The organism is Cupriavidus malaysiensis (assembly GCF_001854325.1).
GTDB classification, from domain to species: domain Bacteria; phylum Pseudomonadota; class Gammaproteobacteria; order Burkholderiales; family Burkholderiaceae; genus Cupriavidus; species Cupriavidus malaysiensis.
Genome location: NZ_CP017754.1, coordinates 1,646,917 through 1,703,020, shown reverse-complemented (window position 1 = coordinate 1,703,020; position 56,104 = coordinate 1,646,917). Strand labels below are relative to the sequence as shown.

Annotated in this window: 55 protein-coding genes, 1 tRNA gene and 1 pseudogene (2 of these 57 running past the window's edge); 8 read left to right on the top strand and 49 right to left on the bottom strand. The window is 66.6% G+C overall.

From position 1 onward, the window contains the following. The 16 genes from urtC to BKK80_RS37345 all read right to left on the bottom strand — a co-directional run. A protein-coding gene (gene urtC / locus BKK80_RS07430) for an urea ABC transporter permease subunit UrtC (RefSeq protein WP_071068793.1) crosses the window boundary here: on the bottom strand, positions 1-158 show its 5' portion. It extends 1,042 nt beyond the left edge of the window; only the first 158 of its 1,200 coding nucleotides appear in the window; the start codon lies at positions 156-158; its stop codon lies off the left edge, out of view. Next, entirely contained in the window at positions 155-1,792 is a 1,638-nt protein-coding gene (gene urtB / locus BKK80_RS07425) for an urea ABC transporter permease subunit UrtB (protein WP_071068792.1), read from the bottom strand. Before urtB ends, urtC begins: the two co-directional genes overlap by 4 nt. A gap of 135 nt (positions 1,793-1,927) precedes the next feature. Further along, positions 1,928-3,184 carry an urea ABC transporter substrate-binding protein gene (gene urtA, locus BKK80_RS07420; protein ID WP_071011946.1) on the bottom strand — a complete coding sequence of 419 codons (1,257 nt, stop codon included), beginning with the start codon at positions 3,182-3,184 and terminating at the stop codon, positions 1,928-1,930. A 422-nt stretch (positions 3,185-3,606) separates the two neighbouring features. Then, positions 3,607-3,960, bottom strand: coding sequence for a cytochrome o ubiquinol oxidase subunit IV (locus BKK80_RS07415; protein ID WP_071011945.1), 354 nt, complete (start codon positions 3,958-3,960; stop codon positions 3,607-3,609). Then, entirely contained in the window at positions 3,961-4,605 is a 645-nt protein-coding gene (gene cyoC, locus BKK80_RS07410) for a cytochrome o ubiquinol oxidase subunit III (RefSeq protein ID WP_071011944.1), read from the bottom strand. A gap of 2 nt (positions 4,606-4,607) precedes the next feature. Next, entirely contained in the window at positions 4,608-6,584 is a 1,977-nt protein-coding gene (gene cyoB, locus BKK80_RS07405; protein WP_071011940.1) for a cytochrome o ubiquinol oxidase subunit I, read from the bottom strand. A gap of 8 nt (positions 6,585-6,592) precedes the next feature. Continuing rightward, complete coding sequence (gene cyoA / locus BKK80_RS07400; RefSeq protein WP_071011938.1) at positions 6,593-7,564, bottom strand: ubiquinol oxidase subunit II; 972 nt, start codon at positions 7,562-7,564, stop codon at positions 6,593-6,595. 729 nt (positions 7,565-8,293) lie between these two features. Further along, on the bottom strand, positions 8,294-8,623 hold the full coding sequence (locus BKK80_RS07395; RefSeq protein WP_071011936.1) for a hypothetical protein: 330 nt from the start codon (positions 8,621-8,623) through the stop codon (positions 8,294-8,296). Positions 8,624-8,916: 293 nt separating this feature from the next. After that, the gene (locus tag BKK80_RS07390; protein WP_071068791.1) at positions 8,917-9,396 is read right to left on the bottom strand and encodes a MaoC family dehydratase; all 480 of its coding nucleotides are present in this window, start codon (positions 9,394-9,396) and stop codon (positions 8,917-8,919) included. Positions 9,397-9,578: 182 nt separating this feature from the next. Beyond that, a complete protein-coding gene (locus tag BKK80_RS07385; RefSeq protein ID WP_071016224.1) occupies positions 9,579-10,022 on the bottom strand; it encodes a MaoC family dehydratase in 444 nt (147 codons plus the stop codon). Positions 10,023-10,172: 150 nt separating this feature from the next. Continuing rightward, the gene (locus tag BKK80_RS07380) at positions 10,173-11,291 is read right to left on the bottom strand and encodes an acyl-CoA dehydrogenase family protein (RefSeq protein WP_071011933.1); all 1,119 of its coding nucleotides are present in this window, start codon (positions 11,289-11,291) and stop codon (positions 10,173-10,175) included. A 13-nt stretch (positions 11,292-11,304) separates the two neighbouring features. Further along, on the bottom strand, positions 11,305-12,507 hold the full coding sequence (locus tag BKK80_RS07375; protein WP_071011931.1) for an acyl-CoA dehydrogenase family protein: 1,203 nt from the start codon (positions 12,505-12,507) through the stop codon (positions 11,305-11,307). Positions 12,508-12,600: 93 nt separating this feature from the next. Then, on the bottom strand, positions 12,601-13,047 hold the full coding sequence (locus BKK80_RS07370) for a DUF1178 family protein (RefSeq protein ID WP_071011929.1): 447 nt from the start codon (positions 13,045-13,047) through the stop codon (positions 12,601-12,603). 318 nt (positions 13,048-13,365) lie between these two features. After that, positions 13,366-14,346 (bottom strand): acyl-CoA dehydrogenase, encoded by a 981-nt coding sequence (locus tag BKK80_RS07365; protein ID WP_071037245.1) that lies wholly within the window; start codon positions 14,344-14,346, stop codon positions 13,366-13,368. Positions 14,347-14,380: 34 nt separating this feature from the next. Next, entirely contained in the window at positions 14,381-15,538 is a 1,158-nt protein-coding gene (locus tag BKK80_RS07360) for an acyl-CoA dehydrogenase family protein (protein WP_071011925.1), read from the bottom strand. A 37-nt stretch (positions 15,539-15,575) separates the two neighbouring features. Then, entirely contained in the window at positions 15,576-15,899 is a 324-nt protein-coding gene (locus BKK80_RS37345; RefSeq protein ID WP_071068790.1) for a Bug family tripartite tricarboxylate transporter substrate binding protein, read from the bottom strand. 406 nt (positions 15,900-16,305) lie between these two features. On the opposite strand from BKK80_RS37345, the gene BKK80_RS07350 reads away from it, so the two are divergent. Both BKK80_RS07350 and BKK80_RS07345 read left to right on the top strand, forming a co-directional pair. Next, the gene (locus tag BKK80_RS07350; RefSeq protein ID WP_071011921.1) at positions 16,306-17,103 is read left to right on the top strand and encodes a crotonase/enoyl-CoA hydratase family protein; all 798 of its coding nucleotides are present in this window, start codon (positions 16,306-16,308) and stop codon (positions 17,101-17,103) included. 14 nt (positions 17,104-17,117) lie between these two features. Beyond that, positions 17,118-18,053: a LysR family transcriptional regulator gene (locus BKK80_RS07345; protein WP_071016222.1), complete on the top strand. Its 936-nt coding sequence runs from the start codon at positions 17,118-17,120 to the stop codon at positions 18,051-18,053. Positions 18,054-18,070: 17 nt separating this feature from the next. On the opposite strand, the pseudogene BKK80_RS35380 reads toward BKK80_RS07345, so the two are convergent. The 3 genes and pseudogenes from BKK80_RS35380 to BKK80_RS07330 all read right to left on the bottom strand — a co-directional run. After that, a pseudogene (locus tag BKK80_RS35380) lies at positions 18,071-18,328 on the bottom strand (acyl-CoA dehydrogenase family protein); the annotation flags it as partial. A gap of 124 nt (positions 18,329-18,452) precedes the next feature. Next, a complete protein-coding gene (locus BKK80_RS07335; protein ID WP_071068788.1) occupies positions 18,453-18,905 on the bottom strand; it encodes an AMP-binding enzyme in 453 nt (150 codons plus the stop codon). Between the two features lie 41 nt (positions 18,906-18,946). Further along, on the bottom strand, positions 18,947-19,744 hold the full coding sequence (locus BKK80_RS07330) for an IclR family transcriptional regulator (protein ID WP_071011918.1): 798 nt from the start codon (positions 19,742-19,744) through the stop codon (positions 18,947-18,949). 203 nt (positions 19,745-19,947) lie between these two features. Between BKK80_RS07330 and BKK80_RS07325 the strand changes: the two genes are divergently transcribed. The 3 genes from BKK80_RS07325 (at position 19,948) to BKK80_RS07315 (ending at position 22,762) form a co-directional block, all read left to right on the top strand. Beyond that, a complete protein-coding gene (locus tag BKK80_RS07325; protein ID WP_071068787.1) occupies positions 19,948-21,126 on the top strand; it encodes a thiolase family protein in 1,179 nt (392 codons plus the stop codon). A gap of 76 nt (positions 21,127-21,202) precedes the next feature. Continuing rightward, entirely contained in the window at positions 21,203-21,970 is a 768-nt protein-coding gene (locus BKK80_RS07320) for an SDR family NAD(P)-dependent oxidoreductase (RefSeq protein ID WP_071068786.1), read from the top strand. Positions 21,971-21,997: 27 nt separating this feature from the next. Next, positions 21,998-22,762, top strand: a complete 765-nt coding sequence (locus tag BKK80_RS07315) for a crotonase/enoyl-CoA hydratase family protein (protein ID WP_071011913.1) — start codon at positions 21,998-22,000, stop codon at positions 22,760-22,762. Positions 22,763-22,991: 229 nt separating this feature from the next. On the opposite strand, the gene BKK80_RS07310 is transcribed toward BKK80_RS07315, so the two are convergent. The 23 genes from BKK80_RS07310 to BKK80_RS07200 form a co-directional block, all read right to left on the bottom strand. Continuing rightward, positions 22,992-23,636, bottom strand: coding sequence for an NUDIX domain-containing protein (locus BKK80_RS07310; protein WP_084545507.1), 645 nt, complete (start codon positions 23,634-23,636; stop codon positions 22,992-22,994). A 43-nt stretch (positions 23,637-23,679) separates the two neighbouring features. After that, a complete protein-coding gene (locus BKK80_RS07305) occupies positions 23,680-23,991 on the bottom strand; it encodes a DUF2818 family protein (RefSeq protein ID WP_071011909.1) in 312 nt (103 codons plus the stop codon). Between the two features lie 22 nt (positions 23,992-24,013). Continuing rightward, positions 24,014-25,492, bottom strand: coding sequence for an NADH-quinone oxidoreductase subunit NuoN (gene nuoN / locus BKK80_RS07300; RefSeq protein ID WP_071011907.1), 1,479 nt, complete (start codon positions 25,490-25,492; stop codon positions 24,014-24,016). Positions 25,493-25,510: 18 nt separating this feature from the next. After that, positions 25,511-26,977 carry an NADH-quinone oxidoreductase subunit M gene (locus BKK80_RS07295; RefSeq protein WP_071068785.1) on the bottom strand — a complete coding sequence of 489 codons (1,467 nt, stop codon included), beginning with the start codon at positions 26,975-26,977 and terminating at the stop codon, positions 25,511-25,513. 13 nt (positions 26,978-26,990) lie between these two features. After that, on the bottom strand, positions 26,991-29,081 hold the full coding sequence (gene nuoL / locus BKK80_RS07290) for an NADH-quinone oxidoreductase subunit L (protein ID WP_071011903.1): 2,091 nt from the start codon (positions 29,079-29,081) through the stop codon (positions 26,991-26,993). Positions 29,082-29,143: 62 nt separating this feature from the next. After that, the gene (gene nuoK, locus BKK80_RS07285; RefSeq protein ID WP_010809122.1) at positions 29,144-29,449 is read right to left on the bottom strand and encodes an NADH-quinone oxidoreductase subunit NuoK; all 306 of its coding nucleotides are present in this window, start codon (positions 29,447-29,449) and stop codon (positions 29,144-29,146) included. Positions 29,450-29,466: 17 nt separating this feature from the next. After that, positions 29,467-30,102, bottom strand: coding sequence for an NADH-quinone oxidoreductase subunit J (locus BKK80_RS07280; protein ID WP_071011901.1), 636 nt, complete (start codon positions 30,100-30,102; stop codon positions 29,467-29,469). Between the two features lie 178 nt (positions 30,103-30,280). After that, positions 30,281-30,772, bottom strand: a complete 492-nt coding sequence (gene nuoI, locus BKK80_RS07275; RefSeq protein WP_071011900.1) for an NADH-quinone oxidoreductase subunit NuoI — start codon at positions 30,770-30,772, stop codon at positions 30,281-30,283. A 71-nt stretch (positions 30,773-30,843) separates the two neighbouring features. Beyond that, entirely contained in the window at positions 30,844-31,908 is a 1,065-nt protein-coding gene (gene nuoH, locus BKK80_RS07270) for an NADH-quinone oxidoreductase subunit NuoH (protein ID WP_071011898.1), read from the bottom strand. Between the two features lie 21 nt (positions 31,909-31,929). Further along, a complete protein-coding gene (gene nuoG / locus BKK80_RS07265; protein WP_071068784.1) occupies positions 31,930-34,296 on the bottom strand; it encodes an NADH-quinone oxidoreductase subunit NuoG in 2,367 nt (788 codons plus the stop codon). A 12-nt stretch (positions 34,297-34,308) separates the two neighbouring features. Continuing rightward, positions 34,309-35,604 (bottom strand): NADH-quinone oxidoreductase subunit NuoF, encoded by a 1,296-nt coding sequence (gene nuoF / locus BKK80_RS07260; RefSeq protein ID WP_071068783.1) that lies wholly within the window; start codon positions 35,602-35,604, stop codon positions 34,309-34,311. A gap of 1 nt (position 35,605) precedes the next feature. Continuing rightward, the gene (nuoE, locus tag BKK80_RS07255; RefSeq protein WP_071016220.1) at positions 35,606-36,103 is read right to left on the bottom strand and encodes an NADH-quinone oxidoreductase subunit NuoE; all 498 of its coding nucleotides are present in this window, start codon (positions 36,101-36,103) and stop codon (positions 35,606-35,608) included. Between the two features lie 196 nt (positions 36,104-36,299). Then, positions 36,300-37,553 (bottom strand): NADH-quinone oxidoreductase subunit D, encoded by a 1,254-nt coding sequence (locus BKK80_RS07250; protein ID WP_071011893.1) that lies wholly within the window; start codon positions 37,551-37,553, stop codon positions 36,300-36,302. A gap of 8 nt (positions 37,554-37,561) precedes the next feature. After that, positions 37,562-38,161 (bottom strand): NADH-quinone oxidoreductase subunit C, encoded by a 600-nt coding sequence (locus tag BKK80_RS07245; protein WP_071011891.1) that lies wholly within the window; start codon positions 38,159-38,161, stop codon positions 37,562-37,564. A 1-nt stretch (position 38,162) separates the two neighbouring features. Further along, positions 38,163-38,645, bottom strand: a complete 483-nt coding sequence (locus BKK80_RS07240) for a NuoB/complex I 20 kDa subunit family protein (protein ID WP_020203631.1) — start codon at positions 38,643-38,645, stop codon at positions 38,163-38,165. 6 nt (positions 38,646-38,651) lie between these two features. Continuing rightward, positions 38,652-39,011, bottom strand: a complete 360-nt coding sequence (locus BKK80_RS07235; RefSeq protein ID WP_071011889.1) for an NADH-quinone oxidoreductase subunit A — start codon at positions 39,009-39,011, stop codon at positions 38,652-38,654. Positions 39,012-39,181: 170 nt separating this feature from the next. Further along, a tRNA-Leu gene (locus tag BKK80_RS07230) sits at positions 39,182-39,266 on the bottom strand. 187 nt (positions 39,267-39,453) lie between these two features. After that, positions 39,454-39,825, bottom strand: a complete 372-nt coding sequence (gene secG / locus BKK80_RS07225; RefSeq protein WP_071011888.1) for a preprotein translocase subunit SecG — start codon at positions 39,823-39,825, stop codon at positions 39,454-39,456. 45 nt (positions 39,826-39,870) lie between these two features. Next, a complete protein-coding gene (gene tpiA / locus BKK80_RS07220; RefSeq protein ID WP_418235891.1) occupies positions 39,871-40,614 on the bottom strand; it encodes a triose-phosphate isomerase in 744 nt (247 codons plus the stop codon). Between the two features lie 254 nt (positions 40,615-40,868). Further along, on the bottom strand, positions 40,869-41,873 hold the full coding sequence (locus BKK80_RS07215) for an NAD(P)H-quinone oxidoreductase (protein ID WP_071011886.1): 1,005 nt from the start codon (positions 41,871-41,873) through the stop codon (positions 40,869-40,871). A 214-nt stretch (positions 41,874-42,087) separates the two neighbouring features. Beyond that, positions 42,088-44,259 carry a polyribonucleotide nucleotidyltransferase gene (gene pnp / locus BKK80_RS07210; protein ID WP_071011884.1) on the bottom strand — a complete coding sequence of 724 codons (2,172 nt, stop codon included), beginning with the start codon at positions 44,257-44,259 and terminating at the stop codon, positions 42,088-42,090. Positions 44,260-44,694: 435 nt separating this feature from the next. Beyond that, complete coding sequence (gene rpsO / locus BKK80_RS07205; protein ID WP_071011883.1) at positions 44,695-44,964, bottom strand: 30S ribosomal protein S15; 270 nt, start codon at positions 44,962-44,964, stop codon at positions 44,695-44,697. Positions 44,965-45,129: 165 nt separating this feature from the next. Beyond that, positions 45,130-46,377: a branched-chain amino acid ABC transporter substrate-binding protein gene (locus BKK80_RS07200; RefSeq protein WP_071016216.1), complete on the bottom strand. Its 1,248-nt coding sequence runs from the start codon at positions 46,375-46,377 to the stop codon at positions 45,130-45,132. Positions 46,378-46,705: 328 nt separating this feature from the next. Between BKK80_RS07200 and BKK80_RS07195 the strand changes: the two genes are divergently transcribed. Beyond that, positions 46,706-47,230 carry a hypothetical protein gene (locus BKK80_RS07195; RefSeq protein ID WP_071011880.1) on the top strand — a complete coding sequence of 175 codons (525 nt, stop codon included), beginning with the start codon at positions 46,706-46,708 and terminating at the stop codon, positions 47,228-47,230. A 109-nt stretch (positions 47,231-47,339) separates the two neighbouring features. On the opposite strand, the gene BKK80_RS07190 is transcribed toward BKK80_RS07195, so the two are convergent. The 7 genes from BKK80_RS07190 to BKK80_RS07160 all read right to left on the bottom strand — a co-directional run bounded on the left by BKK80_RS07190 (position 47,340) and on the right by BKK80_RS07160 (position 55,093). Then, positions 47,340-48,881: a 2-isopropylmalate synthase gene (locus BKK80_RS07190; protein WP_071011878.1), complete on the bottom strand. Its 1,542-nt coding sequence runs from the start codon at positions 48,879-48,881 to the stop codon at positions 47,340-47,342. A 342-nt stretch (positions 48,882-49,223) separates the two neighbouring features. Then, a complete protein-coding gene (lysM, locus tag BKK80_RS07185) occupies positions 49,224-49,727 on the bottom strand; it encodes a peptidoglycan-binding protein LysM (protein ID WP_071011876.1) in 504 nt (167 codons plus the stop codon). 233 nt (positions 49,728-49,960) lie between these two features. Continuing rightward, entirely contained in the window at positions 49,961-50,869 is a 909-nt protein-coding gene (gene pssA / locus BKK80_RS07180) for a CDP-diacylglycerol--serine O-phosphatidyltransferase (RefSeq protein ID WP_071011875.1), read from the bottom strand. Between the two features lie 27 nt (positions 50,870-50,896). Beyond that, a complete protein-coding gene (locus BKK80_RS07175) occupies positions 50,897-51,559 on the bottom strand; it encodes a phosphatidylserine decarboxylase (RefSeq protein ID WP_071011873.1) in 663 nt (220 codons plus the stop codon). Positions 51,560-51,715: 156 nt separating this feature from the next. Beyond that, positions 51,716-52,732 carry a ketol-acid reductoisomerase gene (ilvC, locus tag BKK80_RS07170; RefSeq protein ID WP_071011872.1) on the bottom strand — a complete coding sequence of 339 codons (1,017 nt, stop codon included), beginning with the start codon at positions 52,730-52,732 and terminating at the stop codon, positions 51,716-51,718. 106 nt (positions 52,733-52,838) lie between these two features. Continuing rightward, positions 52,839-53,330, bottom strand: a complete 492-nt coding sequence (gene ilvN, locus BKK80_RS07165) for an acetolactate synthase small subunit (RefSeq protein ID WP_071011870.1) — start codon at positions 53,328-53,330, stop codon at positions 52,839-52,841. Then, positions 53,330-55,093, bottom strand: coding sequence for an acetolactate synthase 3 catalytic subunit (locus BKK80_RS07160; RefSeq protein WP_071011868.1), 1,764 nt, complete (start codon positions 55,091-55,093; stop codon positions 53,330-53,332). The genes ilvN and BKK80_RS07160 overlap by 1 nt, the downstream gene beginning before the upstream one ends. Positions 55,094-55,465: 372 nt before the next feature. On the opposite strand from BKK80_RS07160, the gene BKK80_RS07155 reads away from it, so the two are divergent. Then, positions 55,466-56,032, top strand: a complete 567-nt coding sequence (locus BKK80_RS07155; RefSeq protein WP_071011867.1) for an RNA polymerase sigma factor — start codon at positions 55,466-55,468, stop codon at positions 56,030-56,032. After that, a protein-coding gene (locus BKK80_RS07150) for a DUF3619 family protein (protein WP_071011865.1) crosses the window boundary here: on the top strand, positions 56,029-56,104 show its 5' end (the start). The gene runs 359 nt beyond the window's last position; 76 of the gene's 435 nt are visible here — the first part of the coding sequence; it begins with the start codon at positions 56,029-56,031; its stop codon lies beyond the right edge, outside the window. The genes BKK80_RS07155 and BKK80_RS07150 overlap by 4 nt, the downstream gene beginning before the upstream one ends.

Here is a 56,104-nt window from a genome sequence, read left to right as displayed (position 1 = left end):
CCGGGCGGCAGCACCAGCGCGCACAGCGGCACGCCGATGCAGGCGATGGCGGCGAGCACCGCCAGCGCCAGCCAGCCGCGCGCGGGGAACAGCGGCTGGCGCTCGGGCACGTCCAGGCGCAAACCGTTCGAGGATCGAGAGAAGGAACCCTGCATCATGCCTCCGCGCTGCGCCCCTTGAGCGCGAACAGTCCTTGCGGGCGCTTCTGGATGAAGAGCACGATCAGCACCAGGACGAAGATCTTGGCCAGCACCGCGCCGTAGAACGGCTCGATGAACTTGTTGACGAGGCCCAGGCCGAAGGCCCCGACGATGGTGCCGGCGAGCTGGCCCACGCCGCCCAGCACGACCACCATGAAGGAATCGATGATGTAGGCCTGGCCGAGGTCCGGACCCACATTGCCGATCTGCGACAGCGCACAACCGCCCAGGCCGGCGATGCCGGCGCCGAAGGCGAAGGCGTAGCTGTCGACCTTCCAGGTGCGCACGCCCACGCAGGCCGCCATGGTGCGGTTCTGCGTGGTGGCGCGCACGAACAGGCCGAGGCGGGTGCGGTTGAGCACGCCCCAGGCCACCGCCACCACCGCCAGCGCGAACACGATGATGACGACGCGGTTGTAGGGAATCACCAGGGCCGGCAGCAGCGCGAAGCCGCCGCTCATCCATGCCGGATTGGCCACCTCCACGTTCTGCGCGCCGAACACCGTGCGCACGGCCTGCATCAGCAGCAGGCTGACGCCGAAGGTCGCCAGCAAGGTCTCGAGCGGGCGGCCGTACAGATGGCGCAGCACCAGGCGCTCCAGCACGAAGCCGACCAGCGCCGAGGCCAGGAAGGCGGCCGGCAGCGCCGCCAGCAGGTACCACTCGAAGGCGCCGGGGAAATGCGCGCGGAACACGCTCTGCACCGAGTAGGTCGCATAGGCGCCGATCATCAGGAATTCACCGTGCGCCATGTTGATGACGCCGATCAGGCCGTAGGTGATGGCCAGGCCGAGCGCCGCCAGCAGCAGCACGCTGCCCAGGCTCAGGCCGGCGAACAGGTTGCCGATCAGCTCGGCGCGGCGCTGCTCGGTGCGCAAGCCGTCGAGCACCTGCTGGGCGGCCACGCGCAGCTCGGCATCGGGCTCGCGGTAGCGGCCCGCCGCATCGCGCTCGACGAAGGGCTTGAGCTTGAGGCGGTTCTGCGGATTATCGTCGCGCCCGAGGATGCGGATCGCCTCCAGGCGCGCGTTGCGGTCCGGGTCGGACAGCGCCGCGCCGGCCCAGATCACGTCCAGCTTGGCGCGCAGCGCGGGGTCGGCCTCCGCCTTGCGGGCCGCCTCGACCGTCTCGCGCGACGCGCTGTCGGGCTGGTCGAGCAGGGTATTGATGGCCTGCGTGCGCACCGCGATGTCGGGCGACTGCAGCAGCAGGCTGCTGGCCGCGCTGTCCACCTGGGAGCGCAGGCTGTTGTTCAAGGTCGGCGCCTCCAGCTCGTCGGCCTTGACCGCGACCGGCTTGCCGCTGACGGCGTCGAGGATCTTGTCGCCGTCCTGGATCACCATGCCGGTGCCGGGGGCGTATTGCAGCGAATCGTCCTGCAGCGCCTTGAGGATGGGGCCGGCCTGCGCGGCCGGCGCCTTGGCGAGCGCGGCGATGGCGGCGCTCTTGGCGTCGAAATCGTCCCCTGCCAGCGGCTTGAGGTCGTCCTGCGTCAGCGGCGCGGCGTGCAGCAGCGGCACCGCGAGCAGCAGCGCGGCGGCCAGCGCGGCGCGCAGGCGGGAGGCGGCGGACTGGAATGCGGTTCGGAGCATGATGGTCTGTGGTCGGCGACGGATGGCAGGACGGCCGGCCTCCTCCGGGGGTGTCCGGTGGCGGCCAGGCCGCCATGCGCGGACATGGCGGTACGATCGGAGGGGCCGGCGCGTGGCGCCGCCCTCCTCCCCCGCTTACATCACCTTGTCGGGCTTGCCTTCGTTGCCCGAGATGAACGGGCTCCAGGGCTGGGCGCGGATGGGCTTCGGCGTCTTCCACACCACGCTGAACTGGCCGTCGCCGCGCACCTCGCCGATCATCACCGGCTTGTACAGGTGGTGGTTGTCGCCCATGGTCAGCGTGAAGCCGTCCGGCGCCTTGAAGGTCTGGCCGTACATGGCCGCACGCACCTTGTCCGGATCGGTGCTGCCGGCCTTCTTGACGGCCTGGGCCCACATATGGATGCCGACGTAGGTCGCTTCCATCGGGTCATTGGTCACGCGCTTGTCGCCGCCGGGCAGGTTGTTGGCCTTGACCCAGGCCGCCCATTCCTTGCGGAAGGCATCGTTGGTCGGGTTCTTGACCGACATGAAGTAGTTCCACGCGGCCAGGTGGCCCACCAGCGGCTTGGTGTCGATGCCGCGCAGCTCTTCTTCGCCGACCGAGAAGGCGACCACCGGCACGTCCTTGGCCTTCAGGCCGGCGTTGCCCAGTTCCTTGTAGAAGGGCACGTTGGAGTCGCCGTTGATGGTCGAGATCACCGCGGTCTTGCCGCCCTGCGAGAACTTCTTGATGTTGGCGACGATGGTCTGGTAGTCGCTGTGGCCGAACGGCGTGTAGACCTCCTCGATGTCCGAGTCGGCCACGCCCTTGCTCTTCAGGAAGGCGCGCAGGATCTTGTTGGTGGTGCGCGGATAGACGTAGTCGGTGCCGAGCAGGAAGAAGCGCTTGGCGCCACCACCCTCCTTGCTCATCAGGTATTCGACGGCCGGGATGGCCTGCTGGTTGGGCGCCGCGCCGGTGTAGAAGACGTTCTTCGACATCTCTTCGCCTTCATACTGCACCGGGTAGAACAGCAGCGAGTTCAGTTCCTCGTAGACCGGCAGCACCGACTTGCGCGACACCGAAGTCCAGCAGCCGAAGGTGACCGCCACCTTGTCCTTGCTGATCAGCTGGCGCGCCTTCTCGGCGAACAGCGGCCAGTTCGAGGCCGGGTCCACCACCACCGGTTCGAGCTTGCGGCCCAGCACGCCACCGCTCTTGTTGATCTCGTCGATGGTCATCAGCGCGACGTCCTTCAGCGAGGTCTCGGAGATCGCCATCGTGCCGGACAGCGAGTGCAGGATGCCGACCTTGATCGGCTCCTTGCTCTGCGCCAGTGCCAGCGTGCTGGACCCGATCATCGCCGCCGCGGCCACCGCGGTCAGCTTCAGCATATTGCGTCGTTTCATTGCAGCTCCCAGATTGTCGTGTGTTGTGGAACAGCGAACTCCGGGTGCAGGTTCTGCAACTAGCGTGCCAAGGCCATCGCCGCGTGCGGGGGCCCGGCCGGCGCGGCGGCGGGGCGTGGAACGGGCGCCCGTCAGGGCGGCGCACCAACGGCGTGCAGCGACGCTGCGCACCATCGGCGTGCATGGGGCAGAGTGGTGCATGGCGCGCACGGGTGAAGCGCCAGGCATGCCGGCGCCGGGGGTGGCGCGTGGGCCCTGCGCGTGCGGCGTGAACCACGATCGGGCGTAGGTGCGGCGGCCATGCGCCAAGGCGGCGCGCCAGGGGGCAACGCGGCCGGCGCGGCAACAAAGAAAAACGGGCCCCGCAGGGCCCGTTGGTCGGAACATCGGAACATCGCGTGCCGCCGGGCGGCACGCGGCGTTCAATGCGCCATCATGTTGACGTTCATGTTGTGCATGATCCACAGCGAGCCTGCCACCACGATCAGCAGGATCAGCGCGGTGAAGGCCAGCACGATCACGTTCCAGCGCTGCTCCGAAGAGCGGTCGAGGTGGAGGAAGTAGACCATGTGGACGAGGATCTGCACCACGGCCAGCGCCAGGATCACCACCAGGATGGTCGACGGGGCGGCCGAGCCGTCCATCACCATCTTGAACGGGATCACGGTCAGGATGACCGCCAGCACGAAGCCGATCACATAGGACTTGACGCTGCCGTGGCTGGCACCGCCAGCGGCATGGCTGCCGTGGCCGGCGGAGACGTTGCTGTGTTCCATTTACATCGCTCCCATCAGGTACACCACGGTGAACACGCCGATCCAGACGATGTCCAGAAAGTGCCAGAACAGCGCGAAGCACGCCAGGCGCTTGTTCATGGTGGGCGTCAGGCCCTTCTTGGCGATCTGGCACATCAGCACGGCCATCCACAGCAGGCCGCTGGCCACGTGCAGGCCGTGGGTGCCGACCAGCGTGAAGAAGGACGACAGGAAGGCGCTGCGCTGCGGGCTGGCGCCCTCGGCGATCAGGTGATGGAACTCGTTGATTTCCATGCCGATGAAGGCCGCGCCCAGCAGGAAGGTGATGGCCAGCCAGAACTGCAGGCGGGCCTTCTGGCCGTTGTGCAGGGCCACCATCGCCATGCCCGAGGTCAGGCTCGAGAACAGCAGCAGGAAGGTCTCGACCAGGACGTAGTTCAGTTCGAACAGTTCCTTGCCCGAGGGGCCGCCCGCCACTTCGCCGCGCAGCACCGCGAAAGCGGCGAACAGTCCGGCGAAGATGATGCAGTCGGTCATCAGGTACACCCAGAACCCGAACACCGTGTTACCGGCGGTGTCGTGGTGGGCGTGGTCGTGGTCGTGCGCGTGGTCATGCGCCGCGGGGGCGGCGTGCGCGGGATAACGGTCTAGGACTTGGGTCGACATGTTCAGGCCTGCGACGCGAGACGGTCAAAATGGCGCGCTTCGACGGCTTCGACTTCCTTCGCGGGCACGTAGTAGTCGATGTGGTCGTCGTTGCTGCGGACGATGAAGGAGACGATCATGCCGACCAGGCCGACGATGGCCAGCCACCAGATGTGCCAGGTCAGGGCGAAGCCGAACACCAGGCTGAAGGCACCGATGAAGAAGCCTGCGCCGGTGTTCTTGGGCATGTGGATCTGGTCGTAGTGCGCTTCCTTCTTCGGCACGTCGCCACGGGCCTTCATGTCGGCGAGGGCGTCGAGGTCCTGCACCACCGGGGTGTGCGCGAAGTTATAGAACGGGGGCGGCGACGAGGTGGCCCACTCCAGGGTGCGGCCGTTCCACGGATCGCCGGTCACGTCGGCCAGCGCCTTGCGGTTGCGGATCGACACGATGATCTGCAGCACCTGGAACACGATGCCCAGGCCGATCAGCACCGCGCCGATCACGGCCACGTGCAGGAACGGGGTCCATTCCGGGTTGTCGGTGTGGTTCAGGCGGCGGGTCATGCCCATCAGGCCCAGTGCGTACAGCGGCATGAAGGCGAAGTAGAAGCCCACCAGCCAGCACCAGAAGGCGCACTTGCCGAGGCGCTCGTCCAGCTTGAAGCCGAAGGCCTTCGGGAACCAGTAGGTCACGCCGGCCAGGTAGCCGAACAGCACGCCGCCGATGATCACGTTGTGGAAGTGGGCGATCAGGAACAGGCTGTTGTGCAGCACGAAGTCAGCCGCCGGCACCGCCATCAGCACGCCGGTCATGCCGCCGATCACGAAGGTGACCATGAAGCCCAGGGTCCACATGACCGGGGTGGTCATGCGCACGCGGCCGCGGTACATGGTGAACAGCCAGTTGAAGATCTTCACCCCGGTCGGGATGGAGATGATCATGGTCGTGATGCCGAAGAAGGCATTGACGTTGGCGCCGGAGCCCATCGTGAAGAAGTGGTGCAGCCAGACCAGGAACGACAGCACCATGATGCAGCAGGTGGCGTAGACCATGCCCTTGTAGCCGAACAGCTTCTTGCCCGAGAAGGTCGAGATGATTTCCGAGAAGATGCCGAAGGCAGGCAGGATCAGGATGTAGACCTCAGGGTGGCCCCAGATCCAGATCATGTTCACGTACATCATGGCGTTGCCGCCCATCTCGTTCGTGAAGAAGTGCATGCCCAGGTAGCGGTCCAGGCCCAGCAGCGCCAGGGTCACGGTCAGCACGGGGAACGAGGCCAGGATCAGCACGTTGGTGCACAGCGCGGTCCAGGTGAAGACCGGCATGCGCATCAGGGTCATGCCCGGCGCGCGCATCTTGAGGATGGTCACCAGGAAGTTGACGCCGGTCAGCAAGGTACCGAGGCCTGAGATCTGCAGGGCCCACAAGTAGTAGTCGACCCCCACGCCCGGGCTGTAGGCCAGCTCGGACAGCGGCGGGTAGGCCAGCCAGCCGGTGCGGGCGAATTCGCCGACGCCCAGCGAGACGTTGACCAGCATGGCACCGGCCACGAACAGCCAGAAGCTCAGCGTGTTCAGGAACGGGAAGGCCACGTCGCGCGCGCCGATCTGCAGCGGCACGACCAGGTTCATCAGGCCGGTCATCAGCGGCATCGCCACGAAGAAGATCATGATCACGCCGTGGGCGGTGAAGATCTGGTCGTAGTGCTCGGGCGGCAGGATGCCCGGGTTGCCGTTGGTGGCCAGCGCGAGCTGGGTACGCATCATGATGGCGTCGGCGAAGCCGCGCAGCAGCATGATCAGCGCGACCAGCGAGTACATGATGCCGATCTTCTTGTGGTCGACCGAAGTGATCCAGTCATTCCACAGCGGCTTCCACTTGCCGAAGTAAGTGATCAGGGCGAATACCGCCAGCCCTGCCAGGCCTGCCCCGCCCAGCGCGCCCATGATGATGGGCTCGTGGTACGGAATGGCCTCCAGTGTCAATTTGCCAAACATTCTTGCTCCTAGGAATTCGAGCCCGGCGCCGCGACGGCGGGCACGGCCATGGACACCTGCTGGCCGGTGCCGATCGTGTTGCGCGAGGTGCAGACGGGACCGTAGGAGGTGCCGCCGCCGGCGATGGCGCCACCGGTGCCATCCATGTACTTGTGCAGGACGCCGTGGAACAGGTTCGGGTCAACCTTGGCGAACAGGGTCACCGGCTCCTTCTCGCTGGGCTGGGCCAGCTTTTCGTAATCGGCCAGGGTCAGTTCGCGCGGGGACGCCTTGACCTGCTTGAGCCACTGCTCGAACTCGAAGCCCGACATCGCCTTGGCCTTGAACTTCATGCCCGAGAAGCCGCCGCCGCTGTAGTTCGACGACATGCCGTCGTACACGCCGGCATGGTTGGCGATCAGGTGCAGCTTGGTTTCCATCCCGGCCATCGCATAGATCATGCTGCCCAGTTGCGGGATGAAGAACGAGTTCATCACCGAATCCGAGGTGATCTTGAAGTTCACCGGCGTGTTGACCGGGAAGGCGATCTCGTTGATGGTGGCGACGTGCTGGTCCGGGTAGATGAACAACCACTTCCAATCCAGTGCGACGGCCTCGATGGTGATCGGCTTGACTTCGGATTCGATGGGCTTGTACGGGTCCAGGTCGTGCGAAGACTTCCAGGTGATGTAGCCCAGCACCATGATGATCAGGCAGGGGATCAGCCACACCACCACCTCGATGGCGGTGGAGTGCGACCAGTCGGGCTCGTAGCGCGCCGCCTTGTTGCTCTCGCGGTATTTCCAGGCGAATGCCAGCGTCATGATGATGACGGGCACGACCACCAGCAGCATCAGCCAGGTGGCCGTGATGATGATGGAGCGCTCCTCGATGCCGATCGCGCCCTTCGGATCGAGCACACCCATGTTGCAGCCGCCAAGCAGCAGCAAGCCCAAGCTGGGCAGGAACCGCGTCCAACGCGGAGGTTTATATTTCTTCATGTCACGACTGGGTTGAGTTCGCCGCGGCTAGGCACGACGCGGCTTCACTGCCTGGCGCGGGAGCGCGAGGCGGGGAAGGACTGGGGAAAGGAAACCGGAGCGCGGAGCCCGGGGCATTGGCCCGGGAGCATGCGGCCGACCGTTGCTTCAGGCCGATCCGGGCATCACCTTGTGGGCGACTGCGCCGAACCGGCCAGGCGGTCCGCATTGGGGGGTATTCGCATGGCGGTGCCTGCCCCGCCGGCTCAATAGGCGAGCGCTATCTGCAGGCGAAGGGGGCGAGGCGGCAAACATCGTGGCGCGAATTTATCGCAACGCAACATGCAGGGTAAACCACAGGTACCGGACACACTGTCCGGAAAATCGGACAATGACGAAGGCAGGTCGGGGATGCGCACCTTGGCGGTGCCAGGGAGAGTGGCCGGCGCCACCGCCGGCCGGCAGGCGGCCGGACCGGCCAGCCCTTGCCATGCCTGCGCCCGCCGGGTGTGACGGGGAGATGGTGGAGGAAGCCTTCCCACTAGATCCGGGTACGCCGAAGGCAATCCGGAAGACTACGTGGTGCGCCGGGGTGCGACAATATGTCGCCCCATGTGCGACAGGGTCTTTCTGCGCGATTTGTCGTAGTGGCACAACGAAAAAGCGCGGAGTTCCCGACCTCCGCGCTGCTGTGCAGCAGGCTGCCGGCGGGAGTCCTGTCTCCGCTGCCCGCCCGCCCCGCAGGTCCGGCTAGCGCCAGTGCTCGCGGCGCTCATGCTCGCGCCACTCGTGGTCACGCCACTCGTGCTCGCGCCATTCCCGCTCACGCCAGTGCCGCTCGCGCCATCCCGGCCCCCAGTAGCCGGGGCCCGGTGCCACCACGACGGGAGGCGCGTAGGCCGGAGCCGCGTAGACCGGCGGCGGCGGTGCATAGACCGGGGCAGGCGCGACATACACCGGCGGCGCGACCACGACCGGCGCCGGAATACCGATGCCGATCCCCACGTCAACGTGCGCCTGCGCGCCTGCACTGGCCAGCAGCCCCGCCGCCGCCATGCAAATCAAGCCGATGTATTTCATATCTATCCGTCCGATCTTTGTCCGTGTAACGGGGCGCCAGGTTCCATGCCCGGCTGCTCCACGCCTGCACTCTAGGGCCGCGCAAGCCTGCCAGGCTTTGTGGAATCGCTACAGTTGTATCCGTTTGTAATGCGGAAGGCGCCCGGCACAGCCGGGTAGGCCGGCAGATGGCGCGGCCGACAGGAAAAAAGGCCGCACATGGCGGCCTTTCCAAGTGGAATCTACGCAGGATGCCAGCAGGATAGCGACAGGGTGGCGCGTATGCCCTCTGCCGGCGTCACAGCGGCCCGGCGTCAGGAGTAGCGGCGGCTGATCGATTCGGCCACACAGACCGGACGGTCGCTGCCTTCACGTTCCATGGTCACTTCCCAGGTCGACTGGGCACCGACCAGGCCCGGCGCATTCGGCAGCGGATCCAGGCGCTCCACCTTGAGCAGCCTGATGCGTGCGCGCAGGCGGCTGCCCACCGGCACCGGCGAGGTGAAGCGTACGCGGTTCAGGCCGTAGTTGACCCCCATCTTGACGCCGGGCATGTCGAGCGCGCTCTGCATCATGGCGGGCAGCAGCGACAAGGTGAGGAAACCGTGAGCGACCGGGGCGCCGAACGGCGACTCGCGCCTGGCCCGTTCCACGTCGACGTGGATCCACTGGTGGTCGCCGGTGGCTTCGGCGAAGAGGTTGACCTGCTGCTGGGTGATCTCCATCCAGTTGCTGACGGCGACTTCCTGGCCTTGCAGGCTCTCGAGCTCCTCGAGCGAGGCAATGGTGCGCATCCTGTCTCCTTCTATCGTCTTGAGTTGGCTTTGGTTGGCTTCGGTTGGCTGTGCTTAGTCTTGCTTTGCTGGCAATTCGTCCAGCTCGGGCCGGGTCGTGAACCGCGCCCGGCCGACAGGTCCAGGGCCGGGCTGCGGCGGCGTCATGCCAGCCCATTGTGCCTGCCGCGCCGGATTCCCGCTCAGGCGGGCCGGCGCCCGTACATGCCCATGCCCTTGACCGTGCAGACCAGTTCGCCGCGCTGGTTGGTGGCCTCCCACAGCGTGTGCACCACGCCGCGGTCGGGCTTGGACTGGGACGGGCGCGACTCCAGCACGCTCAGGGTGACGCTGAGCGTGTCGCCCGCGTAGACGGGCTTGAGCCAGCGGATGCCGTCCACGCCGGGCGAGCCCATGCTGGCGGACTTGCCGACCATGCTGTTGACCACCAGCCGCATCATGATGCCGCAGGTCATCCAGCCGCTGGAGATCAGGCCGCCGTAGATGCTCCTGGCGGCGGCCTCCTTGTCGGTATGGAAGGGCTGTGGATCGTACTGGCGGGCGAAGGCCAGGATCTCTTCCTCGGTGACGTGGTAGGAGCCCAGGTCGCGCTTGCTGCCGACCGTGAAGTCTTCGAAGTAAAGCATGGTGATTGTGACCTGCAAGTGGCCGCTCGGGCCGGTTCTGGGTTGAGGCCTGCGTCATGCCGGCACCACCGCCGGGGACGTGCCCGGAAGCAAAAAAGCCGCGCCCGGACCACCGGCGCGGCTTGTCTGCTCACTGCGCGCGGACGCGCATCAGGCTGCCTGCTGGAAGCCCGGCTGTGCGGCGAAGCGGCCCAGGTGATGGTCCACGTCGCCGAAGGTGGTGTTGATCAGCGTCAGGCGCTTGAACATGTGCGCGGCCGGCAGTTCGTTGGTCACGCCCATGCCGCCGTGGATCTGCACCGCCTCCTGGCCGACCGCGCGCGCGGCCTGGCCGACGCGTGCCTTGGCGGCGGAGGCAAAGCGGCGGCGCTCCTCGGGCGACGACTCTTCGAAGCGCGCCGCGGCCAGCAGCGTGATCGAGCGCGACTGCTCGGCATGGATGAACATCTCCACCATGCGGTGCTGCAGCGCCTGGAAGCGCGCGATCGGCACGCCGAACTGCTGGCGCGTCTTGGCGTATTCCAGCGTGGCGGCGTTGAGCGTGTCCATCACGCCGACCGCCTCTGCGCACAGCAGCACGGCGGCGTAGTCGGCGCTCTCCTCGATGATCGGCCAGGCCTTGCCTGCGCTGCCCAGCAGCGTGGCCGGCGCATCCTGGAACTGGATGTCGGCCGCGCGCAGGTTGTCGATGGTGCGGTAGTCGGTGACGCTGACACCGGCACCCTTGACGTCCACCAGGAACAGCGAGATGCCGTCCAGGTCGGCCTCGGCGCCGCCGGTGCGCGCCGACACCACCAGCTTGTCGGCCTGCGCGCCGTGGATGGCCACGACCTTGCGGCCGTTCAGCTTGCCGTCCTTGGCCGTGACGCGCACGTCATTGAGCGCATAGCGGGCTTGCGGCTCGTTGAAGGCGGTGGCCAGCTTGAGTTCGCCACCGGCCACCTGCTCCAGCAGCGCTTCCTGGCCGCCGGCCAGCTTCAGCGCGTGCGCGGCCACCACGGTGGCCAGGTAGGGCTCGACCACCAGGCCGCGGCCGAGCTCCTGCATCACCACCATCATGTCGACCGCCTTGCCGGAGAAGCCGCCCTGCGCTTCCGGCACCGGCAGCGCGGTCAGGCCCAGCTCGACCAGCGCGCCCCAGGCGGAGTCGCTGTGGCCGGCGGAGGTCTGGATGCCCTTCTTGCGGGTCTCGAAGTCGTAGCTCTTGTCGATGAAGCGGTGGATCGCGTCGGCGAGCTGCTTCTGTTCGTCGCTCAGATTGAAGTTCATGTCGCGTGTCTCCTCACAGCCCCAGGATCATCTTGCTGATGATGTTCTTCTGAATTTCGTTGGAGCCGCCGTAGATGGAGGTCTTCCGATAGTTGAAGTAGTACGCGGCCAGCGGCGCGGCATCGTCGTAGCCGGTCACGGCATGCTCGTGCTCGCACTCCAGGTAGGCCGGATCGAAGGGCTGGGCGTAGGGGCCGACGGCCTCGACCATCAGCTCGGTCAGCAGCTGCTGGATCTCGGTGCCCTTGATCTTGAGCATCGAGGCTTCCGGGCCGGGGCCCTTGCCTGCGGCCTCGCTCGACACCACGCGCAGCACGGTGATCTCCAGCGCCATCAGCTCGACTTCCAGCGCGGCGACCTTGGCGCCGAACACCGGATCCTCGAGCAGCGGCTTGCCGTTCTTCTGCTGCTGGCGCGCCACGCGCTTGAGGAAGCCCAGTTCGCGCTTGGAATTGCCCACGCGGGCGATGCCGGTGCGCTCGTGGCCGAGCAGGTACTTGGCGTAGGTCCAGCCCTTGTTCTCTTCGCCGACGCGGTTCTCGACCGGCACCTGCACGTTGTCGAAGAAGACCTCGTTCACCTCATGCTCTTCGTCCAGCATGATGATGGGGCGCACGGTGATGCCCGGGGTCTTCATGTCGATCAGCAGGAAGGAGATGCCCTCCTGCTGCTTGGCCTCGGGATCGGTGCGCACCAGGCAGAAGATCATGTCGGCGTGCTGGCCGAGCGTGGTCCAGGTCTTCTGGCCGTTGACGATGTAGTGCTTGCCGTCCGAGGTCAGCTGGGCGCGCGTCTTCAGCGAAGCCAGGTCGGAACCCGAACCCGGCTCGGAATAGCCCTGGCACCACCAGTCGGTGCAGTCCAGGATGCGCGGCAGGTAGTACTGCTTCTGCTGCTCGTTGCCGTACTTCATGATCACCGGTGCCACCATGGCGACACCGAAGGGCAGCACGCCGGGCGCGCCGACACGGGCGTTCTCTTCATCCCAGATATGACGCTGGGTGGCGTTCCAGCCGGTGCCGCCGAACTGCACGGGCCAGTGCGGCGCCGACCAGCCGTTGCCGGCCAGAATCTTGTGCCAGCGCACCAGGTCGTCGCGGTTCGGACGCCGGTGGTTCAGCACCTTGCTGCGGATGTCCGCCGGCAGATTGGCCTCCAGCCAGCCGCGCACTTCCGCGCGGAAGGCGTCGTCGGCCGCCGAGTAGTTGAGATCCATGCCCGTCTCCAGTGATGATGCCGGCGTCTAAATGACCGGCGCGTTGTTCTGCCTGCGCGTCATGCACCGGCGGGAACGGGCACAGGACGCAATTCAGTGGGCCGTCTGCTTGAGCGCGTCCGGCACCACGAGCTGGATGGTATCGATGCCCTCCTCGGCCAGCGCCTGCACCTCTTCGGCCGACGCCGAGCCGCGGATACCGCGCTCGGGCGCCTCTTCGTAGTGCATGCGCCTCGCCTCCTCGGCAAAGCGTTCCCCCACGTCCTCGGTCTGCGCCAGCACCTGCCGCACCGCCTTCAGGTACAGCGCCTGCAGCGCCGCCTGCCGTGCGGTCGGCGAGGATTCGCCGGAGCCCTGCGCCGGCGCCACGGCGCCCGAGAGATTCAGGCGCGGCGCGCTCGGCAGCCGGCTCACGGCGTGGTCGCCGCAGACCGGGCACTGGACGAGGTCACGCGCGATCTGGTTCTGCGCCTCCTCCTCCGAGGCGAACCAGCCCTCGAAACGATGGTCATGCGCACAGCGCAGGTCGAGCACCTTCATGATCTTTCCAGCCCGTCGAAAGCAATATTATCCGTGAATCGAAATTTTGTGAACGGTCGTGCTAATTTTTTTGCGAACCGCTCCAAACCCGCCGCAAGCGCCGAAAAATGGCGGATGCGGCAGGGATTCTGCCATGCAAAACGGCAAGGCGAGGACGCCCTGCCCGATACAAGCTTAACAGCAGGTGGAAAGGGGCGCTGCCGCGGCCATGCCGGCGCCCCGGGGGCGGAGGAACGCTGGCTTGCAAAGCCTCGTGCAGCGGGGCCGCGCCGGGACAGCGGGGCGGCGACGGCAGGTGCGCCGCCCCCCCCGGGGCGCTCAGGCTGCCTGGCGCGCGAAGTCGCTGGCGCTGCCGCGCCAGGCCAGCAGGGCCTCCCCGACGAACCGGTGCCAGTAGGCCTCGGAGCCGTGCGCCATGCGCCATTCGTGCAGCCGGCGTGTCAGCAGTTGCAGATCATATTCCTCAGTGACGCCGATCGCACCGTGCACCGCATGCGCGCTGGCCGCGACCACGCCGACGGCCTCGCTGGTACGCGCCTTGGCGATGGCCGCCCCCAGCATGGCCGGCACCGGGCGGTCGCCGCGGAAGGCGAGTTCGGCGGCGGTGCCGGCCGCCGCCACATGTTCCGCCATCACGGCAAGCTGGTGCTGGATGGCCTGGAACTTGCCGATCGACTTGCCGAACTGGGCGCGGTCGTTGCCGTACTGCAGCGTCAGCTCGAACACGCGGCTCATGGCGCCCGCCAGCAGCGCCGCATGCAGGGCGGCGCCGAAAGCCTGCACCCCGCCGCCTGCCCCGGGCAGGCGCAGCAAGGGCTCGGCGCGCGCCCAGCGCAGCGTGGCGCACTGGCTGCCGTGCACGCCGGCGGCGACGCGCTCGGCGGCGGCGCAGTCCAGCAGCACGAGGTCGCTGCCGGCATCGGCCAGCACATGGCCGGCAAGCATGCCGAAGGGCGTCTGGGCGCAATAGCCACCCTCGCCTTCGGCGCGCAGCGCCGGCGCGAGCGTGACCATGCCGGCCGGTACGGCCACGCCGTGCGGCGCCAGCAGCGCACGCGCGGCCAGGCTTTGTGCCACCGGCGCCGGCACGGCGTGCCGTCCCAGCGCGGTGAAGACCGGGAAGGCTTCGGCCAGGGTAAGCCCGGCGCCACCCGCGGCCTCCGGTGCCAGCAACTCGAGGAAGCCGGCGTCGGCCAGAGCGTCCCACAACGGCGCAGCCGGCGCACCAGCCTCCACCTTGCGCACGAAGGCCGGCGTGCATTGGTCTTTCAGGATGGCCTCGATGGCTTCTACGAACATCGCTCAGGTTCTCTCGATGGGGTGACGGGCCCGCTCAGCGCAGCCCCAGGCCGCGCGCGATCATGCCGCGCAGGATCTCGCGGGTTCCGCCGCGCAGCGAAAAGGTCGGTGAGATCTGGCTCAGGTAGGCCACCGTGCGGACCAGTTCGGCATCGATCTCGGCGCCCGGCTCGGCACCGCACAGCGCCTCGATCAGGGCCGGGATCGACTGCTCGAACTCGGTGCCGATGTCCTTGACCAGCGCCGCCTCGACCACCGGGCTCTCGCCACGTGCCAGCCGCGCGGTGACCGCCACCGACATGCTGCGCAGCGTGCACAGGTGGGTGGCGAAGCGCCCGGCCAGTGCGATCTGCTCCGCGCCTGGCGCGCCGCGCCGCAGTCCCGCCAGCCAGTGCTCCAGCAAGGCGATGCTCGAGTAGATGCGTTCCGGACCGCTGCGTTCGAAAGCCAGTTCCGCCGTCACCTGTTCCCAGCCGCTGCCTTCGTCGCCCACCAGCGCGTCTGGCGCCAGCAGCACATCGTCGAAGCTGACCTCCGAGAAATGCGCATCGCCGGTCAGGTCGCGGATGGGGCGCACCGTCACGCCCGGCAGCGACAGGTCGACGATGAACTGCGATAGCCCCCGCTGCCGGTCCTCCGGCGCGCCGGAGGAGCGCACCAGCGCGATCATGTAGTGGCAGTGGTCGGCATTGGTGGTCCAGATCTTGCGCCCCGACAGGCGCCAGCCCTCCTCGCAGCGCGTTGCCCGGGTGCGCACGCTGGCCAGGTCCGAGCCGGAGCCCGGCTCGCTCATGCCGATGCAGAAGAAGGCGTCGCCGGCGCAGATGCGCGGCAGATAGAAGCGCTTCTGCGCCTCGGTGCCGTACTTCAGGATCAGCGGACCGCTCTGGCGGTCGGCGATCCAGTGCGCCGACACCGGCGCCCCCGCCGCCAGCAGTTCCTCGACCAGCACGAAGCGCCGGAAGGCGTCCATGCCGGCACCGCCGTAGGAGGCCGGCAGCGTCAGGCCGACCCAGCCGCGCGCGGCGAGCCGGCGGCTGAAGGCCGCATCGAAACCCATCCACGAGCGGGCACGCACGTCAGCCGGCGCGGCCGGCTGGTTGTCGCGCAGGAAGGCCTTCACATCGGCGCGGAAGGCCTCGGCTTCAGCCGGCAAGGCCGCCAGCCGGAAGGCACTCAGCAAGTTGTCCAAACTTCGACTCCCTTATCGGTCAATCGGTCATACACAGTCACGGTTGCGGTCCTGGCGCCGCTCGTTCCGCCCCGACCCCGAGCGCCTTGGCGACCGGGATCCAGCGCGCGCGCTCGTCCTCGACGAAGCGGCCGAACGCCTCCGGGCTGCCCGGCATCATCGGCTGCGCGCCGATGGCACGCGGCGTGCGCGCCGGCGCCACCACGCCGAACCAGGCGCTGGCCTCGGTATCGTTGAAGCCCAGCTCGCGCAGCGTGGGCACCTCGGGCATCAGCGGGAATCGGGTCGCGTCCAGGATCGCCAGGGCATGCAGCTTACCGGCGCGCGCGTGTGGCATCGACGACGGCAGCGCACCGAACATCAGATGCGCGGACGGCGGCGGATGCGACAGAGTAAGGGCGTCGCGCGGGCCCCGTCCAATATTGATTTGCAAGCTCCCGATATCGAATCGGTATCGGGCGGATGCCGGCGAATGCCCCCTGGAAGCCCTGGCCACAGCGGCGCTGGACAGCTCTTCCCGCACGCCCCCGCCGAGGACAAGCCGTCGGAATACCGCGCCATCTTGGCCCGCCTGCGCCTTGGGCAGGCTTGGCGCGGCAGGCGCGGCAGGCGCGGCAGCGCAATATCCCGGCGATATCGCTCCTGTGCAAACGGATATTGGACAAGCCGAGTCCGCCTCCCTTAGCCTTGCCCCCGGCGGCCGTGCGCAGCAACGTGTGCCGCGACTGCGGCAAGCAGAACGAACCCATACGGAGAGACAAGGACAAATGGCGGATTTCCTGCGATACGAGCAACAGGGCCACATCGTGACCCTGACCATGAACGAGCCCGAGCGGCGCAACCCGCTGACCGGCAACAGCGCGGTCGACGACTTCCTCGCCGCCATCGCTCGCATCCGCGACGACCGCAGCGTGCGCGCGGTGGTCCTCACCGGCGCCGGCGCCGCCTTCTCCACCGGCGGCAATATCCGCGACATGGAACGCCAGGCATCGGGCGCCGTCAGCGGCCTGGAGATCCGCCAGGACTACCGCAACGGCATCCAGCGCCTGCCGCTGGCCCTGTTCAACCTGGAGGTGCCGGTGATCGCCGCAGTCAACGGCCCGGCCATGGGCGCCGGCCTCGACCTGGCCTGCATGTGCGACATCCGCATCGCCGCGGAGCAGGCCCAGTTCGCCGAGAGCTTCGTCAAGCTCGGCATCATTCCCGGCGATGGCGGCGCCTGGCTGCTGCCGCGCGTGATCGGGCTGTCGCGCGCCGCCGAGATGACCTTCACCGGCACGCCGATCGATGCCCGCCAGGCCCTCGAATGGAACCTGGTCTCGCGCGTGGTGCCGGCCGAGCAACTGCTGCCGACGGCCCTCGACATCGCCGCGCGCATCGCCGCCAACCCGCCGCACGCGGTGCGCATGGCCAAGCGGCTGATGCGCGAAGGCATGCACAGCCGCCTGGACACGCTGCTGGAACTGTCGGCCGGCTTGCAGGCACTGTCGCATCAGACCGCCGACCATCGCGAAGCGGTGCAGGCCTTCCTGGAAAAGCGCCAGCCGGTCTTCACCGGCCAGTGAGCCGGCGCAGCCCCATGGACCTGCGCCGCATCCGGCATTTCGTCGTGCTGGCGGAAACGCTGAATTTCCGCCGCGCTGCCGAGCGCCTGCACATGGCGCAGCCACCGCTGTCGGTGTCGATCCAGAAACTGGAGGCCGAACTCGGCACCACGCTGTTCACGCGCGACGCGCGCGGCGTGGCGCTGACGCCAAGCGGCCGCGCCGCGCTCGCCGAGGCACGCCGCATGCTGTTCCACGCCGCGCAATTCTCCGATGCCGCGCGCAGCGCGGACAGCGGCACCGGCGGCGTGCTGCGCGTGGGCTTCGTCGGCTCCACCACCTTCGCGCTGCTGCCGCGCCTGGTGCCGATCTTCCGTGCCGAGTACCCCGGCGTGGAGCTGGTGCTGCGCGAGGCCACCTCGGCGCGCATCCTGCAATGGCTGGACGAGGAAGCGCTCGACGTCGGGCTGGTGCGCACGCCGCTGCTGCGCCACTCGGGCGCCACCCTGCTGCCGCTCGAGCACGACGGCTTCGTGGCCGCGCTGCCGCGCGGCAACGCGCTCGCCGGCAAGGGGCCGCTGCGCCTGGCCGAGCTGGCCGGGGAACGCTTCATCATGTACGCCGCCGACGAGGCGGCCGGCCTGCACAGCGCCGCCATGTCGGCCTGCCAGCTCGCCGGCTTCGTGCCGCGCGTGGCGCAGGAAGCCATCCAGGTGCAGACCGTGCTCGCGCTGGTGGAAAGCGGGCTGGGCGTAGCCCTGGTGCCGTCCATCATGCAGCGCTTCGCCAGCGAGCGTATCGTCTACCGGGAACTGGAGGACTATCCGGCCGCGGCCGCGATCGGGCTCGCCCTGGCCTACCGCCCCGACCAGCAGAGCGCCGCCGCGCAGCGCTTCCGCGACGTGGCGGCGCGGGTCTTCCCGCTGCCGCGCGCCGGCCGGGCGCCCGCGCACGGCGCCGCCGCAGCCTAGTCAGCGCGCGCCCGGCGCTACAGCGTGCGCGCGATGATCTCGCGCATGATTTCGCTGCTGCCGCCGAAGATGCGCTGCACGCGTGCGTCGACCCAGGCGCCGCCGATCGCGTATTCGCTCATGTAGCCTTAACCGCCGTGCAGTTGCAGGAACTCGTCGAGCACGCGGCCCTGCATCTCGGTGGCATTGAGCTTGGCCATGGCCGCGCGGTCCGGGCTCAGCTCGCGGCGCAGGTGCAGCGCCAGGCAATCGTCGACGAAGACGCGCAGCATCTGGGTACGGAACTGTTCGTGGTCTTCACGGAAAACACTACGCATGACGGCTTCCTTGCAAGGCTCGGCCGGCACCTCCGCGAGACGCGCCGGCCCGGGATGGACTGGAATGGGCTGGGATGGGGATTCAGGCGTCGGCTGCGGCGCGGCGCGCCTGCACCGCGAAGCCCTCGCCCGGGCGGCCGCGATAGCGCTCCTTGAGTTCGCGGCGCAGCAGCTTGCCCGTCTCCAGGCGCGGCAGCGGGTTGTCGAACACCACGGTGCGCGGCAGTTTCGGGCGGCCCAGCCTGGCCAGGCAGAAATCCACCAGTTCCTGCGCCATGGCGGCGCCGGCCCGGGCCGGGTCGCGCAGGTGCACCACGGCCTTGGCGACTTCGCCGAACTCCTCGTCGGGCACCCCGCTCACGGCGGCGTCATAAACGGCCGGATGCTGCGTCAGCAGGCCGAGCGACACCAGCCAGCGCCCCACGCGCCCGGCGCGGCGGTCGAGCCCGCCGTAGGTCAGCACCGCGCCAGTGTCGGCCTGGATCTCGGCGGCCTTGTCTGCTTGTATTTGCGCCCAGCGATGCAGCTTGGTCATGACTGCGTGTCTCCTCCGGTTTGAAACCCCTTCTCCTTCTACTACCCGATCGTCCCCAGTGAAGCCTCGACACTGCGTACCAGCGTCACCAGGCGCGGCCCCAGGTTGTCGACGAGCTGCTTGCTCTGCTCGCTGTACACCGGCACCGAGGCGGCGAAGATCCACGCCTCGCCGTCGCGGCGCACCCGCATGGGCACGGCGATCGACTCGATTTCCCGGTGCAGGTCGCGATGGCCGCGGCAGAAGCCGTACTCCTCGAGGTCGCGCGCGGCATCGGCCAGGCGCTCCTGCAGCCAGGCCTCGCGCTGCGGATCCTGTGCCTTCAGCCCGGCCAGGTAAGCCTCGCGCTCCTCGGGTGCCATCAGCGACAGGTAGGCGCGGCCCGAGCCGGTGCGCGAGACCGACACGCGCATGCCCACCTCGGGGCGGAACACCTTGCTGCCCACGCCCTGCACGATCTCGACGTAGCTGAGCGTATGGCCGATGCCCAGGGTCAGCTCGAGCTGGCCGCAGATGTGGTCGGCCAGTTCCTGCATCAGGGGCCGCGCCAGCTGGCGCACCGTCATGCGCGCCAGCGCCGGCGCCGCCAGGTTCAGCAGGCCGACGCCGGGCACGTACTTGGACACCCGTTCCGAGTAGCGCAGCAGGCCCAGCTCGCACAGCGTGTCGAGCAGGCGGAACAAGGTGGGCTTGGCCAGGCCGGTCATCTCCATCAGCTCGCGCCCGCTCAGTTCCTGTGCCGTCGGCGAAAAGCACCCCAGGATGGAGACCCCGCGCGCCAGCGCGCTGACCAGCCGGCCCTCGCCGTCCTGGTCCCCCGCCGCTACCGGATGATTCATGCCTCGCCCTCTACATTTCGATACTTCAGTCTCATTAAATTCATATTGCACCTCAGATAAGAAGACAGTCAACAAATATTTCCACGTTTACGCTAGACTTTTCGGACCATAAAGCATCACAACGAGACAAAAGACACTGGATTTCGAGTCTGCCGTCTCATCCAGCGATCCAGAAGCCATCCGCCGCATCACAGGAGACCAGCATGCAGCAAGCCGTCATCGTCGACGCCATCCGCAGCCCCATGGGCCGTTCCAAACCGGGTTCGGCCTTCACCGAACTGCATGCCACCGAACTGCTGGCCCAGGTGCTGAAGGGACTGGTCGAGCGCAACCGCCTCGACCCCGGCCTGGTGGACGACGTCATCACCGGCTGCGTGACCCAGGCCGGCGAGCAGTCCGCGGGCCCCGGGCGCGTGGCCTGGCTGGCGGCGGGCTTTCCCGAGCACGTGCCCGCCACCACCATCGACCGCAAGTGCGGCTCCAGCCAGCAGGCCGTGCATTTTGCCGCACAGGGCATCATGGCCGGCGCCTACGACATCGTGATCGCCTGCGGCATCGAGTCGATGAGCCGCGTGCCGATGGGTTCGGCGCGCATCGGCCAGAACCCCTACGGTCCGTCGATGGAAGCCCGCTATGCGCCAGGCCTGGTGTCGCAAGGGGTTGCCGCCGAGCTGGTGGCCGCCCGCTACGAGCTGTCGCGCGCACAGATGGACGGCTATTCGGCACGCTCGCACGAGCTCGCCGCCGCCGCCCGCGAGCGCGGCGACTTCCGCCGCGAGATCCTGCCCATCGTCACGCCGAACGGCGTGGTCGAGCACGACGAGACCATCCGTGCGGGCACCTCGGTGGAAAAGCTGGGCACGCTGCAGGCCTCCTTCCGCAACGAAGAGTTGAGCGCCCGCTTCCCGCAGGTCGGCTGGAACGTCACCGCCGGCAACGCCTCGCAGATCAGCGATGGCGCCGCGGCCATCCTGCTGATGAGCGAGTCCGCCGCGGCGCGCCTGGGCCTGAAGCCGCGCGCCCGCTTCGTCGCCTTCGATGTGTGCGGCGACGACCCGGTGGCCATGCTGACGGCGCCGATCCCCGCCAGCCAGCGCGCGCTGAAGAAGAGCGGCCTGCGCCTGGACCAGATCGACCACTACGAGATCAACGAGGCCTTCGCCTGCGTGCCGCTGGCCTGGCAGAAGGCACTGGGCGCCGACGCGGCGCGCCTGAATCCGCGCGGCGGCGCGATTGCCCTGGGCCACCCGCTGGGCGCCTCCGGCGCGCGCCTGATGACCACCATGCTGCATGCGCTGGAAGACAGCGGCGGCCGCTATGGCCTGCAGTCGATGTGCGAGGCCGGCGGCATGGCCAATGCGACCATCATCGAGCGCCTGTGAAGCGCCACCGCCCCGCCATCGAATCCCGCCCCGAATCCCGACCCGAATCCCAAGACAGACCAACAGGAGACCCGAAATGAAGCTTGATTCGCAAATGTCCGCCGTCGTCACCGGCGGCGCCTCCGGCCTGGGCCTGGCCAGCGCCCGCCGCCTGCTCGAACGCGGCGTCGCCGTGGTCATCTGCGACCTGTCGGCCGAGCGCGGCGCGGCGGCACTCGACGCGCTGCAGGGCAAGGTGACCTTCGTCCAGGCCGACGTGTGCGACACCGAGCAGATGAACCGCGTCTTCGACGCCGCCGAGGCGCTCGCGCCGCTGCGCTGCCTGGTGCATTGCGCCGGCCTGGGCGGCCCCGTGCGCCTGGTCGAGAAGGACGGCTCTCCCGGCTCCTTGGAAAAGTACGAGTCGATCGTGCGCATCAACCTGGTCGGCACCTTCAACACGCTGCGCCTCGCCGCGGCCCGCATGGCGAAGAACGAGCCGGTCGACGGCGAGCGCGGCGCCTGCGTGCTGACCGCCTCGGTAGCCGCCTACGAAGGCCAGATCGGGCAGATCCCGTACGCCTCGGCCAAGGCCGGCATCGTCGGCATGACGCTGGTGGCTGCGCGCGACCTGGCCCAGCGCCTGATCCGCGTCTGCACCATCGCCCCCGGCCTGTTCGACACCCCGCTGCTGGCCAAGCTGCCGGAGAACGTGCGTAGCTCGCTGGGCGCCATGGTGCCCCACCCGGCACGCCTGGGCGCACCCGACGAGTACGCCTCGACCGCGCTGCACATCCTCGAGAACCCCATGCTCAACGGCGAGACCATCCGCCTGGACGGCGCCATCCGCATGCAGCCGCGCTGACGCGCGGCCGAGTCGAGGAGACCGCAAATGAGCGATACGCTGCAGCTCGAGACGCGCGGCAATGTGCTGCTGATCACCCTCAACCGCCCCGAAGCCCGCAATGCGATGGACTTCGAGACCGCCACCGCCCTGGCCGCGGCGATCGACCGGCTCGAGGCCGATGACACGCTGGCCCTGGCGGTGCTGACCGGTGCCGGCGGCACCTTCTGCTCCGGCATGGACCTGAAGGGCTTCCTCGCCGGCAAGCGTCCCAGCCTGCCCGGGCGCGGCTTCGGCGGCCTGACCGAGGCACCGCCGCGCAAGGTGCTGATCGCCGCGGTGGAAGGCTATGCACTGGCCGGCGGCTTCGAGCTGGCGCTCGCCTGCGACCTGATCGTGGCCTCGCGTGCAGCGAAATTCGGCCTGCCGGAAGTCAAGCGCGGGCTGGTCGCCGCCGCCGGCGGACTGATGCGCCTGCCGCGCCGCGTACCCTACCACGTGGCAATGGAGTACGCGTTGACCGGTGACATGATGAGCGCCGAGGCGGCCCACGCCTATGGCCTGGTCAACCGCCTGGCCGAACCGGGCCAGGCGCTCGACGGCGCGCTGGCGCTGGCCGCCGCGGTCGGCGCCAACGGGCCGCTGGCGGTTGCCACCAGCAAGCGCATCGTCGCCGAGTCGGCCGACTGGTCCAACGAGGAGATGTTCGAGCGCCAGCGCCCGCTGGTGGCTCCGGTGCTTGCCTCGTCCGACGCGCGCGAGGGCGCGGCGGCCTTTGCCGAGAAGCGCAAGCCAGTCTGGACGGGTAAGTAGGCGGCAAGGCAGCAGGGCGAAGGCAAGCGCGTCGACCAGCGGGCTCTGCCGCGACGGGCCGGCGCCTGCCCTCTCCCCCGGCCCCTCTCCGCAAGCGGGAGCGGGGAGCGAACCCGTGCAGTGCGAACTCCGTCGCGCGGGACGAAGCCTACGAGATGCACCAACACCAGTGCCTGCGCCCGGCGAACGGGTGCAGCCCGGCCGGCGCAAACCTGCGCCGGCCGCTGCCTCAGCGCGGCACCGGGAGTTCGCCTGGCGCCCAGGCGCCCGACAGCACCTTCTCCAGCCAGAACGCACCGATGATGGTCTTGACGTCGCTGACGCGGCCCTGGCGCACCCAGTCGATCAACTGGCCGGCGGGCATGATGAAGGTCTCGAGGAATTCGCCTTCGTCGAGCTGCGCCTCGCCGGCCTGCAGGCCGCGCGCGAGGAAGATGTCGATGAACTCGGTCGAGTAGGAAATGACGGGGTGGATGCGCGTCAGGTAGTCCCAGCGCTCCGCGCGGTAGCCGGTCTCTTCCAGCAGTTCGCGCTGGCCGCAGCGCAAGGCGCCCTCCTCGGGGTCCAGCTTGCCGGCCGGGAACTCCACCATGACCTTGCCGATGGGATAGCGGAACTGCCGCTCCATCAGCACGCGGCCGTCGTCGAACAGCGGAATCATCATCACCGCGCCGGGGTGCAGCACGTACTCGCGCCCCGCGTGCTTGCCGTCGGGCAGCGCGACGATATCCTGCTTCAGCGTGAGGAACTTGCCCTGGTGCAGGGTCGCCGAGGCGACGCACGTCTCCGTCAACCCGGCATCGCGGGCGCCGTCGGAGGCGTCGGGGGCATGGGGGGCAGCGGCCGCGCGGGCCAGTTCGATCTTGTCGCTCATGAACACTCCGGGAATGGGCGCGGCCCGTTCCCGGAGGGGAGCTTCAGGCCGCGGCGCGGTGCTTGACGAGATATTGCCAGGTGAAGCCCGGGAAGGCGAACACCAGCATCATGCAGGCGGTGATGGCGTAGAACTGCCACCCTTGCGGGAAAGCATTGCCAAGGCTCGCCTCGACAGCGAAGCCGGCGGCGCCGGCCACGCCGTACCAGACGAGCAGTTCGCCCAGGCGCAGCCACAGCGGCTTGAGCGGCCGGCGCAGCGGCACCAGGCCGAACAGCCGCTGGTTGACGAACGGCAGGTTGGCACAGATCAGTGCCAGCACGATGACAAACCAGCCGCCTGCCGAAGTGCTCATCGCCGCCGCTCCGCCGTTGCGATCAGGACGCCAGGGTGGCGCGGATCGCCGTGTAGCACAGGTTCATCAGCGCGGCCGGGAAGATGCCGAGCAGGATGATCGCCAGGCCGTTCAGGCTCAGCAGCGAACGCAGGCCGAAGGTGGCTTCCATCTTCTCTTCGCCCACCGGCGCGTCGAAGTACATCAGCTTGACCACGCGCAGGTAGTAGAAGGCGCCGATCAGCGAGAACAGCACCGCCACCACGGCCAGCCAGGTCTGGCCGGTCGAGACCACGGCCTGCAGCACCGACAGCTTGGCGTAGAAGCCCACGGTCGGCGGGATGCCGGCCAGCGAGAACATCATCACCAGCATCAGGAAGGCGAACCACGGGTTGCGGCGCGACATGCCCTTCAGGTCTTCCAGCGTCTCGGCTTCGAAACCCTTGCTGGTGCGCAGCAGGATCAGGCCGAAGGTGCCCAGCGTGGTCAGCAGGTAGGTCACCGAGTAGAACATCGACGCGCTGTAGGCGCCGGCAGCGCCGTCAGCCTTGCCACCGGCGACGCCGGACAGCATGCCCAGCAGCACGAAGCCCATGTGCGAGATGGTGGAATACGCCAGCATCCGCTTCAGGTTGGTCTGCACGATGGCCGTCAGGTTGCCGATCGCCAGCGAGGCCACCGACATCACCACCAGCATCATCTGCCAGTCCACCGCCAGCGGCAGCAGGCCTTCGACCAGGACGCGCAGCATCAGCGCGAATGCCGCCACCTTCGGACCGCCGGCGATCAGCAGCGTGACCGCGGTCGGCGAACCCTGGTAGATGTCGGGGATCCACATGTGGAACGGTGCGGCGCCGAGCTTGAACGACAGGCCGGCGACGAGGAAGACCACGCCGAAGGCCAGCATGGTGTTGTTGACGCGGCCGGACTCGACCACGCGGAACACCTCGCCCAGGTTCAGCGAACCGGTCGCGCCGTACATCATCGACATGCCGTACAGCAGGAAGCCCGAAGCCAGCGCGCCCAGCACGAAGTACTTCATCGCCGATTCGGAGGTCACGCGCGAATCGCGGCGCAGGGCCACCAGGGCGTACGACGACAGCGACAGCAGTTCCAGGCCCAGGTACAGGGTCAGGAAGTTGTTGCCGGTGATCATCACGATCTGGCCGCCCAGCGTGAACAGCGACAGCATGTAGAACTCGCCGGCGAACATGTCGCGCTCGGCGAGGTAGTTGCGGGTGTAGACCAGCGTGGCGAACATGCCCAGGCTGCAGAAGGCCGACAGCACGTTGGCCATCGGGTCGACCACCACCAGGTTGGCGAAGACGTAGTGCGTCTCGCCACCGGCTGCGTCCAGGCCGAACCAGAACGTCAGCACCAGCGTCGCCAGCAGCGACAGCGGATAGGCGACGCTCTGCTTGCCCTTGCCGCGCGCCAGGTCGATCCAGTTGATCGCCGCGATGGCCACGGCCAGGAAGATGATTGGCGCCACAGGTGCCAGACTAGAAGAGGACGGTTGCATATTCTCTCTCTCCCCCGCTTACAGCTTGGACTGTGCCACGTGGGACAGCAGGTTCACCACGGACGCGTGCATCACGTCGGTAAAGGGTTTCGGGTACAGGCCCATGTACAGGGTCATCAGGGCCAGCACACCGAGCATGAAGAACTCGCGCTTGTTCAGGTCGGCCAGTTCACGCACGTGCTGGTGCACCATGTCGCCGAACACCACGCGCTTGACCATCCACAGCGAGTAGGCCGCACCGAGGATCAGGGCGGTCGCCGCCAGCAGGCCGATCCAGAAGTTGTACTTGACCGAACCCAGGATCACCATGAACTCGCCGACGAAGCCGGAAGTCGCGGGCAGGCCGCAGTTGGCCATGGCGAAGAACACGGCGAGCGCGGCGTACTTCGGCATGGTGTTGACCACGCCGCCGTAGTCGGCGATCTGGCGCGAGTGCACGCGGTCGTACAGCACGCCGATGCACAGGAACATCGCGCCCGAGATGAAGCCGTGCGAGATCATCTGCACGATGCCGCCTTCGATACCGATCTCGCTGAAGATGAAGAAGCCCAGCGTGACGAAGCCCATGTGCGCGATCGACGAGTAGGCGACCAGCTTTTTCATGTCGGCCTGCACCAGCGCCACCAGGCCGATGTAGATCACCGCGATCAGCGAGATGGTGATGATGAACGGGGCCAGCGTATGGCTGGCGTCCGGCGCGATCGGCAGCGAGAACCGCAGGAAGCCGTAGGCACCCAGCTTCAGCATGATGGCAGCCAGCACCACCGAACCGCCGGTCGGCGCTTCCACGTGGGCGTCGGGCAGCCAGGTGTGCACCGGCCACATCGGCACCTTGACCGCGAAGGCCATGAAGAAGGCGACGAACAGCGCGATCTGCTCGTTCATCGACAGCTTGGCGTCATGCCATTGCAGGATCTCGAAGGTACCCGTCTTGTTGTACAGGTAGATCAGCGCGACCAGCGTCAGCAGCGAGCCCAGCAGCGTGTACAGGAAGAACTTGAAGGCTGCGTAGACACGGTTCGGACCGCCCCAGACACCGATGATGATGTACATCGGGATCAGCGTGGCCTCGAAGAACACGTAGAACAGCAGGCCGTCCAGCGCCGCGAACACGCCGACCATCAGGCCGGACAGGATCAGGAACGCGGCCATGTACTCGGCCACGCGCTCGGTGATCACCTCCCAGGCCGAGATCACCACGATCACGGTGATGAAGGCGGTCAGCACCACGAACCACATCGAGATGCCGTCGACACCCAGGTGGTACTGGATGTTGAAGCGTTCGATCCAGGTCGACTTCTCCACGAACTGCATGGCCGCCGTGGAGCGGTCGAAGTGGAACATCAGCGGCAGGGTGGCGACGAAGCTCACCAGCGAGCCGAACAGCGACATCCAGCGCACGAAGCACTTGCTGCGGTCCGAACCGAAGGCGAGCACCAGCAAGCCGAAGAAGATAGGCAGCCAGATTGCGAATGACAGAACCATTTCGTTGTTTTCCTTACTTGGTGCCTATCACGCCGGTGATGGTCAGAGTCAGCAGCACCAGCATGCCCACGATCATCGCGAACGCGTAGTGGTAGATGTAGCCGGACTGCAGGTAGCGGCTGGCGGCGGCGAACGAAGCCACCACACGTGCCGAACCGTTGACCACCAGGCCGTCGATCAGGCCCTGGTCGCCGCCCTTCCACAGACCGCCGCCGATCAGGCGCGCACCCTTGGCGAACACTGCCTGGTTGATGTCATCCAGGTAGTACTTGTTCTCGAGCAGCTTGTACACGCCGGAGAAGCGTTGCTTGATCGCCTCCGGGATGTCGGGGCGCTTCATGTAGAAGAACCACGACAGGACCACGCCGGCGATGGCCAGCCACAGCACGGGGGTGGTCAGCGAATGCAGTGCCATCGGCACCCAGCCGTGGAAGGCCTCGGCCAGCTCGGCCATCGCATGGTGGTTCTCGCCGACGTAGATCACATCCTTGAAGGCCACGCCGTGCTTGAAGAAGTCGCCGAACAGCATCGGCTCGATGGCGATGGCACCGATGATCACCGACGGGATGGCCAGCAGCACCAGCGGCAAGGTCACCACCCACGGCGACTCGTGCGGCTTCTCGCCGGGGGCCAGGCCATGGTGGTGATCCGCCGAGACCTCCTCGTCCTCATGGTCGCCATGATGGTTGTGGTGGTCGTGGTTGGCCTTGCCGAAGCGTTCCTCGCCATGGAAGACCAGGAAGTACATGCGGAAGGAGTAGAACGCCGTGACGAACACGCCGGCCAGCACCGCCACGTAGGCGAAGCCGGAGCCCGCGATGTGCGATTCCGCCACCGCCTCGATGATCGAGTCCTTGGAGTAGAAGCCCGCGAAGAACGGCGTGCCGATCAGCGCCAGCGAACCGACCAGCGAAGTCAGCCAGGTGATGGGCATGTACTTGCGCAGGCCGCCCATATTGCGCATGTCCTGGTCGTGGTGCATGCCGATGATGACCGAGCCGGCGCCGAGGAACAGCAGTGCCTTGAAGAAGGCGTGGGTCATCAGGTGGAACACGGCCACCGAGTAGGCCGAAGCGCCCAGTGCGACGGTCATGTAGCCCAGCTGCGACAGCGTCGAGTAGGCCACCACGCGCTTGATATCGTTCTGGACGACGCCGAGGAAGCCCATGAACAGCGCGGTGATGGCACCGATCACCAGGACGAAGGACAGCGCGGTGTCGGACAGCTCGAACAGCGGCGACATGCGGCTGACCATGAAGATGCCGGCCGTCACCATGGTGGCGGCGTGGATCAGCGCGGAGATCGGGGTCGGGCCTTCCATCGAGTCAGGCAGCCAGACGTGCAGCGGAAACTGCGCCGACTTGCCCATCGCGCCGATGAACAGGCAGATGCAGGCCACGGTGATCATCAGCCAGTCGGTACCCGGGAAGATCACGGTGGCGAGCTGGTCGCGCTGCGCGAACACGTCGGTGTAGTTCAGGCTGCCGCTGTAGGCCAGCAGCAGGCCGATGCCCAGGATGAAGCCGAAGTCGCCGACGCGGTTGACCAGGAAGGCCTTCATGTTGGCGAAGATGGCGGTCGGGCGGGTGAACCAGAAGCCGATCAGCAGGTAGGACACCAGGCCCACCGCTTCCCAGCCGAAGAACAGCTGCAGGAAGTTGTTGCTCATCACCAGCATCAGCATCGAGAAGGTGAAGAGCGAGATGTAGGCGAAGAAGCGGTTGTAGCCGGGGTCGCCCTGCATGTAGCCGATGGTGTAGATGTGCACCATCAGCGAGACGAAGGTGACCACCACCATCATCATCGCGGTCAGCGAGTCGACCAGGAAGCCCACCTCCATCTTCAGGCCGCCGATGCTCATCCATTCGTAGATGGTGCCGTTGAAGCTGGCACCGTCCAGCACGTCGCGCAGCACGAGCACCGACAGCACGAAGGCGATGGCCACACCGAGGATGGTCACCGTGTGGGCCATCACCCGGCCGGCGCGGGAATCCGAGGTCGTGCAGCCGAAGAACTTGGTGCCGAACAGGCCGGCTATCGCGGCGCCGGCTAGCGGCGCCAGCGGAATCGCCAGCAGCAGGTTGGGGTTGAGCGTGGTTGCCATAGGACGCTTATTGGTGTGCGGTCGGTGAGCGATCTGGGGTCTTTACGTGAGCAGTCATGAGGTCAGCCCTTGAGCGTATCCATGTCGTCCACGTTGATCGTGTCCAGGTTGCGGAACAGCACCACCAGGATCGCGAGACCGATTGCCGACTCGGCGGCGGCCACCGTGAGGATGAAGAAAACGAAAACCTGTCCGGCCAGGTCCCCCAGGTAGTGGGAGAAGGCGACGAAATTGATGTTGACCGCGAGCAGCATCAGCTCGATCGCCATCAGCAGCACGATCACGTTCTTGCGGTTCAGGAAGATACCAACGATGCTGATGGCGAACAGGATCGCACCGAGCACGAGGAAATGGGCGAGAGAGAGCACAGCGTTTCTCCGTGGCTTCAGTTCTTGTTGTTGGCCGCATCGGCGGCTTGCGCAACCTGCGCCGGCATCGAGACCAGGCGCACGCGATCGTCGCGGCGGGTACGCAGCTGCTCGGAGATGTCTTGCGACTTGGTGTCCTTGCGGCGGCGCATCGTCAGGGCCACGGCGGCAATGATGGCGACCAGCAGGATGATCCCGGCCACTTCGAAGGCGAAGATGTAGTCGGTGTAGATCAGCTTGCCCAGCGCGGCGGTGTTCGAGTAGCCGGGCGCCTGCGCGGCCGCGTTGACCACCGGGCTGGTGGTGCCGATGAAGTTGCGCACCAGCACGATGGCCATCTCGGCGATGATCAGCGCGCCGACGATCGAGGCCATCGGCACGTAGGTCCAGAAGTCCCGCCGCAGGTGCTCGATGTCGATGTCGATCATCATCACCACGAACAGGAACAGCACCATCACGGCGCCGACGTACACCAGCACCAGCAGGATGGCGAGAAATTCCGCCTTGAGCAGCATCCAGATCGCCGCGGCCGTGAAGAACGACAGCACGAGGAACAGTGCGGAGTGCACCGGGTTCTTCGCAGTGATGACTTTCAGTGCGGAGAGCACCAGCACCAGCGCAAAGACGTAGAAGATGGTGGTCGTGAGTTCCATGGTCCCTATCGGATCCTCTTGGGGCCGCACGGCACGCACACCCCCGGGTGGCCCGCGCTTGCGGCTTCCTAGCCTTGGCCCCTCGCAGGGCACGATTCAATTTCGGTTGGCTGCGGCGGCCGGACTGGCCGCCCGCCTTGCCGGACCTGCCGCCACACGGCAGCGGGCCCGGACTCGATCAGCGGTACTTGGCGTCCGCCGCCTTGGCCGCGGCGATCTGCGGTTCGTAGCGGTCGCCCACTGCCAGCAGCATGTCCTTGGTGAAGTACAGGTCGCCCCGCTTCTCGCCGTGGTACTCGAGGATCTGCGTTTCGACGATGGCGTCCACCGGGCAGGCTTCCTCGCAGAAGCCGCAGAAGATGCACTTGGTAAGGTCGATGTCGTAGCGCGTGGTGCGGCGCGTGCCGTCGGCGCGCACGTCCGACTCGATGGTGATGGCCATCGCCGGGCACACGGCCTCGCACAGCTTGCAGGCGATGCAGCGCTCTTCCCCGTTGGGGTAGCGGCGCAGAGCGTGCAGGCCGCGGAAACGCGGCGAGATCGGGGTTTTCTCTTCCGGGAACTGGACAGTGACCTTGCGGGCGAAGAGATAACGCCCGGTCAGAGCCATGCCCTTGAAGAGTTCCTTCAGGAGCAGGCTGTTGAAGAAGTCCTTGATGGCGAGCAGCATGACGATTGCTTCCTAGTGATTCCGCGCGGCGCGCGCTGCGGCGCGCGCCGTCCGTTGGCCCTTCCGGCCGTTCAGTGCCAGATGTTCCACGGCGACTTGATCCAGATCGCCACGATGATCAGCCAGCCGACGGTCAGCGGAATGAACACCTTCCAGCCCAGGCGCATGATCTGGTCATAGCGGTAGCGCGGGAACGAGGCGCGGATCCAGATGAACACCGACAGCAGCAGGAAAACCTTGATCAGCAGCCAGAAGAAACCAGGGATCGCGTTCAGCCCCGGCACATCGAACGGCGAAGCCCAGCCGCCCAGGAACATCAGCGCGGTCATCGTCGAGATGATGATCATGTTGATGTACTCGGCCAGGAAGAACAGCGCGAACGCCATGCCGGAGTACTCGATCATGTGGCCGGCCACGATTTCCGATTCGCCTTCCACCACGTCGAACGGGTGGCGGTTGGTTTCGGCCACGCCCGAGATGAAGTAGACACCGAACATCGGCAGCAGCGGCAGCCAGTTCCACGACAGCACGTTCAGGCCCATGCCGGCGAAGTAGCCGGTGTTCTGGCTGTTGACGATGGCCGACAGGTTCAGGCTGCCGGAGACCATCAGCACGGTCACCAGGGCGAAGCCCATGGCGATTTCGTACGAGATCATCTGCGCGGCGGCGCGCATGGCGCCGATGAAGGCGTACTTCGAGTTCGAGGCCCAGCCGGCCAGGATCACGCCGTACACGCCCACCGAGCTGATGGCCATCACGTACAGCAGGCCGGCATTGACGTTGGCCATCACCAGCTCGGCCTGGAACGGGATCACCGCCCACACCGCCACCGCCGGCATCAGCACCATCAGCGGCGCGATGAAGTAGATGCCGCGGCTGACCTGGGTCGGCGTCATCACTTCCTTGAGCAGCAGCTTCAGCACGTCGGCGATCGGCTGCAGCAGGCCCAGCGGGCCGACGCGGTTCGGTCCCAGACGCACGTGCATCCAGCCGATCAGCTTGCGCTCCCACAGGATCAGGTAGGCCACGCACAGCAGCAGCGGCAGTACGATGAGCACGGCGCGGACCAGGATCCAGATCGGCGTCCAGGCGACGCCGAACAGGTTGTGCCCTTGCGAGGTAATCCAGTCGATCATGTTTCTTTCTCGCTATTCTTCTTAAGCCGTGACCGCCGGAGCCGCCTTGGCGGCACCGAGTTCGACGGCCTTCTCGACCTTGACCTGGCCGTACATCGCGCCCAGCGCGGCAGCAGCGCTGGTGGCGGCGGGCACGCGCACCGTGTTGGCGGGCAGCGTGGCTTCGAGCACGCCCGGCAGCACGACGCTGGCATCGCCCTGCGTCACGCGCACCGGATCGCCGGACTGGATGCCCAGGCTCTCGAACAGCGCGGTCGGCAGGCCGACCTGCATGGCGCGGCGCGCGGCAGCGGTCAGCTGCAGCGAGTCGGCACGGCGCACGATCGGGTCGGCGTGATAGATGGGCACGTCGGCGATGCGCTCGACGCCGGCGCCGGCGGCGCTGACGCGGATGGCCGCCTGGGTGGCGTTGTTCAGCTGCGGCGCGACCGGCTTGGCCAGGACTTCGTCACGCACCGACTCGGCGTTGTCGTAGTCGAAACCAGGCACTTCCAGCATGTTGCCGAGCACGCGCAGCACCTTCCACGCCGGGCGCGACTCGCCCAGCGCGCGCACCACGCCGTTGAAGCTCTGCGGCAGGCCTTCGCAGTTGACGAAGGTGCCGGCGGTCTCGGTGAACGGCGCGACCGGCAGGATCACGTCGGCGTATTGCAGCGCCGCTTCCGAGCGGAACGGCGACAGCACCACCACGGTGCCGGCCTGCGACAGCGTGGCCAGCGCGCGGCGCGGATCCGCGGAGTCGAACTCCGGCTCGGTGTTCAGCAGCACGTAGGCCTTGCGCGGGGTTTCCAGCAGGGCCTGGGCGTTGGCGCCGCCCTGCTGCGGCAGCGCGCCGGCCAGGTAGCCGCCGACGGTGTTGGCGGCTTCGGTCAGGAAGCCCAGCGTGGCGCCGGTCTCGGTGGCGATCCACTGTGCCAGCGCATGCAGCGCGGAGAACTGCGGGTGGCGCACGGCCTCGTTGCCGAGGAAGACTGCGCGGCGCTCGCCCGACAGCAGCGCTTCGGCCACGGTCTTGGCCTGCGCGTCGCCGTCGAAGCCTTCGGTGCCAGCCGGAGCGGCCACGCCCTTGGCGGCGGCCACGGCACGGGCGATGCCCGCCAGCGCGGCGGTCCAGCCCGACGGGGCCACGTCGATGCGCGCGGCCAGCGGCATCAGCAGGTCCTCACCGCCGGCGCCCAGCACGGCGACGCGGGCGCCCTTCTTGCCGGCCTGGCGCAGACGCGCGGCCAGCAGCGGATGATCCTTGCGCAGCGAGGAGCCGATCACCAGCACGCGCTGCAGCGTGCTCACCTCGGCCACCGGCATGCCCAGCCACGGTGCACCCTGCAGGCCGGCCGAGAAGTCGGCCTGGCGCAGGCGGAAATCGATGTTGTCACTGCCGAGGCCGCGCACCAGCTTGGCCAGCAGGTGCAGCTCTTCCAGCGTGCTGTGCGGGCTGGCCAGCGCGGCGATCTGGTCGGCGCCATGCTCGCGCTTGATGCCGGCCAGGCCGTTGGCCACATATTCCAGCGCGGTCTGCCAGTCGGTCTCGATCCACTGGCCGCCCTGCTTGAGCAGCGGCTTGGTCAGGCGGTCGGCGCTGTTCACGCCTTCGTACGAGAAGCGGTCCTTGTCGGACAGCCAGCACTCGTTGACCTCTTCGTTTTCCAGCGGCACCACGCGCATCACGCGCTGGTTCTTGGTCTGGACCACGAGGTTGGCGCCCAGGCCGTCGTGCGGCGACACCGACTTGCGGCGTGCCAGTTCCCAGGTACGGGCCGAGTAGCGGAACGGCTTGCTGGTCAGCGCGCCGACCGGGCACAGGTCGATCATGTTGCCGGACAGCTCCGAATCCACGGTCTGGCCGACGAAGGTGGTGATCTCCGAATGCTCGCCGCGGTTCAGCATGCCCAGCTCCATCACACCGGCCACTTCCTGGCCGAAGCGCACGCAGCGGGTGCAGTGGATGCAGCGCGTCATCTCTTCCATGGAGATCAGCGGGCCCACGTTCTTGTGGAACACCACGCGCTTCTCTTCCTTGTAGCGCGATTCGCTGCCGCCGTAGCCCACGGCCAGGTCCTGCAGCTGGCACTCACCGCCCTGGTCGCAGATCGGGCAATCCAGCGGGTGGTTGATCAGCAGGAATTCCATCACGGACTTCTGCGCCTTGACTGCCTTCTCCGAATTGGTGAAGACCTTCATGCCCGGCGTGACCGGGGTCGCGCAGGCCGGCAGCGCCTTCGGGGCCCTTTCGACCTCGACCAGGCACATGCGGCAGTTCGCCGCGATGGACAGTTTGCGGTGGTAGCAGAAGTGCGGGATGTAGGTGCCCAGCTGGCGGGCCGCTTCCATCACCAGGCTGCCTTCAGCAACCTCAACCTTCTTGCCGTCGATCTCGAGTTCAACCATGTTCTGCCACGCTTAGATGTAGGCCGGAACCATGCACTGCTTGTGTTCGACGTGATATTCGAACTCTTTCCAGTAGTGCTTGAGCATGCCGCGGACGGGCATTGCTGCCGCATCGCCGAGCGCGCAGATGGTGCGGCCCATGATGTTTTCCGCGACGTTGTTGAGCACGTCCAGGTCTTCCTGGCGGCCTTCTCCGTGTTCGATACGCTTGACCATGCGATAGAGCCAGCCGGTGCCTTCACGGCACGGCGTGCACTGGCCGCACGATTCTTCAAAATAGAAATAGGACAGGCGCAGCAGCGAGCGGACCATGCAGCGCGTCTCGTCCATCACGATCACCGCGCCCGAGCCCAGCATCGAGCCGGCCTTGGCGATCGAGTCGTAGTCCATGTCGGACGCCATCATCATGTCGCCCGGCACCACCGGGGCGGACGAGCCGCCCGGGATCACCGCCTTGATCTTCTTGCCGCCGCGCATGCCACCGGCCAGTTCCAGCAGGGTCGCGAACGGCGTGCCCAGCGGGATCTCGTAGTTGCCGGGGCGCTCGATGTCGCCGGAGATCGAGAAGATCTTGGTGCCGCCGTTGTTCGGCTTGCCCATCTTCATGTAGTTCTCCGGCCCGATGGCCAGCAGGAAGGGCACCGCGGCGAAGGTCTCGGTGTTGTTGATGGTGGTCGGCTTGCCGTACAGGCCGAAGCTGGCCGGGAACGGCGGCTTGAAGCGCGGCTGGCCCTTCTTGCCTTCCAGCGACTCCAGCAGCGCGGTTTCCTCGCCGCAGATGTAGGCGCCGTAGCCATGGTGCGCATGCAGCTGGAAGTTGAAGCCCGAGCCCAGGATGTTGTCGCCCAGGAAGCCGGCCGCGCGCGCCTCTTCGAGCGCCTGCTCGAAGATCTTGTATTCGTTCCAGATCTCGCCGTGGATGTAGTTGTAACCCACGGTGATGCCCATCGCGTACGCTCCGATGGCCATGCCCTCGATCAGCGCGTGCGGGTTGTAGCGGATGATGTCGCGGTCCTTGAACGTGCCCGGCTCGCCTTCATCGGTGTTGCAGACGAGGTATTTCTGCCCCGGGAACGTACGCGGCATGAAGCTCCACTTCAGGCCGGTGGGGAAGCCCGCGCCGCCGCGACCGCGCAGCCCGGAGGCCTTGACGTCGGCGATGACCTGCTCGGGGGGAATCTTCTCGGTGAGGATGCGCTTGAGCTGCTGGTAGCCGCCGCGCTTGACGTAGTCCTCGAGGTGCCAGTTCTGGCCATCGAGGCCGGCCAGGATCAGCGGCTTGATGTGGCGGTCGTGCAGAGAGGTCATCTTACTTGTTCCCCTTCGCGGCCTCGGCCTTCAGTTCGTCGACCAGCGCGTCGAGCTTCTCGTTGCTCATGAAGCTGCACATGCGCGTGTTGTTGACGATCATCACCGGCGCGTCGCCGCAGGCGCCCATGCACTCACCCTCTTTCAGGGTGAAGCAGCCGTCCGGGGTGGTTTCGTTGTAGTCGATGCCGAGCTTGTGCTTCAGGTGCTCGCCGGCGCGTTCGCCGCCCGACAGGGCACACGGCAGGTTGGTGCAGACGGTCAGCTTGTACTTGCCCACCGGCTTGGTGTCGTACATGTTGTAGAAGGTCGCCACCTCCTCGACCCACACCGGCGGCATGTCGAGGTACTGGGCGACGAACTGCATGACTTCGGGGGAAACCCAGCCCACCTCGCCCTGCGCCACGGCCAGTGCCGCCATCACCGCCGACTGCTTCTGGTCGGCCGGATACTTGGCGATCGCGCGATCGATTTCCTTGAGAGCTTCTGCTGATAGCATGGTCATTGCAGTAATACGCCGGAGCGCCCTTGGCCGGGTGCCCCGCAGATTCGCAGCCGTCGCTGCCGTCCTTGCCCGTTCGCCGCCGGCGCGCGCTCGGCGCTTGCCGGTGCGCCGCGGGTTTCACCCGGCCGCGCCCGTCGCGGGCACGGCGCGGGTGCGCCCGGATCGTCGTCCGGGAGCCCGCGGCCTGTCTTCAGCGGTCGATCTCGCCGAAAACGATGTCCTGGGTACCGATGATCGTCACTGCATCGGCGATCATGTGGCCCTTGGCCATTTCGTCGAGCGCCGCCAGGTGCGCGAAGCCAGGCGCCCGGATCTTCAGGCGGTAAGGCTTGTTGGCGCCGTCGGAGATCGCATAGATGCCGAACTCGCCCTTCGGGTGCTCCACCGCCGCGTAGGCTTCGCCTTCGGGCACGTGGATACCTTCGGTGAAGAGCTTGAAGTGGTGGATCAGCTCTTCCATATTGGTCTTCATGTCCACCCGCGACGGCGGCGCCACCTTGTGGTTGTCCGTGATGACCGGACCCGGGTTGCGACGCAGCCACTCGATGCACTGCTTGATGATGCGGTTGGACTGGCGCATCTCTTCCACGCGCACCAGGTAGCGCGCGTAGCAGTCGCCGCCCACACCCACCGGCACGTCGAAGTCGACCTTGTCGTAAACCTCGTAGGGCTGCTTCTTGCGCAGGTCCCACTCGATGCCCGAACCACGCAGCATCGGACCGGTGAAGCCCATCTGCAGCGCGCGCTCCGGGCTGACCACGCCGATGCCGACCAGGCGCTGCTTCCAGATCCGGTTGTCGGTCAGCAGCGTCTCGTATTCGTCGACGTACTTCGGGAAGCGGTTGGTGAAGTCTTCGATGAAGTCCAGCAGCGAACCCGAGCGGGCTTCGTTCATCACCTTGAGGGCGCGCTCATTGTGGACTTTCGACGCCTTGTATTGCGGCATCGTGTCAGGCAGGTCGCGGTAGACACCGCCCGGACGGTAGTAGGCCGCGTGCATGCGCGCGCCCGACACCGTCTCGTACATGTCGAACAGGTCTTCGCGCTCGCGGAAAGCGTACAGGAACACCGCCATCGCGCCCACGTCCAGCGCATGCGCACCGATCCACATCAGGTGGTTCAGCAGGCGGGTGATCTCGTCGAACATCACGCGGATGTACTGCGCGCGCACCGGTACTTCGATGCCCATCATGCGTTCGATGGCCATCACGTAGGCGTGCTCGTTGACCATCATCGACACGTAGTCGAGACGGTCCATGTAGGGCACGCTCTGGATCCAGGTCTTCTGCTCGGCCAGCTTCTCGGTGGCACGGTGCAGCAGGCCGATGTGGGGGTCGGCGCGCTGGATGACTTCGCCGTCCAGTTCCAGCACCAGGCGCAGCACGCCGTGGGCCGCCGGGTGCTGCGGGCCGAAGTTCAGGGTGTAGTTCTTGATGTCTGCCATTGCGCTTCTCAGTGCTGCACGCCGCCGTACTTGTCTTCCCGGATCACGCGCGGGGTGATCTCGCGCGGCTCGATGGTCACGGGCTGGTAGATCACGCGCTTCTGCTCGGGGTCGTAGCGCATTTCCACGAAGCCCGAGACCGGGAAGTCCTTGCGGAACGGGTGGCCGACGAAACCGTAGTCGGTCAGCAGGCGACGCAGGTCCGGATGGCCTTCGAACACGATGCCGTAGAAGTCGAATGCTTCGCGCTCGAACCAGTTGGCCGAGTTCCAGATATCGATCAGCGACGGCACCACCGGAAAATCGTCGTCCGGCGCGAACACACGCAGGCGCAGGCGCCAGTTATGGGTGACCGACAGCAGGTGCGAGACGGCGGCGAAACGCGCGCCCTCCCAGGCACCGTCGCCGAAGTCGGAATAGTCGACGCCGCAAACGTCGATCAGCTGCTCGAAGCGCAGCGCGGGATCGTCGCGCAGCAGGCGGGCGGCTTCCAGGCTGTCCTCGGCCTTGACGATCAGGGTCAGCTCGCCGAGCGACTCGACCAGCTTCTGTACGCGCTTGCCCAGGACCTTCTCGAGAGCGGACTTGAGGGTATCGATGCTCGCCATGTCAGCCCTTGCGCGCGATGGTGTTGGTGCGGCGGATCTTGTTCTGCAACTGGATCACACCGTAGATCAGCGCCTCCGCGGTCGGCGGGCAGCCCGGCACGTAGATATCGACGGGCACGATGCGATCGCAGCCGCGCACCACCGAGTAGGAATAGTGATAGTAGCCGCCGCCGTTGGCGCACGAGCCCATCGAGATCACCCAGCGCGGCTCGGCCATCTGGTCGTAGACCTTGCGCAGCGCGGGCGCCATCTTGTTGCACAGCGTGCCGGCCACGATCATCACGTCGGACTGGCGCGGCGACGGGCGGAACACCACGCCGAAGCGGTCCAGGTCGTAGCGCGCGGCGCCGGCATGCATCATTTCCACGGCACAGCAGGCCAGGCCGAAGGTCATCGGCCACAGCGACCCGGTGCGGGTCCAGTTGATCAGCTTGTCAGCGGTAGTCGTGACGAAGCCTTCGTTGAGAACGCCTTCGATTGCCATTTCACATCACTCCCAATCGAGCGCGCCCTTTTTCCAGATGTAGACGAAGCCCACGATGAATTCCAGCAGAAACACGCCCATGGCGATGAAACCCGGCCAGCCGATCTCCTTCAGGGCAACACCCCAGGGGAAGAGGAAGGCTGTCTCGAGATCGAACAGAATGAAGAGAATGGCGATGAGGTAGTAGCGCACGTCGAACTTCATGCGCGCATCCTCGAAGGCTTCGAAGCCGCACTCGTAGGGAGAGAGCTTCGCGGCGTCAGGCTTGTTGGGACCGAGGATCCTGCCGATCGACATCAGCGCCACGCCAAGCACGGTGCCGAAGATGATGAGGATGAGGACGGGGAAGTAGGCTTCGAGGTTCAAGGTACGGCCAGCCTTATCTGGAATGTTGTCAACAGCACCAGCTGAAGCGGCGTCCTGTTGCCCACCCCAAGCGCCATTCCGTAGAAGCACGGCGCCGCCTTGCGGACTGCCGGAGTTCACCTCACGCACAACGCGCAAAGGCCCGTGACGCGAACTCCGATCAAGTTGTTTGGTGCCGACGGCGAGACTCGAACTCGCACAGCTTTCGCCACTACCCCCTCAAGATAGCGTGTCTACCAATTTCACCACGTCGGCTGGGGGAGAAACAATGTTGCCTGGCGCCGGGTTTTAGGACCCTTCGGGACTCTCGCTCGACCTTTCGATCTGGTTTGAGACCCACCGCTGGGGAATCGTTTCAAGACTTGGATTCTAACCCAGGAAACCCGATTTGTTCAATGCACAACTGCAAAAAAGATCAGGAATCCCGGGGTCCGAATCCTGATTATTTCGGTACTGCAGGCGCAGCCGGCGCCGACGCCGCGGCAGCCGCGGCCGGTGCGCTGGCGGCAGGCGCCGAAGCGGCGGCCGGCGCAACCTGCGGCGCGGCCCCCATCACCCCCAGCGAAGCCGCCGGACGGTAGTTGGTCATCAGCGTCAGGGCCAGCGTGCAGGCGAAGAAGACCGTCGCCAGCACCGCCGTCGTGCGCGACAGGAAGTTGGCCGAGCCGGTGGCACCGAACAGGCTGCCCGAGGCTCCCGAGCCGAAGGCCGCGCCGACATCCGCGCCCTTGCCGTGCTGGAGCAGCACCAGACCGATCACGCCCAGCGCGGACAGCACCTGCAGGACCACCAACAGAGTTTTGAAAATTGCCATTTGTTTGATTCGCTTGCCTGATCAATCGATCGATACGGCCGGCATTCAGGCGTTGCCGATCGCGAGGAAATCTTCCGACTTGAGCGAGGCGCCACCGATCAGCCCCCCGTCGATATCCGCCATGGAGAACAGTTCGGCGGCGTTGTCCGGCTTGACACTGCCGCCATACAGGATGGCCATGCCCTGCGCCACGCCGGCGTCGCACGCCGCCACCTGTGCCCGCAGGAAGGCATGCACGGCCTGCGCCTGCGCGCTGGTCGCGGTCTTGCCGGTGCCGATGGCCCAGACCGGCTCATAGGCCAGCACGACGCGGCCGAGCTGCTCGACCGACAGCGCATCCAGCACCGCCTGCAGCTGACGGCCGACCACGGCCTCGGTCTCGCCCGCCTCGCGCTGCGCCAGGGTTTCGCCCACGCACACCACCGGCACGATGCCCGCATCGAGCGCACGCAGCGCCTTGGCCGCGACGACCGCATCGGTCTCGCCGTGGTAGCTGCGGCGCTCCGAGTGCCCGACCAGGGCGTAGCTTACGCCGAAGTCGACCAGCATCGAAGCGGCCACTTCGCCGGTGAAGGCACCGCGCGCCTCGGCCGACACATCCTGCGCGCCCCAGGCCACCGCGCTGCCGCGCAGCAAGGCCTGGCACTGCGCCAGGTAGGGGAACGGTGCGCACACCGCCAGGCGCGCACGCGCCGGTGCCGCCTTGATCGCAGCCAGCAACGCCTCATTGGCGGCCAGGCTGCCATGCATCTTCCAGTTGCCGATGACGAGCTTGTCTCTCACGCGAATCGCCCCTGCCTCATTTTGACTAAACCCAGTATTGTAACGTGGGGATTGCGACGGCGCCATGTCGGCACGGAACGGCGGCCAAGCCACCCAAAGAACCAAGAGGCGGCTTCCTCTTTGCCTTGGCGCGCTGGACCACACCGGCGGCTTCGTTGCGCGTGGCGCCTTGCTAGACCACCCCTCTCCCCCACCCTCTCCCCATGCGGGGAGAGGGAGCCAAGACACAATGCTTGGCCAACGGTTTTGGCGCCCCCCCCTCACCAGGTCAGGACGATCTTCCCGATATGCTCGCTCGACTCCATCAGGCGATGCGCTTCGGCCGCCTGCGCTGCCGGGAAGGTGCGGAAAATCGCCGGCTTGATCTGGCCGGCGGCCAGCAGCGGCCACACCTGCTCGTGCAGGGCGCGCGCGATCTCGCCCTTGAATGCAGCCGGGCGCGGGCGCAGCGTGGAGCCGGTGACGGTGATGCGCCGGCGCAGGATGTCGCCGAGCGGGATTTCTGCCTTGGCGCCGCCGAGCAGCGCGATGATGACGATGCGGCCGTCATCGGCGATGCAGGACAGTTCGCGCGCCAGGTAGGGGCCGGCGACCATGTCGAGGATCACGTCGACGCCGCGCCCTTCGGTAAGGGCCTTGATCTCGGCGACGAAGTCCTCGGTCTTGTAGTTGATCGCGCGATCCGCGCCGAGCGCCTCGCAGGCGGCGCACTTGTCGGCGCTGCCGGCGGTGACGAAGACCTTGAAGCCGAGCGCCTTGGCGATCTGGATGGCCGTGGTGCCGATGCCGCTGGAGCCGCCCTGGATCAGCAGCGTCTCGTCCTTGCCGCGCGGGCCGCGACCCAGGTAGCCGCGGTCGAAGACGTTGCTCCACACCGTGAAGAAGGTCTCCGGCAATGCCGCGGCCTCGATGTCAGACAGCCCGGCCGGCACCGGCAGGCATTGCGCCACCGGCGCCGTGCACAGCTCCGCGTAGCCGCCGCCCTGCACCAGGGCGCAGACGCGGTCGCCCACCTTGAGGCCGAAGCGGTTGTCGGCGTGCGCGAGATCGCCGCCCGCCACCACGCCGGCCACTTCCAGGCCGGGCAGGTCGGAGGCGCCGGGCGGCACCGGGTAGTTGCCGGTACGCTGGAAGACGTCGGGCCGGTTGACGCCCGAGGCCGCGACGCGGATCAGGATCTCGCCGGCCTTGGGCTGGGGATCCGGGCGCTGCGTTTCCTGCAGGACCTCTGGGGCGCCGTATTCACGGATCTCGATGGCTCGCATTGGGACTCCTTGCTGTGAGGGTGCGCGGCGCATGCTGCGCGCCTGTGCCGCGAAAAAAAGGAAGCGGACACGCGGCTTGCGCGGGGGCCGGCCCGCGGGCCGCGCCGTCCGCGCAAGCCGCGGAACTGCCGCAGTGTAAACAAAAAAACGGCTGGACATCGCCAGCCGTTTTTCCGCTGCGCGCCCCGCCTGAACGGGGCGCGGCCTGCCGCGCTTACTGCTGCTCGGTCGAGCCGGCAGCCGGTGCGGGCGCTGCCTCGCCGGCTTGCGCGATCGGGGTGATGGTGCCACCCTCTTCCGCCAGCGCCGCCTTCAGCGACAGACGCAGACGGCCCTTCTCGTCGGCCTGGATCAGCTTGACGCGCACCTGCTGGCCTTCCTTCAGCCAGTCCTTGATGTCCTTGACACGCTCGTTGACGATCTCGGAGATGTGCAGCAGGCCGTCCTTGCCCGGCAGGATGTTGACGATGGCGCCGAAGTCCAGCAGCTTCAGCACGGTACCGGCGTAGATCTTGCCCACTTCGGCTTCCGCGGTAATGCCCTCGATGCGGCGCTTGGCTTCCGCCATGCCTTCGGTCGAGGTCGACGCGATGGTGATCGTGCCGTCTTCCTGGATGTCGATGGTGGTGCCGGTTTCCTTGGTCAGCGCCTGGATGGTCGAGCCGCCCTTGCCGATCACTTCGCGGATCTTGTCCGGATGGATCTTCATGGTGATCATGCGCGGTGCGTGCGCCGACAGTTCGGTGCGTGCGTGGCCCATCGCTTCCTGCATCTTGCCCAGGATATGTAGACGGCCGTCCTTGGCCTGGGCCAGCGCCACCTGCATGATTTCCTTGGTGATGCCCTGGACCTTGATGTCCATCTGCAGCGCGGTGATGCCGTGGTCGGTACCGGCCACCTTGAAGTCCATGTCGCCGAGGTGGTCCTCATCACCGAGGATGTCGGTCAGCACGGCGAACTTGTTGCCCTCGAGGATCAGGCCCATGGCCACGCCGGCCACGTGGGCCTTGACGGGCACGCCCGCGTCCATCAGCGCCAGGCAGCCGCCGCACACCGAGGCCATCGAGGAGGAACCGTTCGACTCGGTGATCTCCGATACCAGGCGGATGGTGTAGGCGAACTCGTCTTCCTTCGGCAGCACGGCGATCAGCGCGCGCTTGGCCAGGCGGCCGTGGCCGATCTCGCGACGCTTCGGGCTGCCCACGCGGCCCGTCTCGCCGGTGGCGAACGGGGGCATGTTGTAGTGGAGCATGAAGCGGTCGCGGTATTCGCCGGACAGGGCGTCGATGATCTGCTCATCGCTCTTGGTGCCCAGCGTGGCCACCACCAGCGCCTGGGTCTCGCCGCGGGTGAACAGCGCCGAGCCGTGCGCGCGCGGCAGCACCGAGGAGCGGATCTCGATCGGGCGCACCGTGCGGGTGTCGCGGCCGTCGATACGCGGCTCGCCGGCCAGGACCTGGCCACGCACGATCTTCGCTTCCAGATCGAACAGGATGTTGCCCACTTCGACCTTGTCGGCTTCCACGCCGGCTTCCTGCAGCTTGGCCGCGACGGTCGCGTAGACTTCCTTCAGCTTCTGGCTGCGCGCGGCCTTCTGGCGCAGCTGGTAGGTTTCCTGCAGCAGCGGCAGGCCGATCTCGCTGACCTGTGCGATCAGGGTCTCGTTCTTGGCCGGCGCGGTCCAGTCCCACTCCGGCTTGCCGCCCTCGCGCACCAGTTCATGGATGGCGTTGATGGCGATCTGCATCTGCTCGTGGCCATAGACCACGGCGCCCAGCATCACCTCTTCGGAGAGCTGGTTGGCTTCCGATTCCACCATCAGCACGGCGCGCTCGGTACCCGCCACGACCAGGTCCAGGTCGGAGCTGGCGATCTGCGCGCGGGTCGGGTTCAGCAGGTACTGGCCGTCCTTGTAGCCGACGCGGGCAGCGCCCACCGGGCCGTTGAAGGGGATGCCGGACACGGCCAGGGCGGCCGAGGAAGCGATCAGCGCCGGGATGTCGGCCGGCACTTCCGGGTTCAGCGACAGCACGTGGACAACCACCTGCACGTCGTTGTAGAAGCCTTCCGGGAACAGCGGGCGCAGCGGACGGTCGATCAGGCGCGAGGTCAGCGTCTCCAGCTCCGAGGGACGGCCTTCGCGCTTGAAGAAGCCACCCGGGATCTTGCCGGCGGCGTAGGTCTTCTCGATGTAGTCGACGGTCAGGGGGAAGAAGTCCTGGCCGGGTTTCGGGGTCTTGGCGGCCACCACGGTGGCGAGCACCACGGTGTCTTCCACATCGACGATCACCGCGCCGCCAGCCTGGCGTGCGATCTCACCGGTCTCCATGCGCACGGAGTGCTGGCCCCACTGGAATTGCTTGACGACTTTGTTGAACATGGTCATGAGCGTTCCTTCGTCTTCGTTCATGCTTGCACCCGAGGGTGCAACGCCCGCGTTCCCAGCCGCGGGCTAACTGCCGGGTCTGCGCCAGTCGCGGTCGAAGGGGAGTGCTATGCCATTCCAGCGCGCCACCTGCCACCCCGTCCCGGGCGGCGATGGCGCGCTGGAATGACACAAGACCCTGCTTCCTTGGCTGGCCCCGGTATCCGTTGGGTAAAGAACAGGTTACGTTACCCCGTTGCGCGCCTTGGTGCAACGGGCGCCGGGCCGTTCGGCGCGGCGACGTGGAGTGAATGGAAATCCACTCGCGCGGGATGGCCGCCCGGCAAGCGACGGGCCACAAAAACAAAATGCCTGCATCAGCGTTGCTGACGCAGGCATCGCGGCTTCACGCCAATGCGTGCGGTCCGAGTTTCCGTGCCGCCATCCGGCCGTGCCTTACTTGCGCAGGCCCAGCTTTTCGATCAGCGCGCGGTAGCGGTCCGCATCGCTGGACTTCAGGTAGTCCAGCAGGCGACGACGACGGCTCACCATGCGCAGCAGGCCGCGGCGGCTGTGGTGATCCTTCATGTTGGCCTTGAAGTGCGGGGTCAGTTCGTTGATGCGGGTGGTCAGCAGGGCAACCTGGACTTCGGGGCTGCCGGTGTCGTTGGCGCCACGCGCGAACTGCTTGATGACTTCGGACTTGTTGATATCGGCGACTGCCATGTTGATTTCCTTTCACTTGCGAACGCCACAGCGCGGGATGCGCCGCATGCGTCGTGCCTTGTGTCTTGTCAGGCATCTGCCGCGCCCGGCCGGCTGGCCTGGCAACGACAGGCGGCGATTATAGCGGAAAACGCGGCCGGCGCACACGCCGGCCGCGCCGGCAGGCTAGTAGCGCTCCATCCGGCAGGTGGTGGGCAGCATCGCCTGCGCCGCCGTCAGCTTGCGCACCGTGCGGAAGCCATAGCCGGAGCCCTCGTTGTCGAAGCGCACCTCGCCGCCCTGGCGCGCCATCACCGAGACGTAGAGCGGTTGCTGCAACTGGTGGTCGGCCGCGCGCATGGTGGCATCATGGAAGGCGTTGACATAGCGCATGCCTTCGAGCGCGTGCGCCACCTTGACCGCGTCGGTCGAGCCGGCCTGCTCGATGGCGCGCGCCAGCATCTCGATCATCACCTGCATGCGCAGCAGCAGGTAGTCGTCCCTGGGCTCCGGGTAGCGCGCGCGGAAGGCCCGGTAGAACGCGTCCGACGCGGCACCGCCGACATTGGGATGCCATTCGGCCACCGCCAGCACCTGGCCGACGCCGGCATCGCCCATCGCTGCCGGCGCGCCGAGGCTGTTGCCGTAGAAGGTGTAGAACCTGGCGCCGAGGCCGCCCTCGCGCGCCGCCTTGACCATCAGCGTGAGATCGTTGCCCCAGTTGCCGGTGATCACCGCATCGGCGCCGCTGGCCTTGATCTTGGCGATGTAGGGCGCGAAATCCTTGACCTTGCCGATGGGATGGAATTCCTCCCCCACCACCTTCACGTCCGGTCGCTTGGCGGCCAGCATGGCGGCCGCCGACTGCGAAACCTGGTGGCCGAAACTGTAGTCCTGGTTGATCAGGTAGACGCGGCGCACCGACTTGTCGGTGCGGATGGCCTCGGCCAGGGCCTGCATGCGCATATCGGCGCTGGCATCGAAACGGAAGTGCCAGAAGCTGCAGTTCTCGTTGGTCAGCCCGGGATCGACCGCGGAATAGTTGAGGAACAGCACGCGCGCACCCGGCTCGCGCGCATTGTGGCGGTTGACCGCCGCCACCAGTGCGCCCGCCACGGCCGAACTGTTGCCCTGCAGTACGAAGGGAATGCGCTTGTCGACCAGCGCGCGGAACTGGATCAGGCTCTCGTCGACATTGCCCTTGCTGTCGAAGGTCACCAGGTCCAGCGGGCGCATGCCCTCGGCGGTCTTGACGCCGCCGCGCGCATTGACCTGCTCGATGGCCAGGCGCAGGTTGCGCGCCACCATTTCGCCGGCATTGGCGAAGGGACCGGAAAGTCCGTCGATCATGCCCAGCCGGATCGGCTCCTGTGCGCCGGCCGTCGCAGCCGCCAGGCACACCAGCCCCGCCGCCAGCCAGCGCCATGGCCGCAGGCGCCGACCCACACCCGCGCCGCAACCGGATTCCGCCTTCTCCGCCGTCTCTTGCACGCCCACCCTCCCGCCAGAAAACGAGCATGGTACGCGAGCGCGCCGGGCCACGCCAAGTCCGGCACACAGCGGATCGCAAGCGGCAATTGGGAGCAGGATCCGCGCAATAAATAGAAGATAGAGGGGAGATCACGCGGGAAATCGGGGCCGGCCCTGAGCCGGCGGGGTTGCCGCCGGCTTCACACGCCCGGCATGCGCCCGCTACACTTTCCGCATCGGCCTGCTGCCGGGATGCCTCGCGCCCCGGTGCCGCAGGAACCCAAGGATTACCATGCCCTCCTCTTTTCCGCGTATCGTCGCGCAATCGGCGCTGGTCCTGGCCGCCGCCGCGCTCTCGGCCTGCGCCGTGCTGGCTCCCGAGCAGGAAGGCCAGAAGCTGCTCGGCGCACCACAGGCCACGGTCCAGGCCACCTTCGGCCAACCGACCGACATTTTCTCCCTGCGCGACGGCACCAGCCGCTGGATCTATTCCAAGCAGCCGCTCGGCCAGCAGGCCTACGCCGCCGACTTCGACAGCCAGGGCCGGCTGACCGCCTTCCGGCAGATGCTGCAGACGGCCGAGCTGTACAAGGCCGAGGTCGGCATCTGGACCAAGCGTGACGTGCTCGAGCACTTCGGCAAGTCGCGCGAGCCGGTGCAGTACTTCCCGCTGATGAAGCGCGAAGTCTGGTCGTACCGTTTCAAGCACGAGGGCCAGTGGCCTTCGATGTTCAACTTCTACTTCGACGACAGCGGCGTGCTGCGCCAGACCCAGGTCACGCCCGACCCGCTCTACGACGCCGACCGCCGGCGCTGAGGCGAGCCCGCGCGGCCATGAAAAAACCCGCCCGCCTCCGGGTCGGAGGCAGGCGGGTCGTTCCGGTCTTCGGGCCGGATCGGCCGTCGACCGCCAGCGCGGATCCGGATCAGATCTGCGGGTTGATCTTCTGCACGGCCTTGTCGTGCAGCTTGTTCAGCGCGGCCAGATAGGCCTTGGCCGAAGCTGCAACGATGTCGGGATCGGTGCCCACGCCGTTGACGATACGGCCGGCCTTCGACAGGCGCACCGTGACCTCGCCCTGGGCCTGCGTGCCGGTGGTGATGGCGTTGACCGAGTACAACACCAGTTCGGCGCCGCTGCCGACCTTGCCCTCGATGGCGTGCAGCGTGGCATCGACCGGGCCGTTGCCCTCGGCCTCGCCGATCTGCTCCTGTCCGTCCATATTGAAGACGACGCGGGCATGCGGACGCTCACCGGTCTCCGAACGCTGCGACAGCGAAACGAAGCGGTAGTGTTCGTTGGACGCCTCGGTGGCCTCGTCGGAGACGATGGCGACGATGTCTTCGTCGAAGATCTCGGCCTTCTGGTCAGCCAGTTCCTTGAAACGGGTGAAGGCGGCGTTGATCTCGGCTTCGCTCTCCATCTCGATGCCCAGTTCCTGCAGGCGCTGCTTGAAGGCGTTGCGGCCGGAGAGCTTGCCCAGCACGATCTTGTTGGCGCTCCAGCCCACGTCCTCCGCGCGCATGATTTCGTAGGTGTCGCGCGCCTTGAGCACGCCGTCCTGGTGGATGCCGGACGCATGCGCGAAGGCATTGGCGCCGACCACGGCCTTATTGGGCTGCACCACGAAGCCGGTGATCTGCGAGACCAGCTTGGAGGCCGGCACGATCTGGGTGGTATCGACACCGACGTCGAGGTCGAAATAGTCGCGGCGGGTCTTGACCGCCATCACCACCTCTTCCAGGCTGGTGTTGCCGGCACGCTCGCCCAGGCCGTTGATGGTGCACTCGATCTGGCGCGCGCCGCCGAGCTTGACCGCCGCCAGCGAGTTGGCCACGGCCATGCCGAGATCGTTGTGGCAATGCACCGACCAGATCGCCTTGTCGGAATTGGGGATGCGCTCGCGCACCGAGCGGATCAGGCCGGCATAGCCTTCCGGCACCGCGTAGCCAACGGTATCGGGCAGGTTGATGGTGGTGGCGCCTTCGGCGATCACCGCTTCCAGCACGCGGCACAGGAAGTCCATGTCCGAGCGGCTGCCGTCCTCGGGCGAGAACTCGATGTCATCGGTGAACTGGCGCGCGAAGCGCACCGCCAGGCGGGCCTGCTCGTAGACCTGGTCGGGCGTCATGCGCAGCTTCTTCTCCATGTGCAGCGCCGACGTGGCGATGAAGGTATGGATGCGGAAGGAATTGGCCGGCTTCAGCGCCTCGGCGGCACGCGCGATGTCCTTGTCGTTGGCGCGGGCCAGCGAGCAGATGGTCGAATCCTTGACGGTCTGGGCAATGGCGCGGATGGCCTCGAAATCACCATTCGAGCTGGCGGCGAAACCGGCCTCGATCACGTCGACCTTCAGTCGCTCGAGCTGGCGGGCGATACGGATCTTCTCCTCGCGCGTCATCGAGGCGCCGGGCGATTGCTCGCCATCGCGCAAGGTGGTGTCGAAAATGATGAGCTTGTCAGACATGGTGGGGCTCCTGGGCCAGTTTTGTGCAGTGTCGGCCTGCCTGCTGCCGGGATGTGCGGGCTGCTGAATGCAAAACGCCCCGGCGTGCAACAAGGCAGCCGGGGCGTTTGAATCCTGTGTGGCTTCGCGCGAGGGCTCGATCGTCCTCTATCGTCCTCAGCGCGCACGCGTCCCGACCGGGTGGCCTAGTAGGCTACCTAGTAGGATGCGGGTGGAGAGGGCTTGGCGCGAAATCATGCAGAGCAATATATCCGGTTTGGCGGCCGCGCGCAATACGGAATTCTTGCCGAGGCCCCCCGGGAAAATCCCGAGGCACCCGCCCCTTCCGCGCGCCCGGGGAACTCACGCTTTGGGCGGGATGCGCAGTTTCTGCCCCGGATAGATCTTGTCCGGGTTCGACAGCATCGGCCGGTTGGCCTCGAAGATGCGGTTGTACTCGGCGCCGTTGCCATAGGCCTCCTGCGAGATGGCCCACAGCGTGTCGCCCTTGACCACCGTGTGCCACTGCGACTCGGCCGACGCGACATTGACCGACATCTTGTCGTCGACCTTGTCCACGCCCTGCACATTGCCGCAGCACAGGATGATCTTCTCCCGCGTGGCCTGGTCCGGCGCCACGCCGAAGACCGTCACCAGTCCCTGCGAGCCGTCGACCTGCACGCTCAGGGCGGTGGCGTCCAGGCCCATCTTGCGGATGTAGTCCTCGATCGCGGCACCGGCGGCACGGTTGGCCTCGTCCGCCTTGGCGGCCGCATCGGCCGCCCCGCTGTCCGGCGCGGGGGCGGCCTGCGCCGCTCCGCCGAAGAGTTTCTCTCCTGCTTCCTTGATGAAGTCCAGCACGCTCATGATGACCTCCTGATGGGGCTTGTGCACTACACGGTGAAGCTCCCGCCCCGGCAAGGCCGCGACGGGCAGGACCGCGGCGGGAAAACGAAGCCGCAGCGTAACCGATGCGCGGCCGTCCGCCTGCAAACAAAGGCAAAGACGGACGGCGCAGACAATACCGAACCCGCACGCCGGGCCGGACGCCGCCGCAGAACGGACAAGGGCGCCGCAGCGCCCTTGTTCCTCCAGTCCGGCTAGGAACCCTTGCCGTTGTCACGCACCCGTGCCACGCCCGGCTGACCATGCAGCCCACGCCAGGCCCACAGTACATAGCCCGAGATCGCATAGACCACGAACAGGCCGAACAGGGCCACCGGCGGATCGGTGGACACCACCACGAACAGCACCAGCACCAGCACCATCACGCCGAACGGCACGCGGTAGCGCACGTCGAGCGCCTTGCCACTGTAGAACGGCGCGTTCGACACCATCGACAGGCCTGCATAGAGCGTGATGCCGAATGCCACCCACGGCATCCACAGGTCCTTCACCGACAGCTTGTTGTCGATCACCAGCCAGACGAAGCCGGCCACCAGCGCCGCCGCCGCCGGGCTCGGCAGCCCCTGGAAGAAGCGCTTGTCGACCACGCCGATATTCGCGTTGAAGCGCGCCAGCCGCAGCGCCGCGCAGGTACAGTAGACGAAGGCTGCCAGCCAGCCCCACTTGCCCAGGTCATGCAGGATCCACTCGTACATCACCAGTGCCGGCGCCACGCCGAACGAGGTCATGTCAGACAACGAATCGTACTGCTCACCGAAGGCGCTCTGCGTGTGCGTGATGCGTGCCACACGGCCGTCCATGCCGTCGAGCACCATGGCCGCGAAGATGGCGATGGCGGCCACGTCGAAGCGCATGTTCATCGCCTGCACGATGGCGAAGAAGCCTGCGAACAGGGCCGCCGTGGTGAAGGCATTCGGCAGCAGGTAGATGCCGCGGTGGCGCGGCCGCACGAAGACCACGTCATCGTGCTCGTCCGCATCGTCGCGGTCGCTGTGCGGGCCGTAGCCGCCCGCGTCGCCGCGCAGCTGGTTGTGGCGGAACGGCCGCAGATGGGTCACGTTGCCGTTGCTGACGCGCTTGTTGCGCCGGTTGAATGCACCCATGCCGGTTCTCCTGTGCGCCGCGGCCGCTTACTGCTGCCCGCCTGCGACGTCGAGCTCGGCCAGCACGGTCGACGATGCCGACACCTTCTCGCCGATGGTCACGCGCGGACGCGCGCTCAGCGGCAGGTAGACATCAACGCGCGAGCCGAAGCGGATGAAGCCGTAGCGCTGGCCGCGCGAGAGGGTTTCGCCCACCTTCGTGTAGCACAGGATGCGGCGCGCCACCAGGCCGGCCACCTGCACCAGCGTGACGAGCTGGCCGTCGGCCGCGCGGCGGATCACCACCGCGTTGCGCTCGTTCTCGCTCGAAGCCTTGTCGAGGTCGGCATTGACGAACTTGCCGGGGAAGTATTCGATTTTCTCGACCGTGCCATCGATGCTGCTGCGGTTCGAATGAACGTTGAAGACGTTCATGAACACACTGATCTTCAGCGCCTCGCGGCCGGCGTAGCCGTCCTGCACCTTCTCCACGGCGACGATGCGGCCATCTGCCGGCGCCAGCACCGCGTTGGGCTGCTGCGGCACCGGGCGCGGCGGATCGCGGAAGAACTGCAGCACGAACAGCGTGATGATCCACAGCGGCAATGCCCACCAGAAGCCCGCGCCGGCGTTGACCAGCAGCGAGATGACAAAGGCGCCGGCCAGGAACGGCCAGCCTTCACGGGCGATCAGCGGATGAGGATAGTTCATGCAGGACTTGTGCGTTGAGTAAAGTCTGACAAGGATAACAAAAAGCCGTCCCGTCTCCGCCCGAATCGCCCCTCGAAAGCAGGGGGCATGGACGGGAGACGGGACGGCCATGGCCTGCGGGGCCTTGCCCCGCCTGGCCTGCCGGCTCGCGCCAGCTTAGTTCTTCGACTGGTCGACCAGCTTGTTCTTGGCGATCCAGGGCATCATCGCGCGCAGCTTCGCACCCACTTCTTCGATCTGGTGCTCGGCCGTCAGGCGGCGGCGCGAGATCAGGGTCGGGGCGCCGGCCTTGTTCTCGAGGATGAAGCTCTTGGCGTATTCACCGGTCTGGATGTCGGTCAGGCACTGCTTCATCGCCTTCTTCGTCTCTTCCGTCACCACGCGCGGGCCGGTGACGTACTCGCCGTATTCGGCGTTGTTCGAGATCGAGTAGTTCATGTTGGCGATGCCGCCTTCGTAGATCAGGTCGACGATCAGCTTGAGCTCGTGCAGGCACTCGAAGTAAGCCATCTCGGGCGCGTAGCCTGCTTCCACCAGGGTCTCGAAGCCCGCCTTGATCAGCTCGACGGTACCGCCGCACAGCACGGCCTGCTCGCCGAACAGGTCGGTCTCGGTCTCTTCGCGGAAGTTGGTCTCGATGATGCCGGCGCGGCCGCCGCCGTTGGCGGTGGCGTACGACAGGGCGATGTCACGGGCGGCGCCGGACTTGTCCTGGTGCACGGCGATCAGGTGGGGCACGCCGCCGCCTTGCGAGTAGGTCGAGCGCACGGTGTGGCCGGGAGCCTTCGGCGCGATCATGATCACGTCGAGGTCGGCGCGCGGGATCACCGCACCGTAGTGCACGTTGAAGCCGTGGGCGAAGGCCAGCGCTGCACCTTCCTTGATGTTGGCGTGCACTTCGTTCTTGTACACGTCGGCGATCTGCTCGTCCGGCAGCAGGATCATGACCACGTCGGCGCCCTTCACGGCTTCAGCCACTTCCTTGACCGTCAGGCCGGCGTTGACCGCCTTGTTCCACGAGGCGCCATTCTTGCGCAGGCCGACCGTCACGTTGACGCCCGAGTCCTTCAGGTTCAGCGCGTGGGCGTGGCCTTGCGAGCCGTAGCCGATGATGGTGACGTTCTTGCCCTTGATCAGGGAGAGGTCGGCGTCCTTGTCGTAAAACACTTTCATGATTGTTCCTTCGCTTGCTGTCTATCTTGGTATGGATTGGCGGCGCCCCTGGGACACATGGCCCGGCGGGTCCGCACCGCCGTGGATACTGCGCCTGTGGTGCTGCTCAGACCTTGAGGATGCGTTCGCCGCGACCGATGCCCGAACCGCCGGTACGCACCGTTTCCAGGATGGCGGTGCGGTCGATGGCGTCGAGGAAGGCATCCAGCTTGCCGCCGTCGCCGGTCAGCTCGATGGTATAGGTCTTCTCGGTGACATCGATGATGCGGCCGCGGAAGATGTCGGCGGTACGCTTCATTTCCTCGCGCTCCTTGCCGACCGCGCGCACCTTGACCAGCATCAGTTCGCGCTCGATGTGCGCGCCCTCGGTCAGGTCGACCACCTTGACCACCTCGACGAGGCGGTTCAGGTGCTTGGTGATCTGTTCGATCACGTCGTCCGAGCCGGTGGTGACGATGGTCATGCGCGACAGCGACTGGTCTTCCGTCGGCGCCACGGTCAGGGTCTCGATGTTGTAGCCGCGGGCCGAGAACAGGCCGACCACGCGCGACAGCGCACCGGCCTCGTTTTCCAGCAGGACCGAAATGATATGACGCATCACAGGTCCTCCGCGCCGAGCAGCATTTCGGAGATGCCCTTGCCGGCCTGCACCATCGGCCAGACGTTTTCGGTCGGGTCGGTCTGGAAGTCCAGGAACACGGTACGGTCCTTCAGGCGGAAGGCCTCGCGCAACGCGGGCTCCACGTCGGCGGTCTTCTCGATACGCATGCCGACGTGGCCGTAGGCCTCCGCCAGCTTGACGAAGTCGGGCAGCGCGTCCATGTAGGAATGCGAGTAGCGGTTGTCGTACTCGATCTCCTGCCACTGGCGCACCATGCCGAGATAGCGGTTGTTGAGCGCGCAGATCTTGACCGGGGTGTCGTACTGCAGGCAGGTCGACAGTTCCTGGATGCACATCTGGATCGAGCCTTCGCCGGTGATGGTCACCACTTCCTTCTCGGGGAAGGCCTTCTTGATGCCCATCGCGTACGGCAGGCCCACGCCCATCGTGCCCAGGCCGCCGGAGTTGATCCAGCGGCGCGGCTGGTCGAACTTGTAGAACTGCGCGGCCCACATCTGGTGCTGGCCCACGTCGGAGCAGACGAAGGCGTCGCCCTTGGTCAGTTCCCAGATCTTCTCGACCACGTACTGCGGCTTGATGATCTCGGAGTCGCGGTCATACTTCAGGCAGTCGACCGAACGCCACTTCTCGATCTGCTCCCACCACTTGGCCAGCGGCTCGCGGCGCGGCTTGGTCTCGCTCGCCTGCAGCTGCGAGATCAGCTCCTGCAGCACGTCCTTGACGTTGCCGACGATGGGGATGTCGACCTTGACCCGCTTGGAGATCGAGGACGGATCGATATCGATGTGGATGATCTTGCGCGCCTGCGAGGTGAAGTGCGCCGGGTTGCCGATCACGCGGTCATCGAAGCGCGCGCCGATGGCGATCAGCACGTCGCAGTTCTGCATGGCCATATTGGCTTCATACGTGCCGTGCATGCCCAGCATGCCGACGAACTGCTTGCTGGTGCCGGGGAACGCGCCCAGGCCCATCAGCGTGTTGGTGACCGGGAAACCGGTGAGCTGGGCCAGCTGGCGCAGCTCGTCGCTGGCATTGGCCAGCACCACGCCGCCGCCCGAATAGATGAACGGACGCTCGGCACCCAGCAGCAGGGCCAGGGCCTTGCGGATCTGGCCCGAGTGACCCTTGTTCACCGGGTTGTACGAGCGCATGTCGACCGCCTTCGGGTACTCGTAGCGGCAGGCATTGCGCGAGACGTCCTTCGGGATGTCGACCACCACCGGGCCCGGACGGCCGGTCGCGGCGATGTAGAAGGCCTTCTTGATGGTGGCGGCGAGGTCGCGCACGTCCTTGACCAGGAAGTTGTGCTTGACGATGGGCCGCGTGATGCCGACCGTATCGCACTCCTGGAAGGCGTCCTGGCCGATGGCGGAGGTCGGCACGTTGCCGGTGATCACGACCATCGGGATCGAATCCAGGTAGGCGGTGGCGATGCCGGTCACCGCGTTGGTGACGCCGGGACCCGAGGTCACCAGGGCCACGCCGACCTTGCCGGTGGCGCGCGCATAGCCGTCGGCCGCATGGACCGCTGCCTGCTCGTGGCGCACCAGGATGTGCTCGATCTTCTTCTGCTTGTAGAACTCGTCGTAGATATACAGCACTGCCCCACCGGGGTAGCCCCAGACGTACTCGACGCCTTCTTCGGCCAGTGCGTGGACGAGGATTTCCGCCCCGATCATTTCGGGTGCGGCGGATGAATTGCTGTCTGCGTGGGAGAATTCCGCGCTGGGCATGTTCATGTCAGTCCTTTGCAATTTTCGGCAAAAAATTGTTTGGATGCTCTCTGCCGGGCTTGTGGCACGGGTTCAAGCGGTGCGCGTCTGCATGGGAGACCGCCTCATAAGCGGCCGGATGAGACAACCACAGATGTCGTGTGAACGGGAGATGATACTGTATTGCATCAGCGCGGTCCACGGTATTTTCCGCGGCACCCGCGTGTCGCCGGCTGCGCCGCCACACCGGCAGCACACCTGTATTACAAAAGAGACAACGTGTCGGGGAGCCCGTTTTTTTGCTAGCATCGCTCCAATTTTGGATGTGCCGAAGGCCTCAGGCCGCACATCCCAGGCCGCAATAGCGCCAACCACGAGCCACCGTCTGCTTCTGCCTGCATGGCAACCGAACAGGAACTTTCTGATTTTCTCGCCAGCGTCGAGCGGCGCGCCTTCAAGCAGGCCGTGTTTGCAGTACGTGACGACGAAGCCGCCCTGGACATCGTCCAGGACGCTATGATCAAGCTCGCCGAAAAATATGGCGACAAGGGTGCGGCGGAACTGCCACCGCTGTTCCAGCGCATCCTGCAGAACACCATCCACGACTGGTTCCGCCGCCAGAAGGTGCGCAATACCTGGGTCACGCTGTTTTCCAACCTGCGCGACGACCGGGAAGGCGACGACAACGACCTGCTCGAGACACTGGAGGCCGAAATCGGCAGCGAATCGGCCGAAAGCAGCGCCGACAAGGTGGAGCGGGCGCAGACCATGCATATCATCGAACAGGAGATCCAGCGGCTGCCTGCGCGTCAACGCGAGGCATTCCTGATGCGTTACTGGGAGGATATGGACGTCGCCGAGACCGCCGCGGTCATGGGCTGTTCGGAAGGCAGCGTCAAGACGCACTGTTCCCGTGCCACGCACACACTGGCGCAGGCCCTGCGAGCGCGGGGGGTCCGACTATGAGCAGAAACGACAGAGAAATCCAGGAACGCCGCTTTGTACATGAAGTGCGCCAGGCCCTCGACGCCTCGGCGC

Excerpts from the sequence above, each read along its gene's own strand:
- BKK80_RS07370 (WP_071011929.1), bottom strand. The coding sequence starts at position 13,047 with ATGAAGGTGCTCGACCTGCGCTGTGCGCATGACCATCGTTTCGAGGGC.
- BKK80_RS07190 (WP_071011878.1), bottom strand. The coding sequence starts at position 48,881 with ATGTCTGACAAGCTCATCATTTTCGACACCACCTTGCGCGATGGCGAG.
- pnp (WP_071011884.1), bottom strand. The coding sequence starts at position 44,259 with ATGACCATGTTCAACAAAGTCGTCAAGCAATTCCAGTGGGGCCAGCAC.
- cyoC (WP_071011944.1), bottom strand. The coding sequence starts at position 4,605 with ATGTCGACCCAAGTCCTAGACCGTTATCCCGCGCACGCCGCCCCCGCG.
- BKK80_RS07375 (WP_071011931.1), bottom strand. The coding sequence starts at position 12,507 with ATGGATCTCAACTACTCGGCGGCCGACGACGCCTTCCGCGCGGAAGTG.
- BKK80_RS07175 (WP_071011873.1), bottom strand. The coding sequence starts at position 51,559 with ATGAACTATCCTCATCCGCTGATCGCCCGTGAAGGCTGGCCGTTCCTG.
- BKK80_RS07160 (WP_071011868.1), bottom strand. The coding sequence starts at position 55,093 with ATGAACATGCCCAGCGCGGAATTCTCCCACGCAGACAGCAATTCATCC.
- BKK80_RS37345 (WP_071068790.1), bottom strand. The coding sequence starts at position 15,899 with ATGTTCGGTGCGCTGCCGTCGTCGATGCCACACGCGCGCGCCGGTAAG.
- nuoI (WP_071011900.1), bottom strand. The coding sequence starts at position 30,772 with ATGCTGCTCGCCATCAAGGACTTCTTCAACAGCCTGCTCCTGAAGGAA.
- BKK80_RS07215 (WP_071011886.1), bottom strand. The coding sequence starts at position 41,873 with ATGCGAGCCATCGAGATCCGTGAATACGGCGCCCCAGAGGTCCTGCAG.
- nuoL (WP_071011903.1), bottom strand. The coding sequence starts at position 29,081 with ATGGCAACCACGCTCAACCCCAACCTGCTGCTGGCGATTCCGCTGGCG.
- nuoF (WP_071068783.1), bottom strand. The coding sequence starts at position 35,604 with ATGACCTCTCTGCACGACCGCCACATCAAGCCGCTGATCCTGGCCGGC.
- BKK80_RS07245 (WP_071011891.1), bottom strand. The coding sequence starts at position 38,161 with ATGGCGAGCATCGATACCCTCAAGTCCGCTCTCGAGAAGGTCCTGGGC.
- ilvC (WP_071011872.1), bottom strand. The coding sequence starts at position 52,732 with ATGAAAGTGTTTTACGACAAGGACGCCGACCTCTCCCTGATCAAGGGC.
- BKK80_RS07315 (WP_071011913.1), top strand. The coding sequence starts at position 21,998 with ATGAGCGATACGCTGCAGCTCGAGACGCGCGGCAATGTGCTGCTGATC.
- BKK80_RS07320 (WP_071068786.1), top strand. The coding sequence starts at position 21,203 with ATGAAGCTTGATTCGCAAATGTCCGCCGTCGTCACCGGCGGCGCCTCC.
- nuoG (WP_071068784.1), bottom strand. The coding sequence starts at position 34,296 with ATGGTTGAACTCGAGATCGACGGCAAGAAGGTTGAGGTTGCTGAAGGC.
- BKK80_RS07250 (WP_071011893.1), bottom strand. The coding sequence starts at position 37,553 with ATGGCAGACATCAAGAACTACACCCTGAACTTCGGCCCGCAGCACCCG.
- urtA (WP_071011946.1), bottom strand. The coding sequence starts at position 3,184 with ATGAAACGACGCAATATGCTGAAGCTGACCGCGGTGGCCGCGGCGGCG.
- BKK80_RS07295 (WP_071068785.1), bottom strand. The coding sequence starts at position 26,977 with ATGGTTCTGTCATTCGCAATCTGGCTGCCTATCTTCTTCGGCTTGCTG.
- BKK80_RS07415 (WP_071011945.1), bottom strand. The coding sequence starts at position 3,960 with ATGGAACACAGCAACGTCTCCGCCGGCCACGGCAGCCATGCCGCTGGC.
- BKK80_RS07350 (WP_071011921.1), top strand. The coding sequence starts at position 16,306 with ATGGCGGATTTCCTGCGATACGAGCAACAGGGCCACATCGTGACCCTG.
- BKK80_RS07345 (WP_071016222.1), top strand. The coding sequence starts at position 17,118 with ATGGACCTGCGCCGCATCCGGCATTTCGTCGTGCTGGCGGAAACGCTG.
- BKK80_RS07390 (WP_071068791.1), bottom strand. The coding sequence starts at position 9,396 with ATGCGCACCATTGCCTCGCTCGAGGAGCTCGAGAGCCTGCAAGGCCAG.
- BKK80_RS07305 (WP_071011909.1), bottom strand. The coding sequence starts at position 23,991 with ATGAGCACTTCGGCAGGCGGCTGGTTTGTCATCGTGCTGGCACTGATC.
- rpsO (WP_071011883.1), bottom strand. The coding sequence starts at position 44,964 with ATGGCAGTCGCCGATATCAACAAGTCCGAAGTCATCAAGCAGTTCGCG.
- nuoN (WP_071011907.1), bottom strand. The coding sequence starts at position 25,492 with ATGCAACCGTCCTCTTCTAGTCTGGCACCTGTGGCGCCAATCATCTTC.
- BKK80_RS07335 (WP_071068788.1), bottom strand. The coding sequence starts at position 18,905 with ATGACCAAGCTGCATCGCTGGGCGCAAATACAAGCAGACAAGGCCGCC.
- BKK80_RS07325 (WP_071068787.1), top strand. The coding sequence starts at position 19,948 with ATGCAGCAAGCCGTCATCGTCGACGCCATCCGCAGCCCCATGGGCCGT.
- BKK80_RS07280 (WP_071011901.1), bottom strand. The coding sequence starts at position 30,102 with ATGGAACTCACGACCACCATCTTCTACGTCTTTGCGCTGGTGCTGGTG.
- secG (WP_071011888.1), bottom strand. The coding sequence starts at position 39,825 with ATGGCAATTTTCAAAACTCTGTTGGTGGTCCTGCAGGTGCTGTCCGCG.
- BKK80_RS07240 (WP_020203631.1), bottom strand. The coding sequence starts at position 38,645 with ATGGCAATCGAAGGCGTTCTCAACGAAGGCTTCGTCACGACTACCGCT.
- lysM (WP_071011876.1), bottom strand. The coding sequence starts at position 49,727 with ATGAGCGTGCTGGACTTCATCAAGGAAGCAGGAGAGAAACTCTTCGGC.
- urtB (WP_071068792.1), bottom strand. The coding sequence starts at position 1,792 with ATGCTCCGAACCGCATTCCAGTCCGCCGCCTCCCGCCTGCGCGCCGCG.
- BKK80_RS07310 (WP_084545507.1), bottom strand. The coding sequence starts at position 23,636 with ATGAGCGACAAGATCGAACTGGCCCGCGCGGCCGCTGCCCCCCATGCC.
- BKK80_RS07385 (WP_071016224.1), bottom strand. The coding sequence starts at position 10,022 with ATGCTTTACTTCGAAGACTTCACGGTCGGCAGCAAGCGCGACCTGGGC.
- BKK80_RS07380 (WP_071011933.1), bottom strand. The coding sequence starts at position 11,291 with ATGAACTTCAATCTGAGCGACGAACAGAAGCAGCTCGCCGACGCGATC.
- cyoB (WP_071011940.1), bottom strand. The coding sequence starts at position 6,584 with ATGTTTGGCAAATTGACACTGGAGGCCATTCCGTACCACGAGCCCATC.
- BKK80_RS07395 (WP_071011936.1), bottom strand. The coding sequence starts at position 8,623 with ATGAAATACATCGGCTTGATTTGCATGGCGGCGGCGGGGCTGCTGGCC.
- BKK80_RS07365 (WP_071037245.1), bottom strand. The coding sequence starts at position 14,346 with ATGTTCGTAGAAGCCATCGAGGCCATCCTGAAAGACCAATGCACGCCG.
- BKK80_RS07330 (WP_071011918.1), bottom strand. The coding sequence starts at position 19,744 with ATGAATCATCCGGTAGCGGCGGGGGACCAGGACGGCGAGGGCCGGCTG.
- ilvN (WP_071011870.1), bottom strand. The coding sequence starts at position 53,330 with ATGCGTCATATCATTTCGGTCCTGCTGGAAAACGAGGCCGGTGCGCTG.
- nuoE (WP_071016220.1), bottom strand. The coding sequence starts at position 36,103 with ATGCTATCAGCAGAAGCTCTCAAGGAAATCGATCGCGCGATCGCCAAG.
- BKK80_RS07155 (WP_071011867.1), top strand. The coding sequence starts at position 55,466 with ATGGCAACCGAACAGGAACTTTCTGATTTTCTCGCCAGCGTCGAGCGG.
- BKK80_RS07195 (WP_071011880.1), top strand. The coding sequence starts at position 46,706 with ATGCCCTCCTCTTTTCCGCGTATCGTCGCGCAATCGGCGCTGGTCCTG.
- nuoH (WP_071011898.1), bottom strand. The coding sequence starts at position 31,908 with ATGATCGACTGGATTACCTCGCAAGGGCACAACCTGTTCGGCGTCGCC.
- cyoA (WP_071011938.1), bottom strand. The coding sequence starts at position 7,564 with ATGAAGAAATATAAACCTCCGCGTTGGACGCGGTTCCTGCCCAGCTTG.
- pssA (WP_071011875.1), bottom strand. The coding sequence starts at position 50,869 with ATGGGTGCATTCAACCGGCGCAACAAGCGCGTCAGCAACGGCAACGTG.